The organism is Pannonibacter sp. (assembly GCF_051860505.1).
Classification (GTDB): domain Bacteria; phylum Pseudomonadota; class Alphaproteobacteria; order Rhizobiales; family Stappiaceae; genus Pannonibacter.
The window spans coordinates 1-56070 of sequence record NZ_JBHYDX010000002.1; the positions used below are offsets into that span (position 1 = coordinate 1).

Consider the following 56070-nt stretch of genomic DNA (forward strand, 5'->3'; position numbering starts at 1 on the left):
CGATGTGGCGCCGGGTGCGGCGGCTGGCGGCGGCCGCCATGTGGGCAAAGAGATCGGCAAACAGCTCCCACGGGCGCTTGGCGTTGGCATCGGCCAGGGTCGAGCGGGCGGGCACCTTGGCGCCCGCGTGATAGAGCCGGGCCTTGTGGCTGGCCATCGCCGCCTCGATCTCGCGCAGGCTCTCGGCCCCCGCAAGCTGGGCAAACAGAAGCGCCAGGAACTGGCTCCGGGACGGCAGCCGCCGCACCCGGTGATCGGCCCGCCGTTCATCCACAAGCCGTTCGAACACGGACCAGGGGACATGCTTCTGAACCTGATGAAACACGCTATTCTCATGCCGCATGACATTGACTTCCTGCTCGTGTCCAGACCGCCGCTAAACGCCTGAACACAAGTAGAATCAATGTCATGCACCTTGTCCAGAAACTTAAACCGGACAGCAGTGGCACAAGGCGGGGATGACCGCAGAAGGGTTGGGTTGCGTGGTACTTTGGCGCTATGAGAAACGCCAAAGCGTGTTGTTGCGTCGCTCCATTCAGCGATGTGCCTGTGGTCCTGTCCCCGAGATCAGCCCGCTCCGATACTTCAGGCGTCCGCGACTGCATCCTCTTCGGTCCGGGTGGCCTCCGCATGCTGCAGCGCGGCGGCGATGGTGGCCGGGTCTTCGGCACCGGCGAGCGCGAAGCGGCCGTCAATGATGAAGAACGGCACGCCGGTCACGCCCATTTCACTGGCCTGGTCGATCTGTCGCTTCAGCTTGGCAAGGTCCGAATCTGTCTCGAGCAATTGCTCGACGAGATCCGACTGCATGCCGGCCTTGGCGGAAATTTCGACCAGGGTTTCGGCCTTGGCCAGATTGCGCCCTTCGACGAAGTAGGCCTTGAACAGCAGCTCGACAACGTCATCCTGCAGGTCATCGGAGCGGGACCAGAGGATCAGGCGATGCGCATCCAGCGTATTCGGCGAGACTTCGATCTTTTCAAAGGCAAAGGGAATGCCTTCTTCGCGACCGGCTTGCCTGACGCGTTCATAGGCCACCTCGGCCCGCTCGGCGCCGCCGAACTTCTCGTTCAGATAGGTCGCCCGGTCTTTGCCCTCTGGCGGCAGGGTCGGGTCAAGCTGATAGGGATGCCAGCGCACATCGACGGCAATCCCGGGAACCGACTTGATCGCCTTCTCGAGCCGCTTCTTGCCGATATAGCACCACGGACACATCACATCGGAGATGACATCAACCACGAGGGGCTTGAGTTCGGACATGCAGGGCTCCTCGTGAAAGCAGGCTTGGCGGTGAACGGGGTCCATCAAAACGGACATACGGATGATTTTGCCGAAGACTAGTTACCGAGAGGTGCAGGCGCAAGACCGGCGTGTCGGGCAACGGTCAAAGGGCGGTCTGCCCCAGAATGGCTGAAATCCGCTGCTGCAGCAGGGACCCGCCCTGGTCGCCTTTCAGAACGGCGACTGGCCCAAGTCCGCGCACGGCGCAGACCAGGTCTTCCTCGCGGCTTGTCGCATCGGCAATCGACAGGACGGCCCCGGTCATGTCGCCGGACAAGGATGCAACGGGCAGCAAGGCCGTCTCGACCTTCGGCATCAGATGCAGTTCGCTGAGCCCCAAGCCGCGCGGATCGCACAGCGCCCGGCATCCGGCCAGATAGCGGCCATATTTTTCGATCGGCAAGCCACCGCGCCCGGCTTCCTGCAGCAGCCACACCCGGCTTTCGGCAAGAACGCGATCGGCCAGCCTGCGGCGGCGGCCAAGGCGGATCGCGGCGGCGAGGCGTGCGGCGAGCTGCCGTTTGCCCAGGTCGCCTGACAGCACATCATTCGCGCCGGCCCGGAACAGCGGTTCAAGGTCACGTTGGCCTGTCGACATGACCAGAACCGGAACACGAGCAAAGCGCGCATCCCGCCTGAGGCGTTCGATCGTATCGACCGCCTCCTCTGCCGGAGTGTCGAGGATGACAGCGTCAAAAGCGCGTTGTCCGAGATACGTCTCGCCCATGTCCGCCGTCAGGGCACCGACAAGCGTCACGTTGCGCGCCCTGGCGTCGAAGAGATCAAGAAAGCGTTGCCCGAGCCCAATCACCAGAAGACCCGAGCCCCCTGTGTGATGCGGCGCGGCCCCAAAATGAGGCACACGGCCAAACACAAGTCGCCGCAGCCGGGCTTCCTCATTGCGCAGGATCGCCCGTTGCAGCGCGCAGATCATCCGGAACAGCGCATCAGCGGGAATCCCGGCATTAATCAGGGCATGGCTGCGGGGCAAGGGATCAGGAAGGACCGTGTCGGACCGGGTGAGGGCGATGACAGGAACCTCGGCCTTCAGGCGCCCGATATCGGCAAGCGCCATGGCGAGGCTGAAGCGGGTGGACGGATCGTCCAGATACAGAAGGACGGCCGCCGGCAACCGGTTGGCATTTGCAGTCGAACTACCGAGATCAACATCGTCGGGCCAACCGGGAACGGATGCCCCCTTCGGTCCACCGAGACGCCAGATCGGCCCCTGCCACACCAGGGCGCTGTCGCCCTCCCGGTCCGGTCCGTTCATCGCTCAGGCCACCTGCTGGGCGAGCCGCTGGACGCGCATGGCAAGACGGGCCCGATCAACACTGCCATCGTCATTGCGCGGCAGGGACGACAGCATCAGCACGCGGGTCGGGATCTTGGCAAGGTCGACCCGTTCGGTGTCGAGAAAGGCGAAGAAGGCCTTCCCGTCCGGTGCGGTGCCGGGCTTGGCGACCAGGGCAGCATAGAGGCGTGCGCCGAGGATCGGGTCCTCGACCAGGAAGGCAGCCGCATCGCTGACTTCGGGATAGGAGGCAAAGATCTGGTCGATGCCCGTGAGATCGCCGACGCCGGGGGCATGTTCACCCGGGATGCCGAAACCAGCCAGCCCGCCGTCGGTCAACCGAAGCGAAATGCCTGTGCGAAGAAATCCGGCCTTGTCGGTTGCAGGTCCCTCGTCGGCTCCTCCGCCGGATTTCCATCCCCGGTCTGGAACCATCGGGCCTCGGACAAGAAGCCGCGCAGGCCTGCCATCCTCCGGATCATCGACCTTGATCTCCAGCAGATGCGGCCCGCTGTCGTTGCCTGAGGGGGCGGAAATCTTGCCGGTCGCGACCGGCAGGATCCGGGCCGACTTGCCCCGCAGCCGGGCGACCATGGCGTATTCATCGGCCACATGCAGGTCGACGAGCGTGTGACGCGGCACGAAGGTCGCCGCCTGAGGCGCCGAAATGCTCCAGCAGGCCACCAGCGTCGTGCTTTTGCGGGCGAGCCGCGCATCCATGGCCTCGGCGAGTGGCCCGGGCAACAGGACGTAGTCTGCCTTTACCTCGTCCGCATGGGCGGACAGGCGGGCCAGCGCCGTTGGATGGTGCAGATGCAGCGTGCCATTCGACAACAGCCAGGGCACCAGGCCGGCCCCAAGGCCCGTCAGGCCACTGAGGGCATAGGGCACGATGATCTGCGCGCCATCCTCAAGACGGGTTTCGAGATAGGGCATGAAGCCGGCGGCAATCCACTGGTTGTGGCTGCGGGTCACAGGGGTGGCAGCAAGGCCGTTGCGGGACCAGGTGATCGTTGCGGTATGCTCGGCCGCCTCGGACCTGTTGAGTTCGGGCGCCGTCAGGCCATCGCCCATTTCGGCGAGCATCGGGCCAAGGTCGATCAGCCCGTCCGGCACATCCTTGCCGAGGCCAAAGACGAAGCGCAGGCTGAACAGTTCAGCCGCCACGTCGCGCGCGGCAAAGCCGGTGTCCCGGGTTTCAAGCCGGTCGGCGGCCACCAGTCCCTTGGCACCGAGCCGGTTCATGGCGTCCAGCACATCCTTCTGCCGCCAGTGCAGGGGCAGCGGACAGGCGATCAATCCGGCCCGCAGGGAGGCCATGAAGGCGATGACCGCATCGACGGTGTTGGGGGCGTGCAGGCCGATCACATGATCGGTCGCAAGGCCGACAGCGGCAAAGAAACCGGCCAGTCGATCAACTTCGGCCTCGGCCTCTGCATAGGTCAGGCTGCGCGGCGCGCCGCCGGTCCACTCGGCCCTGTCCGGCGCATCCACCAGCGCCAGGCGATCCGGATAGGACTCGGCCGCCTTGCGGAACAGGCCGTCCAGGGTGACCCGTCCCCAGACCTGGTTCAGCCTGTGGCTCTCGATGGTTTCGGCTGGCGTCGTGATCATGATCGGGCGATCCTCTGGATCAATTGCCGGGCTTTACCGACCACCAGGTCGGGAACTCGTAGCCATAAAGCGGGAACGTGGCGGGCGCGGCGATGCGGGTCCACTGGCCGAGCCATTCGGCCGGCGGATGGAACAGCGGCACGGCATAGGCACCCGACACCAGCACCCGGTCGAGGGCGCGCACGGCAGAAACGAAATCCTCGCGGCTGCGCGCGGCGACCATGGCGTCGATCAGCGCGTCAATTGCCGGTTCCTTCGCCCCGGTGATGTTGAGCGACCCCGGTGTATCGGCGGCCTTCTGCGACCATCGGCCAACCTGCTCGCCGCCCGGCGAAAGCGAGGCCGCCCAGGTGTAGAACACCATGTCGAAGTCGAACTTGATCCGCCGTTCCTCGAACTGCGACGGGTCGACCGTGCGCACGCTGGCCTTGATGCCGATGAGATCGAGACCGCGCGAATAGGCGAGGGCGAGCTTCTCCTCATCCTCGTTCTTGGTCATGATCTCGAATGTCGCCGGCTGGCCGGCCGGATCGACCAGGACCCGGTCCTTGAGGCTGTATCCGGCCTCCTGCAACAGATCCAGCGCCGCCTTCAGGACAGTGCGGTCCCGTCCGGAGCCGTCCGTTGCGGCCGGCTTCCAGGTGCCCTCCAGGACCTCTGGGAGGACAACGCCCGGGAAAGATGCAAGCAACTCCCGCTCGCGCGCATCAGCCGGACGGCCGATGGAGGACAGCTCGGAATTGTCCCAGTATCCGGCGGTGCGTTTGTAAAGATCTGAGTAGAGGTTGCGGTTGACCCACTCGAAATCGAACAGCATCGACAGGGCCTGGCGGACGCGGCGATCGGCGAACAACGGCCGTCGCGTGTTGAAGGCCATCCCTTGCATGTTCGCCGGCGTCCCCTTGACGATTTCGGTGCGGACCACCTTGCCGTCCTTGGCCGCCGGGAAATCGAAGCCGTTGACCCAGCGCGTCGGATTGGAGAAGGGCAACACGTCGATCAGGCCCTTGCGGAAGGATTCCTCAAGGGATGTCTCGTCACGGAAATACTCAACGCGAATCTCGTCGAAATTGTCAAAGCCGCGCTTCTGCGGCAAATCCTTGGCCCAGTAGTCCGGATTGCGCCGGTAGACCACGCGGCGTCCCGGGACGATTTCCGCAAAGACATATGGACCGGTGCCGAGCGGCGGCTTCAGGGTCGACTTGTCAAAATTTTCCGCGTCTGTTGCTGCCTTCGAGAACATCGGCGCCAGCGCAATGAGCAGCGGCAGCTCGCGGTTCGTTCCATCCTTGAAGGAAATTCGCACCGTCCGCTCGCCCATCACTTCGAAATTCGTGATCTGGGCATACCAGTTGCGGAACGGCGGGCGGCCCTTGTCGCGCATGATCTGCAGCGAGAAGATGACGTCATCAACGGTGAAAGGAGAGCCGTCGGAGAACTTGGCCTTCGGGTTCAGCGTGAATTCGATCCATTCACGGCTGTCCGGCATGCGCACGAATTCGGCCAGGTGCCCGTAAAGCGTGAAAGCCTCGCCATTGTTGCGCATCATCAGGCTTTCGGTGATGTTCTCACCGAACTGGCGCTCCTTCATGCCGCGGGCGCTGGTAAAGCCGCCTTGCACGATGAAGGAATTGAGGCTGTCGAAGGTACCCTGGACACCGAGCGTCAGGATGCCGCCCTTGGGCGCGTCCGGATTGGCATAGGTGAAATGGCTGAACCCGCTCGGCAAGGCCGGTTCACCGTGCATGGAGATGGCATGCACGGCCGGAACCTGCGGATCACGCACATCGGCCAGTGAGGCGTTGCAGAACAAAGTCGCGCCAAAAGGTAACAGCAAGAGCGGCGGCAGGGCTGTCGCAAGCAGTTGGCGGCGTGTCACGGAACGGCGTAACGCCTGGGCATTTCGCAGCATATCAGTCATGGACCCGCTGGAGCCTCCTTGATTCTCAAGCGTGGATGTTAACACAGGCCCCATGCGCTGCTGCTGTTTTGGCACTTTCCAGTGCTGGAAATTCGCATGCGATGTGGTTAAACATGGGCCCGCGCATTTCGGGTCACCCTGTTGCCGTATTCATCGGCCATCGGGTGATCTTAAGAAGGGCTTGGCTTGAACGTCCGTCACGACCGGGCTGCGGCATTCAGCTGCGCGGACAACGAGTTCGAGAATGGCCCTTGGGACAGCGAACGCACAATCGAGGATGGTTTCTGATGACGAGCTTTTTTAAGAAGGGTATGGCGGGCTGTGCGGTCGCGGCGCTTGCCGTGCTTGGGTCTGTGGCCGGCGTGAACGCCCAGACGGCCGAGCAGGAGTCCCCGTGGGTCAAGGTCTGCAACACCGACCCGAACGTGAACAAGGAAATCTGCCTCATCACCCAGGAACTGCGGACCGCCACCGGCCAGTTCCTGTCGTCCGTCGCCGTGCGTGAAATCGCCGGAGAAGCCCGCAAGACCCTGTTGATCGCCGTGCCGACCGGTATGCTGATCCAGCCGGGCCTGCGCGTCCAGGTCGATGCCGGCAAGCAGACGGAAGCCAAATACGGCATCTGCTTCCCGAACGCCTGCTATTCCGAACTGGTGATCGATGATGCGTTCGTCGGTCAGCTGAAGAAGGGCACCAAGCTGGTCCTGACCACGCTGAACCAGCAGGCAAAGCCGGTTCCGCTGGAACTGACGCTCGCCGGCTTCACCAAGGTCTATGACGGCGCACCGATGGATGTTGCCGAGATCGAGAAGAAGCAGGAGCAGCTGCAGAACGAACTGCAGCGCCGCGCTGACGAAGCCCGTCAGAAGCTGATCGAGAAGCAGCAGTCCGCCACTGGCAACTGATATCGCCCGGATCCGGAACGTTTAGAACAGCAGACGCCGCATCTCCGGATGCGGCGTTTTCGTTTGCATTGTCGTGCAGCCAAGCCACGGGGCGAACGGAGCCGAGCCCTCAGTGCATCCCTATCGACCGGGGGATATAGGACCCGTCCGAGTTTTCCGCGAAAATCTCGTCCAGCTGCGGGTGGCGCAGCGGCTCGCCGGTCATGTCGGGAACAAGGTTCTGTTCCGAGACATAGGCGACATATTCCGTCTCCGCGTTCTCGGCCAGCAGGTGGTAATAGGGCTGGTCGCGCGAGGGGCGGACGTCTTCGGGAATGGCGTTCCACCATTCCTCGGTGTTGGAAAAGGTCGGATCGACATCAAAAATCACCCCGCGAAAGGGGTAAACCCGGTGGCGAACGACCTGCCCGATCTTGAATTTTGCAGTACGCATGACAGTCACCGTGCACAGGGTCGCGGCACCGTCGCAGCTCCCGTTCGAGGGTTGCAGCTGATGTCCGGTACCTTACGACGTTTTACACGATACTACTCAACTGTCTAAAGACCGTAAACCTCGGCAAGGCCAGGGTCGCGCGATGCGACAACCCGCGCCAGGTCGACAATCACCTTCGCCTGTTTCCAGGTCGCGTCGTCCTGCATCTTGCCATCGATCATCACCGCACCGGAGCCATCCGGCATGGCGTCGAGGATCTTTCGGGCAAAGGCCACTTCGGCAGGATCAGGCGAGAACACCCGCTTGGCGATCTCGATCTGTGTCGGATGCAGGGACCAGGCCCCGAGGCACCCCATCAGGAACGCATTGCGGAACTGCGCTTCACACGCCGCCGGATCGGAGAAGTCACCGAACGGCCCATAGAACGGCTTCAGACCGGCAGACAGACAGGCATCGACCATCTTGGCGACGGTATAATGCCACAGGTCCTGCTGATAGGCGGTGCGCGGCGCGCCATCATTGCCGGCGTCGGCCAGCACGGCATAGTCCGGATGGCCGCCGCCAACCCGGGTTGTCTTCATGCCGCGCGAGGCGGCAAGATCGGCCGGACCGAGGCTCATGCCGTGCATGCGCGGGGAAGCGGTGGCAATGGCCTCGACATTCTTGACGCCCTCGGCGGTTTCAAGAATGGCGTGGATCAGGATCGGCCGGGACAGGCCTGCCTTTGCCTCGAGCTGGGCCAGCAACTGGTCAAGGTAGTGGATGTCCCAGGGGCCTTCGACCTTGGGCAGCATCACCACGTCCAGCTTGTCGCCAACAGCCGGCACGATCTCCAGGAGGTCATCGAGAAACCAGGGGCTGTTGAGGCAGTTGACCCGGGTCCACAGACCCGTCTTGCCGAAGTCATTGGCCCTTGCCATCTCGATGAAGCCATGGCGGGCGGCGACCTTGGCATCGGCCGGGATGGCGTCCTCGAGATTGCCGAGAACCACATCCACCTGAGAAATGAGATCCGGCACCTTGGCTCGCATCTTTTCGATATGCGGCGGCACGAAATGGATCATCCGTTCAAGGCGCACAGGCAGGTCGCGAAACGGGGCAGGGGCGCCGATGGCAAGCGGGGCGTAGAAGGCACGCGGGGTCTTCATGTCGGATCCCTCCGTCTGGAATTGGGGTCCCTGCCGCTATAGCCTGTTTGTTGCGCCGCAACCATTGACCGAAAGACGCAGGTGTCGCCCGCGCGTCACGCGGACCATTTGCGATGGATCCACATCCACTGCTCGGGGCACTCGCGGATCCAGGCCTCGAACTGGGCATGAATGGCTTCAGTTCCTGCCTGGATGTCGGCGTCCTTGTCGTCGGTGCGCGGCAGGATCAGGCCACGTCCCTCGATCCGGAACCGGACGCCGTCGAGGCGGACGGTGCGGCCCATGATGATCGGCACATTGCAGGCGCGCGCAAGGCTCACCGGAACCGGCGTTGCATAGGCCTGCTGGCCAAAAAACGGGACGACCAGTCCGCGCCGTTCGCGCAGGTCCGACATGATCGCCACCGCGCCGCCCTGGCGCAGGATGGCAACGAGCCGCCGTGCCGTCTGATGGCCCTTGGAGAACAGCCCACCCGGATAAAGCTCGACGCGCAGGCGCCGGAGCACATCGTCGGAATGAGGGTTTTTCAGCGCCTGATAGACGCCGGTGATCGGGACACCCTGCCAGACAGCGGGGGCGACGCAAAGTTCCCAGTTGCCGCTGTGCAGCGAGACGAACACGCAGCCGCCGTTGCGCGCGAACACGTCCCGGGTGAGGTCGTCGATATCGATCTCGAATCTCTGGTGCTGGTGCAGCAGCCGGTCGATGTGGAAGGTTTCAGCCGCGACCCGGCCCAGGTTGTCCCACATGCCGTCTACGATCCGTGCCCTGTCCGCCGGGCTCAGCTCCGGCATCGCCGCGCCCAAGTGCCGCAGAGCGCGTTTGTGCCGGGCATTGAGGGGCGCGATCCGGCGCCACAGCCACCCCATTACGGCTGAGGCGACATCGACGGGAACGAGGCGGAACAGCCCGACGACGCACATCAACGCCAGCCACTCGATCCGGCGAACCGTGGTTGCTGTCAGCCGGGAGAGGGATGTCTGCATGGCAGGCGTGATCCGTGCTTTCAGGGCGCAAGGTCCAGCGTCATGTTGCTCGCCCTGTCTGGCGCGGTGAGATCATGCGACCGAGGCTTCATTGACCGCCCGGTTGGAACAGGCTAGGCCTGATAGCAACGCCCTGAACGCCATGCAAGCGGGTTGCGATCCCGGCAGAGCAGTCCGGAACAGTCATGCAAGACGTCATTTCACTCGCCTTTCCGTTTTTCGGCCTGATCTTCCTTGGCTTTGCCGCAGGCAAGTTCAAGGACATCCCACCCTCTGGTATGGCCTGGATGAATTTCTTCATCATCTATGTCGCCTTGCCGGCGTTGTTCTTCCGGCTCCTGTCCGAAACGCCGGTCGAACAACTGACGGATCTGAGCTATGTGACCGCTACCACCTTCGCCACCTATACGGTCTTTGCCATCGCCTTTTGTATTGGCGTGCTGGCAACCCGGGGCAACATTGCCGAATCCACCATCATGGCGATTGGCGGGTCCTATTCGAACATCGGCTACATGGGGCCGGGGCTGACCATGGCGGTGCTGGGCCCTGCGGCGACGGTACCGACCGCCTTCGTGCTATGTTTCGACAACACGCTGATGTTCATCCTTGCGCCGCTGATGATGGCCATGTCGGGCACCGACAAGGAACCGATCACCCGGACCTTGTGGAAGGTCGTGGTCCGCGTCTTCACCCATCCCTTCATCTTGGCGACCATCGCCGGTGTCGGAGCGGCCTTCATCGGCTTCAAGCCGCCGCAGGGGCTGGACACCATGCTGAAGTTCCTCTCCGGCGCGGCGGCGCCCTGCGCCCTGTTCGCCATGGGGGTGACCGTCGCCCAGCGGCCGATCGGACGCATCCCGCTCGAACTGCCGGCCCTGCTCGCCGTCAAGCTGGTGCTGCATCCTGTGCTTGTGTTTCTGCTGTTGAACTGGATTGGCGGCTTTGACCCGGTCTGGATCGCTACGGCCGTGCTGATGGCTTGCCTGCCGCCAGCGACGAATGTGTTCGTCATCGCGCAGCAGTATCAGGTTTACATGAACCGGGCCTCGAGCCTTGTCATGATCGGCACCATGGTCTCGGTGATCACCGTGACCGGCTTCATCTATGCCATTACCAACGGCTGGCTGACGCCAGCCGTCTGATCAGGACGTTTGACGCTTACCGCCGTCCGAGCTGGGAGAAGAGGCGCGGGCGACCGGCAACCGGCGTGATGCCTTCGCGCATCAACATGCGGCGCAACGGCCCGACGCGTCCCGCCGCATAGAGCCCGAAACTGCGTGCGGCCTGCACCGGCAGCAGATCGGTCAAAAGCGACCGGTTGAGCAGGTCGACCGCCGTCGTCCGCGTGGAAATGTCAACGCGGCGGGCGGATTCGTAGCGGCCAAGGGTCAGATCGCTGCCGATGTCGTCGCCGCGTTCCTTTGCCTCGCGCAAGACCCCGCCGAGATCGGCGACATCGCGTAAGCCGAGATTGAGCCCCTGTGCACCAATCGGGGGGAAGACATGCGCCGCCTCGCCGACCAGGGCGCAGCGCCTTGCCGCGACAGAGCGGGCGATGAGCCCGGACAGCGGATAGACCTGACGCGCGCTGGCGATGCGGAACTTGCCCAGGATCGAATGCGCCCGCCGTTCAAGGTCCAGTGCCAGCGCCTCATCGGTGTAAGATTTCAGATGCTGTGCCGTTTCCGGGGTCACCACACAGACAAGCGAAGACATCCGGCCGGGCAGGGGCACCAGCGTGAAAGGGCCGGTCGGCGTGTGGAACTCGGTTGAAATCGACTGATGCGGCCGGTCATGCTCCAGATTGAGCACCAGCGCCTGCTGCGGATAGGTCCAGGTCCGCACGTCAATGCCGGCCGCCGCACGCACCATCGAATTGCGCCCGTCAGCACCAACGACAAGTGCAGCCGCAAGCGTCGTTCCGTCATCGAGCTGGACAGTCACCTGATCCTCGGCAGGCATGACCCGCTCGACCTTGGCCTTGACAAAGCTCAGCCCGGGTTCCCGGTCTGCTGCATCCTCCAGGATGGCGTTCAGTTCCCGGTTCAGGACGTTGTAGCCGAAGGCCTCGAGCTGTAGTTCGCTGGCGTCGAAGGTGATCTCTGGCGCCCGGATCAGGCGGCCTGTGTCGTCGATCAACCGCATATGGGCAAGGGCGGCAGCACGCGGAGCGATCTCCTGCCAGAGGCTGAGTTCGTCGAGCAAATTGACCGAGGCCTGCAGCAGCGCCGTCGTGCGGCCATCTTCCCTGTTGACGGCAGGGGCAACCAGGACCGTCTGCAGCCCGCGCCGGGCGAGCAGGATCGCCGTTGTCAGCCCTGACGGGCCCGCGCCGATCACGATGACGTCGTTTGTCTGCCGGGTCGGCGGGACCGGGGCGTGGGAGGCCTTGGTGCTCATGGTTTCAATCCCTTGCTGGCGCCAGTTGCGCGGGAGAATGGCGCTTTCGGCGGGATTTGCAAGTGTTGCCCCCTGGGGCAGATTGACCTGACGCAAAGCGCCGCATCTCGGGGTAAGGTAGCTGGGTGTTGAATGCGCGCGCTGTCGGCGTCCGGTCGGCGTCCAGCTCCGCAATGCCCGGCTAGAAACTGGAACCCGGATGTCCGACGAGCCTTATCCCGCAACACCTTTACGCCCGCGAACCGAAAGTCGGGACAGGCGGCGGGAACGGTTTGTTGTGACCGGGCTTGTCGGTCTGCTTGCCGTCATCGGCTGGGCGTATCTGATGGCAATGGTAGTGGCCATGGTCCCGGTGATGGACATGACCGAGGCCGGACCGGGGATGGGACTTCTCAACAGGTTCAATCTCTTTGCCGGCCTGCCGGCCGAGGCGCGGGCGGCGCTTGCGGTCCTTTGCCTGCCCGGTGAAGTTGCGACCTTCGGCATGCCGGATGGCACCAGCCTGGCCGGTGACACCGGCCTCGTCTTTGTCATGTGGATGATGATGACCCTGGCGATGATGCTGCCGAGCGCGCTACCGGTGTTCATCGCCCATGCCGGCCGTTGGCCGCAACGACATCTGCTGGCGTCTACGGGTTTTCTGGCGCTGGGATATCTCGGCGTCTGGACCGGTTACGCGATCCTGGCCACGGTCGCGCAACTGCTTCTGTCGGCTGCCGGGCTGTTATCGCCCATGATGGCCCCGGTGAGCCTGGTCCTGGCGGGAACGACCCTGATTGCCGCCGGGCTGTATCAGTTCACTCCGGCTAAGCTGTCGTGCCTGTCCCGCTGCTGGGTGCCGCGCTGGCAAAGCACCGGTCCGGATGGTTCGCCGCGCTCCCTCATGCAGGAGGGGCTGGTTCAGGGGCTTGCCTGTTTTGGTTGCTGCTGGGCGATGATGACGGTGATGTTTGCCGTCGGGATCATGAATGTCGTCTGGGTCGCCGTGCTCGGAACAATCATGGCGGTTGAAAAGAATGTCCCAAGCCTCTGGCTTTACAAAGTAATCGGAATCTTCTTCATTGCCTGGGGCGGGTTGCTTCTGGTCCTTGCCACCGGCGCGCTGGCCTGATCCGCGGCTTCATTCCCAGTCCCGCGTCTCCGTTGCCGTCCCTTCATTCCGGCTTTTTCTGCAAGGGGACTGGTCAACCCGTCATGAAATTGAAATAATGCACCGGGAAGCGGCCTTGTTTCGGCCACTGCCTTTGCCTGACCCTGCGGATTATGCAGCGTGCAGGGGCTCGGTCGTCATTGTATCGGCGGCCGGTCGAGGAGACTGGTGCTCAATCGCCGCGCGGCGATCCGCGTTGCCGCCTGCCTGCGTGGGACATGTCCTTCGGTGGCAGATGGTATATGACCGGACGAAGTGGAAGACGAACCGTCGTGACCGATATTACTCCTGGCAAGGACAGGGCCGAACCGGCGCTGTTCTTGATCCATATCCTGACCGCCTCTGGCGCGCCGATTGCCCTGATCGCGCTGCTCGCGGGTGCGCGTGGCAACTGGCAGGAGATGTTCGCCTGGCTCGGTCTAGCCCTCGTCGTCGATGGCATCGATGGCCCGCTCGCCCGCCGGTTCAACATCGCCGAGCGATTGCCGCGCTGGTCAGGTGCCTCGCTCGATTTCGTCATCGACTATGCAACTTATGTCTTCCTGCCGGCCTTTGCCCTGTCTGCCAGCCCGATGCTGGGTCAGCCGTGGAACTGGATCTGCGGTGGCCTCGTCGTGTTCACAGGTGCGCTGTACTTTGCCGACAACGGCATGAAGACACATGACAAGGCCTTCAAGGGGTTTCCCGCCTGCTGGAACATGGTGGTGTTCGGGCTGATGCTGCTGTCGCCAAGCCAGGGCTTCACCATTGCGGTGGTTTTGGCCTGCTGCGTGTTCACGTTCCTGCCGGTCCGCTTTGTCCATCCGGTTCGCGTCAAGCGCTGGCGTCCCCTGACCCTGTGTGTCACGGTCGCCTGGCTGGCCACCGCCGGCATCGGCCTTTACAACGAGATGAGCCTCAGCGAACCGCAGGCGATCATTTTCGCCTTGTCGAGCCTGTATCTTCTGACAGTATCTGCCCTGCATCAGGCGTTGGAACGCTATTTCTGAGCAGGGAGCTTGTCGATGCTTGACTGGATGGCAGATCCACAGATCTGGGCCAGCCTCCTCACCTTGACCGTGATGGAAGTTGTTCTCGGCATCGACAATATCGTATTCATTTCAGTCCTCGTCGCAAGGCTACCGGCAGAGCAGGCGAAAAAGGCCCGTCAGATCGGTCTTGGCCTCGCGTTGATCTTCCGGATAGCGCTCTTGTCCGTCCTGACCTTGCTGGTCGGCCTGACGGCGCCGATCTTCAGCCTGTTCGAGCACGGCTTCTCCTGGCGTGATCTGATCCTCATCGCCGGCGGTCTCTTCCTGCTGTTCAAGGCGACCCACGAGATCCACAAGGGTATCGAGCACGAGGAGGAGGGCGCGAAGGCTCCCGTTGCCGCCACATTTGCCGCTGTCATTGCCCAGATCATCGTTATCGACATGGTGTTCTCGGTCGATTCCATCATCACGGCGATCGGCATGGCGCAGCAGATCGGTGTAATGGTCGCCGCCGTCGTCATCGCCATGGTGGTGATGTACCTCGCCTCCGGCACCATCGCCCGGTTCATCGAGCAGCACCCGACGACCAAGATGCTGGCCTTGTCTTTTCTGATGCTGATCGGCGTTGCGCTGATTGCCGATGGGCTCGGGTTCCACATTCCGCGCGGGTATATCTATTTCGCCATGGCGTTTTCGGCGATGGTCGAGATCATCAACGTGCTGGCCAAGGCCCGCCGCCGGAAGGTAAACCTGCCGCATCACTGAGACAGCCTGAAACAGGGAGAGAACCTCATGCCCATGGCCATTCGTATCCACCGCACGGGCGGCCCGGAGGTCTTGACCTACGAGGAAGTGAGCGTTGCCGCCCCCATGGCCGGCGAAGCCCTGATCCGCCATACGGCAATCGGCCTCAACTTCATCGACACCTATTTCCGCTCGGGCCTCTATCCGGCGCCGAATGGGCTGCCGTTCATCCCGGGAAATGAGGGGGCAGGTGTGGTTGTCGCGGTCGGCGAGGGTGTCAGTCATGTGGCTCCCGGAGACCGGGTTGCCTATGTCGGCCCGCTCGGCGCCTATGCGCAGGAGCGGCTGGTGCCGGCCGATCGGCTGGTGAAACTGCCCAATGCGATCGATGACCGGACAGCAGCCGGCATGATGCTGAAGGGCATGACGGCGCGCTATCTCCTGCGGCGCACCTTCCGCGTTGGTCCTGAGACGACGCTGTTGTTCCATGCGGCGGCTGGCGGGGTCGGGCTGATTGCCGGGCAATGGGCCGCGCATCTTGGGGCAACCGTCATCGGGACGGTCGGCTCCGATGACAAGGCCGACCTGGCGCGGGCGCATGGCTACACCCATGTCATCAACTACAACCGGGAGAACTTTTCCGCCCGGGTCAAGGAGATCACGGACGGCAAGGGCTGCGATGTCGTCTATGATTCGGTGGGGCGCGATACCTATCCCGGGTCGCTCGATTGTCTGAAGCCTCTGGGTCTGTGGGTGTCCTTCGGCCAGTCATCCGGGCCGATTGCCGATTTCAACCTCGGCCTTCTCGCCCAGAAGGGTTCGCTCTTCGCCACCCGGCCGACCCTGTTCAGCTACATTGCGGCCCGGTCTGATCTCGAGGCAACCGCGCAGGACCTGTTCGACGTGGTCGCCGGCGGCGTCGTGTCCATCGGCATCAACCAGGAATATGCCCTGGCCGATGCAGCAACAGCCCACGCCGACCTGGAAGGCAGGCGCACCACCGGCACCACCGTCCTGTTGCCCGGCTGAGCATCATGGCACAGGGCGGAGACCGGTCCCGCAGCCTCTATGCGCCGGCCATGCGCTATTTCTCGGCCGTGGCCGAGCGTGGATCGATCCGCGCCGCAGCACGCGACCTCAATGTTGCCTCCTCGGCGGTCAACCGCCAGATCCTCTGGCTTGAGGAGGCCCTGGATCTGGCGCTGTTCGAACGGGTCGGGCGCGGCCTGCGGCTAGCACCTGCCGGAGAGGTTCTGCTCGCTCATGTTCGCCGCACTTATTCCGATTTTGACGGCACGATTGCCGAACTCGACGCCCTGAAGGGCCTGCGGCGCGGCACCGTCTCTGTTGCAACGGTCGAGAGTTTCGCCGAGACCATCCTGCCGGAGATCATCGGATCCTTCCGCAAGGCCTATCCCGGCATCCACGTGGCCATCACGGTGACGTCGGCGCAGCAGGCGGCAGCGCTTGTCGAAAGCGCGGAAGCCGATGTCGGCTTCACCTTCGATCCGCCGCGCACGGCGGCCCTGTCGGTTGCCTTTGCCCATGACCTGCCGATTGGTGCGGTAATGGCGCCCGATCATGCCGCAGCGCATGCCGGCGGCCTGACACTGGCTGACTGTCTGAAATATCCGATTGCCCTGCCGGCGCCCGGGCTGTCGCTGCGCACCCGCCTTGACGCAGCCCTTGCCCGTATTCCGGGGAACCTGCGCACCTATGTCGAAGCCAATTCCCTCAGTTTCATGCGGGCTCTGGCCCGGCGGGGCATGGCGATTACCTTTCAGACCCGGATCGGACTGGAGAAGGATCTGGAGGCCGGAACGCTCGTGTTCCGGCCGTTGGCCGATGCACCGCTGCAGCAGGATCGCTTTGCCATTGTGACCTCGTCCATGCGCGCATTGGCGCTTGCGCCGGGCATGTTCTTCGATCACGCCGTGATCACGTTGAAGGATCATTTGCCGACGATTGATGCCATTTAGGCATCGATAGACTTCGCAAATGGTTCTATGTTCTGCGTCGCTTTTGCGGCAACCTGATCACCGTTGCCCTGCGGCAAACGGCCGCGACAGACGGCGCGCACCAAGCGCAACGCAGGACGATGCCAGAGGGAGAATGAAGGATGGGGCGTTTGACGACGCACGTGCTGGATACGGCGTTGGGCCGTCCGGCGGCTGGACTGGTGATCGAGCTTTGGGCCGTCGAGCCGAAGCCGTCACGCCTGCGCCGGGTCGAGACCAACTCGGATGGCCGCGTTGATGGCGCGATCCTGGAGGGGGCCGAGTTTGGCCCCGGCATCTATGAGCTGCGTTTCTTCGCCGGAGACTACCTGAAGGCCAGCGGCGCAACCCTTACCGAACCGCTGTTCCTCGATATCGTTCCGATCCGCTTTGGCATTTCTTCCGCACGTGACCACTATCACGTGCCTTTGCTGCTCTCGCCTTATGGCTATTCCACCTATCGGGGCAGCTGAGCCATGCGCGACACGATCCGCTTCCTGCGTGCTGGCACTGTTGTCGAACTCACCGATGTCGGCCCGATGGACACCGTTCTCGACTACCTGCGCCTCAGGGAACGGGCAACCGGCACCAAGGAGGGCTGCGGCGAGGGCGACTGTGGCGCCTGCACCGTTGCCCTTGGCCGTCTGGTGAATGGCAAGCTGGTGTATCAACCCGTCAACTCCTGCATCCAGCTCCTGGGCATGTTCGATGGCGCCGAACTGGTGACGGTCGAAGACCTGAGCGCTGATGGCAAGCTGCATCCGGTCCAGAAGGCAATGCGCGACCTGCACGGCTCGCAATGCGGTTTCTGTACTCCGGGCTTCATCATGAGCCTGTTCACGCTGTATCACGCCGAAGGCATGGAACGGAGCCGCAAGGCGGTGACCGACTGGCTTGCCGGAAACCTGTGCCGGTGTACCGGTTATCGTCCCATCATCGATGCGGCCCTTGCGTCCTGTTTTGATGCCGCTGACGATGCCTTTGCCTGGCGCGCCAGTGAGACCCGCGATGCCCTGCGCCGTCTTGCCGACTCGCGCGATGTGTTCCTCGGCTCGTCGGAGAGTTTCTTTGCAGCCCCGGCGACGGCCGAGGGGCTTGCCGTCATCTACAGCCAGCACCCGGACGCGACCTTGGTTGCCGGGGCAACAGATGTCGGGCTTTGGATTACCAAGGGCTTGCGCATGCTGCCGAAGATCATTCATCTCGGCCGTGTTTCCGGCATGACCCGGATCGAGGAGACACACGATGGCGTGTTTCTTGGCGCTGCCGTAACCTATAGCGCCGCCGAACCGGCCCTGACCCGAATCTCGCCGGACCTCGGCGAGTTGCTGCGCCGTATCGGTTCAAAGCAGGTCCGCGCCTCTGGAACCATCGGCGGCAATGTTGCCAATGGTTCGCCCATCGGTGACACGCCGCCGGCTTTGATCGCGCTTGGCGCCAGGGTGGAGTTGCAGCAGGGCGAAGATCTCCGCGTCTTGCCGCTCGAGGACTTCTTCCTCGACTATGGCAAGCAGGACCGCAAGCCGGGAGAGTTTGTTGCCGGCTTGTTCGTTCCCCGGCTTGAGGCCGAGCATTTCTATCGCTGCTACAAGATCTCGAAGCGCTTCGATCAGGATATTTCTGCCGTGATGGGGGCCTTTCGTCTGACGATTGTTGACAGTCTGGTTCATGAGGCCCGCATCGCCTTCGGCGGCATGGCGGCAACGCCGAAGCGCGCGTCCGGGACGGAAGCAGCCCTGGTCGGAGCCAGCCTTGATGATCCGGCGACCTGGGGTGCCGCGATCCGGGCGCTGACCATGGATTACAAGCCGATCACCGACATGCGGGCCAGCGCGGACTACCGCACCGAGGCGGCGCGGGCCCTGCTCGTCAAGGCGCTGATGGAGGCCTGCGGTGCGACGGAACCGCTTCGCCTGAAGGGCGCGGCCCATCAGGAAGGGGGCGACAATGAACGCGCCGCATGACACCCGCCAGATGGCGTCCGGCTTGGTCCATGTCCACAAGTCGCTGCCGCATGACAGCGCCGAAAAACATGTCACCGGCTCGGCGACCTATATCGATGACATGGTCGAGCCGCAGGGCCTTCTGCATGTGGTGCCCGGATGGGCGCGGCAAGCAGCCCGTGGACGCATTCTCGCCATGGACCTTGAAGCGGTCCGCAAGGCCGAAGGGGTCGTCACTGTCCTGACCGCTCGGGACGTCCCCGGCCTCAATGACTTTTCACCCTCCATTGGCGGTGACCCCGTCCTGGCGACGGACGAGATCCTGTTTCACGGACAGGTTCTCTTTGCCGTCGTCGCGACGTCTCGCGATGCCGCCCGGCGGGCGGCCCGGCTTGCCCGGATCGAAGTTGCCCCTGAAACCCCGGTCATCACCGTCGAGGATGCCGTAGCCGCAGACGTCACCGTGCTGCCGGACTATCAGTTCCGCCGTGGTGATCCCGAGGCCGCCCTTGCCAGCGCCGAGCGCCGCCTGTCCGGATCGTTCCACATCGGCGGACAGGAACATTTTTATCTCGAGGGCCAGGTCGCACTGGCCCTGCCGGGCGAAGACCGCAGCATGCTGGTCCATACTTCGACGCAGCATCCGACCGAAGTCCAGCATGTCGTTGCCAAGGTGCTGGCCGTCCCCGACGCGCTTGTAACAGCAGAAATCCGCCGCATGGGAGGCGGCTTTGGTGGCAAGGAGAGCCAGGCGAACCAGTGGGCCTGTCTTGCCGCTTTGGCAGCAAGGGTAACCGGCCGCCCTTGCAAGATCCGCCTCGACCGCGATGACGACATGATCATGACCGGCAAGCGGCATGATTTCCGGGTCGACTGGGCTGTTGGCCATGATGACAGCGGCCGCATCCGCGCCGTGGACATGACCCTTCTGGCACGCTGCGGCTATTCGGCCGACTTGTCGCTCGGCGTTGTCGACCGCTCGATGTTCCATTCCGACAGCAGTTATTTCTATCCGGATGCGGTGATCCGGTCGCGGCGGCTGCGCACGGATACCTGTTCCAATACGGCGTTTCGCGGCTTTGGCGGACCGCAGGGGATGCTGGCAGCAGAGCGGATGGTCGATGCCATAGCCATCACGCTGGGACTTGATCCGCTTGAAGTGCGCAAGCGCAACTTCTACGACGGCACCCGCAACCTGACGCCCTACGGCATGCCGGTCGAGGAATGGCAGACCTTGCACAGGATTGTGGAGCAGCTCGAGGACAGCGCCGGCTACTGGCAGCGTCGCCATGAGGTTCGCGCGTTCAATGCTCGCAACCATGTGCTCAAAAAGGGCCTGGCCCTGACGCCAGTCAAGTTCGGCATTTCCTTCACGCTGAAACATCTCAATCAGGCCGGTGCGCTGGTGCATCTCTATACCGACGGCTCGGTGCATCTGAACCACGGCGGCACCGAGATGGGGCAGGGGCTCTACCAGAAGGTGGCGCAGGTGGTGGCCGATGAACTGGGGGTGACGCTCGACAAAGTCGCGATCACCGCAACGACAACGGCCAAGGTGCCCAACACCGGCCCCACGGCGGCTTCTTCTGGAACGGACCTCAACGCCATGGCCGCGCGCAATGCGGCCCGCACGATCCGCGACCGTCTGGTGGCCTTTGCCGCCGAGCGCTACACCTGCCCACCTGAGGCCGTCGTCTTCCGCCGCAACCGGGTGATTGCCGGCGATGTTGAAATCTCGTTGGCAGAGCTTGCCCGGGCCGCTCACCAGGCCCGCATTCACCTGTCCGATGCCGGCTTTTACGCCAGCCCGAAGATCACCTGGGACCGGGAGACCGCCAGTGGCCGCCCGTTCCTCTATTTCGCCTATGGTGCGGCGATGAGCGAGGTGACCATCGACACCATGACCGGTGAAATGGTCGTCGACCGGGTCGACGTGCTGCATGATGTCGGCCATTCGCTCAATCCGGCCATCGATATCGGCCAGATCGAGGGCGGATTTGTGCAAGGTATGGGCTGGCTGACGACAGAGGAACTGGTCTGGGACGCGCAAGGCCGGCTGCGCACCCATGCGCCATCGACCTACAAGATCCCGACTGCATCCGATATTCCGGCCCATTTCGATGTGCAATTGTTCGACAGTCCCGGCAATCCTGAGGAAACCATCTACCGCTCCAAGGCGGTCGGCGAACCGCCGGTCATGCTGGCCAATTCCGTGTTCTGCGCCATAACGGATGCAATTTCCTCCCTGCGTCCCGGCCATGTTCCCCCGCTTTCTGCGCCGGCAACGCCGGAGGCGATCCTGAAGGCGGTTCGCGCGATGAAGTCGGGAGTGGCCGTATGAACCTGTGGAGCCGGATTGCCGACTGCATCGCCCGGGATGGGGCCTGCGCCCTGGTCACGGTGGCGGAGGTAGCCGGCTCGGCGCCGCGGGAAGTGGGTGCCCGCATGATCGTACGAGGCGATGGCGGCCTGTCGGGTACGATCGGGGGCGGAACGCTCGAGTTCGAGGCGATCCGCTGGGCCCGGGCGGCGATTGCAGATGGACGGAGCGACCTTGCCCTGCGGCGGGTTTCGCTCGGGCCTGACCTCGGCCAATGCTGCGGCGGGCGGGTCGAGGTTGCGATTGAAGCCTTTTCGGTCAAAGACTTGGCAGAAGTTGCTGCTCTGGCTGAGCGCGAGGCGATGGGGGGACGGTTTCTGACCCGGCGCGATCCCCTCACGGGGCAGCGCGAGGTCTTGACGATGAACGCCGCCACTCCTGCTGCCGCCTTTGTTCGGGCCGATGACGGCAGTGTGCTGGAGTGGTTCGGCACATCGGAGCGGCCGGTCTGGCTGTTCGGGGCCGGGCATGTCGGACGGGCGGTGGTTCTGGCCTTGGCGCCGTTGCCGTTTGCGGTAACCTGGATCGACAGCCGGGCGGAGATGTTCCCGGTGGCGATGCCGGGGCAGTTGACCTGCATGGCCCATGACCGGCCGGCAGAACTGGTGGACAAGGCCCCGCAGGATGCCTTTATTTTAATCATGACGCATTCGCATGCGCTGGACGAAGATATTGCGGCAGCGGCCTTGCGGCTTGGCAGGTTTGCGTATGTCGGGGTCATCGGCAGCGCGACCAAGCGGGCACGATTTGTCAGCCGGCTTGGCAAACGCGGCCTCGCCCCTGCGGCAGTTTCGGCCATGGTCTGCCCGGTCGGGGCAACAGGACCGAAGTCAAAACTGCCAGCCGCAATCGCGGCGTCAATCGCCGTCGAACTGCTGGTCAAAAATGAGGCAGCAAACGGGGAAACCTTATCCAATCAAACCCTTGCGCTCAGCTTTGGGCTCAGACAATAACACGGCCAAGCGTGGGAACTTATGGGGGACGGCGTGGACAGCAGCACGGTAGAGGCAGAAAAGGGCTCGCACAATGCCCCGCCAAGCGGCGGTGGGCAGCGGCGTGCCGGTGCTGAGATCCTTCTATCTGCGCGGGGCATTACCAAGCGCTTTGGCACGATTGCAGCCAATTCCGATGTGGATCTGGTCATCAACAAGGGCGAGATCCACGCGCTTCTGGGGGAGAACGGCGCCGGCAAGTCGACGCTGGTGAAGATCCTCTACGGGGCACTGCAACCGGATGCGGGCACCGTCACCTGGCAGGGCAGGGACGTTCGGGTGGGGTCACCGGCGGTTGCACGCGCCCTTGGCATCGGCATGGTGTTCCAGCATTTCTCGCTGTTCGAAGCCTTGAGCGTGTCGGAGAATATCGCGCTTGCACTGGACAAATCCGGGTCAAATCGCAGCCTTGGTGAGAGAATTCGCACCGTATCGCGCACCTACGGCCTGCCGCTCGACCCCGATGCGCTTGTCGCCGATCTGCCCGTCGGGATCCGCCAGCGCATCGAGATCGTCCGCTGCCTGCTGCAAGAGCCGCAGCTGATCATCATGGACGAGCCGACCTCCGTCCTGACCCCGCAGGAAGCCGATGACCTGTTCCTGACACTGCAGCGCCTCGCCTCGGAAGGCTGCGCAGTGCTCTACATCAGCCATCGTCTGGAGGAGGTCCAGCGCATCTGCCACCACGCCACGATCCTGCGCCATGGCAAGGTGGTAAGCGAATGTGATCCGACGCAGGAGACCGCCGGTTCTCTTGCCCGGATGATGGTCGGGGCGGACATTGCCCACGTGGCCGCAACCTCCCGCCCGGATGGCACCGCGCCGGTGCGACTTGCCGCACGGGACCTGAGCCTGGCCCCGGCGACGCCGTTTGCGGTCGCCCTCAACGGGGTGTCGATCGAGGTCAAGGCGGGGGAAGTGGTGGCGATTGCCGGGGTTGCCGGAAATGGCCAGGGAGAACTGTTCGATGCCCTGACCGGCGAACGTCGGACCCGGGCCGGAATGGTCGAGATCGATGGCAGCCCGTGCGGTCATGAGGGCATCACGAGGCGACGCCGGCGCGGCGCGGCGTTTGTTCCGGAGGAACGGCTCGGTCACGGTGCAGTGCCGGGGTTCCGCCTGTCGTCCAACATTCTGCTGACCCGTCATGCCACGGATGATGGCCTGGTCAAGGGCGGTCTTGTCGCCTTCGGGCGGATCGGCGACATGGAGAAGCGGATCAAGCAGGTCTATGACGTGCGCATGTCGCATGACGATCCGGAGGCCCGCTCGTTGTCGGGCGGTAACCTGCAGAAGTTCGTCGTGGGGCGCGAGTTGAGCCGCAATCCGGGTGTCCTGATCGTGAACCAGCCAACCTGGGGCGTGGACGCAGGCGCTGCGGCCCTTATCCGCCAGGCCCTGGTGGACCTGGCGCGCAAGGGGTCTGCGGTCCTCGTCATCAGCCAGGATCTGGATGAGATTTACGAGATCGCCGACCGGATCGCCGTCATTTCGCGCGGATATCTGTCCGACCTGGATGTGACGGCGAACATGACCCGGGAGCGGATTGGCCTGCTGATGGCGGGTGGGGCAGAGGCCACCGATCGCTCGGATAGAGGAGCGGCATGATGCGCATCCTCCTTGTCAAACGGTCCGAACACAGCCAGCTGATGGCCGGCCTGTCGCCGGTGATCGCGGTGATGCTGACCATGATTTCGGCTGGTATCCTGTTCGCCGTCGCCGGGCATGATCCCGGTCTGGCGCTGTTCAAGTTCTTCATCGAGCCGATGACCGACCTCTGGTCCTTGCAGGAGCTGCTGGTCAAAGCGGTGCCGCTGGTGCTCATCGCTTGCGGCCTGTCGATCTGCTACCTGTCCAACAACTGGAACATCGGAGCTGAAGGTCAGTTTGTAATGGGCGCGTTAGCTGGGTCCGTGCTGCCGATCCTGTTTCCTGCCTTCGCGAATGGCCTGACCCTGCCCTTGATGCTGCTGCTCGGGGCTGCTGGAGGGGCACTCTACGCGCTGATCCCGGCGCTGCTGAAAACCCGGTTCAACACCAACGAGATCCTCGTCAGCCTGATGCTGGTCTATGTGGCGAACCTGACGCTGGACTACCTCGTCCGTGGCCCCTGGCGCGATCCCGCCGGGTTCAATTTCCCCGAATCCGCGTTGTTTTCGGCCTCGGCCATGCTGCCGACCGTTGGCGATGGCCGGCTGTCGGTGTCGCTCTATGTCGCCATCGCCGTTGCCGTCCTGCTGTCGCTGCTTCTGGGCCGGACGCTGAAGGGCTTCGAGATCCGGGTGCTTGGCGAAAGCCCGCGTGCGGGCAGCTTTGCCGGTTTCTCGCAGAAGCGGATGACCATCTTTGCCTTCATGGTCTCTGGCGGTCTTGCCGGCCTTGCCGGGATCATGGAAGTGGCCGGTTCGCTTGGCCAGCTGCAGCCGACGATTTCACCGGGCTATGGCTTTACCGCGATCATCGTCGCCTTCCTTGGCCGGCTCAATCCGCTTGCCATTGTCGTGGCCGGGTTTGTCCTGGCGCTCAGCTACATCGGCGGCGAAGGCGTGCAGGCCTCCATGGGCATCTCGGACAAGATCGCCAGTGTCGTCCAGGGCATGCTGCTGTTCTTCGTGCTCGCCTGCGACACGCTGATCCTCTACCGGATCAAGCTGCAATTCGGCCAGACTGCCAAGGGAGGCCACGCCCATGTTTGAAGCCATCCTCCTGACTGTCATCACCGCGGCAACGCCGCTGCTGCTGGCGGCCATCGGCGAACTGGTGGTGGAACGCTCCGGCGTCCTGAACCTCGGGGTCGAGGGCATGATGATCATGGGCGCGGTGACCGGCTTTGCCGTGGCCAATCTCACCGGCTCGGGCACGCTCGGCATCCTCGGAGCCATCGGCGCCGGGATGGCACTGTCGGCGCTGTTCGGGTTTCTGGTTCTGGTGCTGGTCACCAATCAGGTGGCCACGGGCCTTGCCCTGACGCTGCTGGGGCTTGGCCTGTCCGGCCTGATTGGCGAAGCCTTCATCGGTGTTCCGGGTCTCAAGCTGGAAAAGCTGGATGTGCCGTTCCTGACCGATCTGCCCTTCATCGGTCCGGTGATCTTCGGCCAGGATCCGATTGTCTACATGTCCGTCGCTATCGTCATCGCCGTGTCCTACACGCTGGCACGGACGCGGGCCGGACTGGTGCTGCGGGCAGTGGGCGACAACCATGCCTCGGCGCATGCGCTTGGCCTGTCGGTGCTGAAGGTGCGGTTCCTCGCGGTGCTGTTCGGTGGCGCCTGTGCCGGTCTTGCCGGCGGCTACATGTCGCTCGCCTATACACCGCAATGGGTGGAAAACATGACGGCGGGGCGCGGCTGGATTGCGCTGGCGCTTGTGGTCTTCGCCTCCTGGCTGCCCTGGCGGGTGGTGATCGGCGCTTACCTGTTCGGAACAGTCACCGTGCTCACGTTCCATGCCCAGGCCGTTGGCGCCGGCGTGCCGTCGCAGCTCTTGTCGAGCCTGCCCTATATCGCCACCATCCTCGTGCTGGTGCTCATCTCCTCGAACCGCCGCCTGACGCTGGTGAACACGCCCGCGTGCCTAGGCAAGCCGTTCGTTCCCGATCGCTGACCGCTGTGTCAGCCGCCGGGGCCGTCGCGGTCCGGTCCCGGATGCGATCACCGTGATCCGCTAAAGCTTCTATCCGAAGTCCCAAACCAAAGGGGAAGTGTCACAATGAAGAACATCCTGAAAGCTGCTGTCGCGGCTGTCGCTCTTTTCGCTGCCGGCTCTGCCGCCCAGGCCGCTGACCTGAAGGCCTGCTTCATCTACGTCGGCCCTGTCGGCGACTTTGGCTGGTCCTATCAGCATGACCAGGGCCGTCAGGCCATGGAAAAGCATTTCGCCGGCAAGGTGGAGACGGCCTATCTGGAAAGCGTGCCGGAAGGGGCTGACGCTGAGCGTGCCATTGAGCGCTTCGCCCGCGAAGGCTGCGGCATCATCTTCACCACCTCCTTCGGCTACATGAACCCGACCCTCAAGGTTGCGCAGAAATATCCGAATGTGAAGTTCGAGCATGCGACCGGCTACAAGACGGCCGAGAATGTCGCGACCTACAACTCGAAGTTCCACGAGGGCCGCTACATCCTCGGCCAGATCGCAGCCAAGATGTCGACGAAGGGCACTGCCGGCTACATCGGCTCGTTCCCGATCCCCGAAGTCGTTTCCGGCATCAACTCGTTCCTGCTCGGCGCCCAATCCGTCAATCCGGACTTCAAGGTCAAGATCGTCTGGGTCAACTCCTGGTTCGATCCGGCCAAGGAAGCCGATGCGGCCAAGGCCCTGATCGACCAGGGCGCGGACATCATTTCGCAGCACACCGATTCCACCGCCCCGCTGCAGGTGGCGGCCGAGCGCGGTGTGATGGGCTTCGGCCAGGCCTCCGACATGATCGCCTTTGCGCCGAAGTCGCAGCTGACTTCGATCATCGACGAGTGGGGTCCGTATTACATTGAACGGGTCCAGGCGGTTCTCGACGGCAAGTGGGAAAGCAAGCAGACCTGGCACGGCCTGAAGGAAGGCCATGTGGTCATGGCGCCCTACACGAACATGCCGGATGACGTCGCCGCACTGGCCAAGGAAACCGAAGCCAAGATCATCGCTGGCTGGGAACCCTTCACCGGCCCGATCACCAAGCAGGATGGCACGGAAGCGGCCGCTGCGGGTGTCCGTCTCGACGATGGCGCCATCCTTGGCATGAACTGGTACATCAAGGGCATCGACGACAAACTGCCGCAGTAAGCTGGCACGGGGCAGGGGCAGTGTTGGCGCCCCTGTCTGAGTGTCCCGGGATGTCCCCTTTGGCGGCACGATTACCCCCAGTGGTCATCCCCGCCTTGTGCGGGGATCCATCGGGCGTCGCGCCGGACCCTTTTGGTTGTTGTTCGCTCTGTGCGTGGGTGTGGATCCCCGCACAAGGCGGGGATGACGGCTGAGGGTGGAGAGACGCTGTGCGCGCGGACCCGCTTCGGGTGGTGGCTGGTGAGGGGTGGAGCCTGCTCACGGCGACGTAGTGTTCTTGCTCAAGCACCATCTGACGCATGAGCGGAGCATGTCTTCTGGCAGCTTGCCCCATCTCCGGCGTCATCCCCGCCTTGTGCGGGGATACATCGGGTGTCTCGCCGGGATCGGTTGGTGGTTGCTGGCTTTGTGCCTGGGGCTGGATCCCCGCACAAGGCAGGGATGACGGCTCAGGGTGGGGGAACCGCTGAGGGCGCGGACCGCTGAGGGTGGGGAACTGCTGAAGCTGATATGCCGCTGAAGGTGCCACCGGCGGTGAATGGCGGGATCGCAGGTTCCCTGCGTTGAATACAAGAACAAGATTTCCAGAGAGATTGCCATGCTGATGACCTTCGCTGCTGACTGGCTCAACCTGCTGCTTCGCTGGGCGCATCTGGTCGTCGGCATCGGCTGGATCGGGACTTCCTTCTATTTCATCGCGCTGGATCTGGCGCTGAAGAAGCGCGAAGGCATGCGCGAGGGCGTCTATGGTACGGCCTGGGAAGTGCATGGCGGCGGCTTCTACCACGTGGAAAAATTCACCGTTGCGCCGTCGTACCTGCCGCAGGACCTGATCTGGTACAAGTGGGAGGCCTATCTCACATGGGTCACCGGCTTTGCCCTGCTGGTGGTGCAGTATTACTTCAACGCATCGACCTATCTTATTGATCCATCAAAGCTTATCATGACCCCTGGAGAGGCTGTCGTGATCTCGGTGGCAAGCCTTGCCGCAGGCTGGTTCGCCTATGATGCCTTGTGCCGTTCGGCCATCGGCCGCAACACACCGCTGCTGGCCGGCTGTCTCATCGTCCTGATCCTGGGGGCCTCCTATCTGTTCACACAGGTGTTTTCAGGCCGTGGCGCGTTGATCCATGTAGGGGCCTTCATTGGGACGATCATGGCTGTCAATGTGTTCGGCGTGATCGTTCCGAACCAGAAGAAGATCGTCGGCAGCCTGCTGCGCGGGGAAGCGCCCGATCCGGCGCTTGGCCAGATGGGCAAGCAGCGCTCGGTGCACAACAACTACCTGACGCTGCCCGTGCTCCTGATGATGGTCTCGAACCACTATCCGATGCTGACCGGGCATCCGCATGCCTGGCTTCTGGTGGCGCTGGTCCTCGTCATCGGCGGCATGGTGCGCCACTTCCTCAACCGGCATGAGGCCGGTGACCCGTTCGCCCGTTACTGGTGGTCGCTGCCTGTGGCGGCGATCGGACTGGCGGCGGCCCTGGTGATGACTGCGCCGACCGACTATTCGGGCACCGCTACGGTGGCCGATGCGGAGGCGCTGAAGATCAGCCAGGCGCATTGCGTCATGTGCCACGCCGCGACGCCGACCCATGAAGGCTTCAGCGAGGCACCGAAGGAGGTGCGGCTGGAGACGGTTGCCGACCTCAGGCGCTACGCGGACCTGATCATGGCGCAGGCGGTGCAGTCCGATGCCATGCCGCTTGGCAACGAGACCGGCATGAGCGATGCCGAGCGGCAGACGCTCGGCGGCTGGATCGCGCAGCAGAAGTGAGGCGGGCAGGTCCGATGGGCGCAAAGCTGAGTATCGACGCCGTCAACGGCCTGAGCGCCGAGGCGTTTGTCACGCACTTCGGCGATGTGGCGGAACATTCGCCCTGGGTTGCGGAACTGGCAGCCACGCGCCGACCCTTTGCCAGCCGCGAGGCGCTGGTCGCGGCGTTTGACGCGGCCATGCAGGCGGCACTGCCGGAGCGGCAGCTGGCGCTGATCCGGGCGCATCCGGATCTGGCCGGGAAGGCGGCAATTGCCGGGAACGTGGCTGAGGATTCCAGAAAAGAACAGGCCGGGGCCGGTCTTGACCGGCTGAGCCCTGACGAGTTTGCCCGTTTCACGGCGCTCAATGACGCCTACAAGGACAAGTTCGGCTTTCCGTTCATTTTCGCAGTGAAAGGCGCGACCAAGGACATGATCCTGGCCGCCTTCGAGAGCCGGATCGGCAACGATCCAGCGACCGAGTTTGCAACCGCCCTGGCACAGATCGCGCGGATTTTCCGCTTTCGCCTGGAAGACCGCGTGGAAGATTGACCGATCCGGCCAGTCAGGGCTGCAAACAGATCCCCGGTCGTCATCCCGGGCGAGCGAAGCGAAGACCCGGGACCGCAGGGCCGAGGTTTCTCTGGATCTTGCGCGTTGAAATACAATTTAGACCCCGGCTCTCCGGTCCCGGCTCGGCGCTGCGCTTGGCCGGGATGACGTGGTGAGGCCGAGGTCTGGCCGGCGTGACGGGCTGAGCGGACGGCTCAGCCCTCGCGTTTCCAGATCAGGGGATAGGATTCCGGTGCGTCGTCGACGCCGTTGCAGTCCGTTTTCTCCCGCAGTTCCACCGCATCCCAGCCGATGCTCTCGCCTTCCAGGAACACCAGCTCATAGGTCTCGAAGCGGCCGCAGTCGCCGATCCCCCGGGACCTGGTGAAGGAGGTCAGGCGGGAAGTGGCAGGGTCGAACACCGGGCTGATGATCTCCGGATCGTCAGCCGGTTCACCGGTCGGCGGGCGCTGGAAGTGCAAGAGCGCGGTGTTGAGATCGCCGTCGAGGAGGATGGAATAGGCGTAGACGAAACTGCCCTGGTAGGCCCCGAGGAAACAGGGCAGTTCCCAGATGCCGCTGCGCTCGTCAATGCCGTAGAAGCGGCCGCCGATGCTTTCAAGTGTCTCGGCCAGCGGGCAGGCTGGACCTGCTGCGACACTTTCGACGACCCGGTCAGGGACATCGGCGAGGCTGTCTAGGGTCCGGGTTTCGGTAATCCGCACGAGCCGGTCGTCGGTGACGGTGGACTGCACCGTCTGGGTTTCTCCCGGACGCAAGGTGAGGCGATGTACCCCGGCAGCCGGATCGCGCGGGCCCTGGATCATCACCGCATCTGTGCGGCCGATGCGGCCCTGGGCGTCATCCATCAGGGCGAAGACGGGCGTGAAGCCGTCGAGCGAAACGGCGATCTCGGTCTGCTTGCCGTCCGGCATCTCGACCACGGCGGTGGCAGTGGCCGCTGCCTTCAGCGCCATCATCATCGGCTCGTTCGGCGTGATGCCGCCGAAGCGGACCTTGCCGTCCGAGGGCTCCTTGGTGATGTCACCGACCATGCGGTAGTCCTCGCTCGGCACCCAGAGGCGGAGCTTGCCACCGACCGGCGGGGTCAGGGAGGAGTGGAACTCCAGCACCATGTCCGAGGACGGATCGGCGGGGCGTTCCAGCGCCAGACGCAGAAAGTCATCCGCGCCGATGGCGATGAATGTGTCGGCAATACACGCGTTGTCAGTGTCGCAGGACAGCGTCCAGTCGCCATCCTGCAGCACCAGTTCGGTGGCCTGCAGCGGGAGTGAGGCAGCAAGTCCGGCAAGCCCGGCCAGAAGCAGCGTGCGAAAGGGCTGGCTGCGGGTCATAGGGCGGCCTCCGGGGCGAGCCGCTCGAAACGGCCATCCAGAAACTCATCCATCGGGCGGGCCCAGATCGTTCCCTCGTCGCCCTGGTACAAAAAGGCATCGGTGCCCGTCGCCTCGATGCGGCATTTGCCGAGGATGCGATAGACGCCTTGCGTCTTGCGGTGACGCCAGAGGCTGCCGCGCAGGGACGGGTCAAGACCATCGCTGGCAACCAAGAGATCTGGAGAACTGGTGCTCCAGGATGAAGCGCAGGACATGGCAGCTCCTTGTGGCCCGTCATGCCGGGCGTTGCACAAGTCATACGGCAGTCAAAGCTGCTTTAACAAGGCTCTGTGCTGAACCGTTGCTAGCGAAATGCAATCGGAATGGTGAAGGTCCAGCTGTCGCGGCGGGCGGCCGAAGGAATGGCCGGGAAGGGCGCGGCCCGGCGCACGGTTTCAAGCGCAGCCTCGTCCAGTTCAGGCACGCCGGAACTGCGGGCGACGCGGATCGAGGAGGCGCTGCCGCCCTTCGCAACGACGAAGGACACCAGTGTTTCACCGGTCAGGCGGCGGCGCTTGGCCGAGGGCGGATAGTAGAGCGCACGGCGAAGCGCGCGGCTGATCAGGCCGGGATAGTTGGTGACGTCGGAATTGCCTTCCGCATCGCCCGTGCCGATCCGTCCGGCGCCACCGGCGAGGGCGGTGACGTTCGACTGGCCGCCGGCTCCCCCTTGTGCGGGCGGGGCGGGGGCCTTGGCCTTGGCGGAAGCAGCCGGCGCCTTGGTTGCTTTCTTCGGCTTGGGCGCGTCAGCTTTTTTCGGCTCGGGCTTGGCAGGTTTCGGCTGTGCCGGCTCGGGCACGGGCTTGACCGCCTCGACGGGAGCCACGGATGCGAGCGGGGCAGGGGCAACGGCAGCGGCTACGGCGGAGACCGGCTCCGCGGGTTGCTGTGCGGCTGGGGCACTCGGGACTGTGGCAGCGAGTGCCAGCGTCGCAGTGGGATCAGCGGCGAGCGGCTCGGGCAAGATGACAGGCGCTGCGGCCGGCGGGGTGAGCTCCGCGGCAGGCTGCTGCGGTGCCGGCTCTATGGCAGCGACGGGGGGACGCGGGGCCTCGGCGGGCTTTACCGGCTCGGTGACCGGTTCGGTAACGGGCGGGGCGACGGGCGGCGTCTCGGCCGGTTGCGGCTGCGATTCAGGGTCCGTGGTCTCAGGGATGAGCGTGTCAGGCTGGGTTGCAGCGACAATCGTGTCGCTGGGGTCACCGGACTGAATGACGGTGTCAAAGGCCGTGCCGATATCCGCGCCGATCTGGACGCCGCCGCCGGCAAGCTGAGGCGTTTCGTCGCGCGTCAGGGCGATCACGCCGGCGCCGAGATGGAAGGTCAGCGACAGGCCGAGAGCGAGGCCAATGTGCCACGGCCGCAGTCTCATGGCGTGGTCCGCCGGGTGACGACCTTGACCCTTGCCGCGCCGGCCTGCTTGAGGGCATCGACGACCTCGACGAGCCTGCGGGCGTCCAACTCCCGGTCGGCGGCGAGAAGGATTTCAGGTGCATCTGTGGCAAGGCGCATGCGTCGGTCGGCGACGAAGGCGTCAGCGGTCATGTCCGCGCCACGGAAGGTCAGGCGGCCGTCGGCATGGGCGAACAGCGCATCGGGTGGCGGCAAGGACTCGGCGTCCCGGGCATCGGTCAAGGTAACGGCGCTGTCGAGCGGCGGGGCGATCTGGCCGGCGACAAGGAAGAAGATCAGCATCAGGAAGACGATGTTGATCAGCGAGATGGTGGTTTCCATCTTGCGCATCGGCTTGTCGCGGTTGAGGCGGATCACGTCGATAAGGTCCTTGTGGCAGATCAGCGGGCGATGGTGAGTGTCAGGTCGGTTCCCGACAACTGAGCGGACCGGCGCAGCGCCTCGACAGCATCGACCAGAGCCTGGGCATTGGCCCCCTCGCGCGGCAGGATCATCGAGGATTTTGCACCCTTTGCGAGGAACCCCGTCAGTCGGGCATCAACCGCATCCGGGCCAACGAATTCGCCGTTGATGCGCAGGCCTTCTCCGGAAACGATGACGAGAATGTCGGGTGCTGCCGCAACGCCGCTGCTGCCTGCCTTGCCCGTGCCGCCAAAGTCGACAGACCCAAAGCGGGTGAAGGTCGAGGACAGCATGAAAAACAGCAGAAGCAGGAAGATAACATCGATCAACGATGTCATCGACAGAGGCTTGCGGCGAGGGAGCTGCTTGTCAATGTGCATGCGAGGCCCGGATCGCGACGGCTGGCGCCTGACCGAGAGCAACCGGTGCGACGGTCGCGGTCTGATGGGCAAGGCCCGGCGTCCCGGGCAGGGCGACAAGGATTTCGGCGCAGATGGTTTCGATCGCCACGCGCTCGCTCTCGACCCAGCTCTCGAACATCGACAGGATGGCCGAGACCGGCATGGCGACCGCAAGACCGGCAGCGGTGGTCAGGAGCGCGACCCAGATACCTCCGGCCAGAAGCGACGGATCGACGGAACTGCCTGCAGATTGCAGCGACTGGAAAGCCTCGATCATGCCGATCACGGTGCCGAAGAGGCCAAGCAGCGGAGCCAACTGGGCGATGGCATCGAGCGCCTTGAAGCCACCTTGCAGGCCATGCAGACGCGCCGTGGCGATGCGGGCAATCTCGGTCTCGATGTCGGACCGGTCCATGCCGCCGGCCAGAGACAGATGCATGGCATTGGCAACGGCCTCTTCGGCAGCGCCCGCCGGCTTGTCGAGAAGGCTTGCAGCTTCCCGCTTGCGGCCCTGCCGCCACAGGCGGGCGGCAAGGCGGGCCCGTCCGGGACGCGCCGTGCGGCTTGTGCCAAACTGGACAAGCTTCAGCAGGATGATGGCGAGCGCCGCGACCGACATCAGCGCGATCAGGACGACGACCGGACCACCGAGGTCCAGAAGATCCGTAACAGGTTGCAGCAGGGCGGCGCTCAGCATGGCAGATATCCTACTTGTTGAAGTTGATGGGCGTGCGGGAGGCGGTGGACAGCGGGGCAGCGCAGAGCGGCGAGGCGGCCGTGGCACCGCTGCAGCCTGAAGCGCCGTTGACCAGGATCGAACCAATGCTCTCGCAGGTCCCCCCCGGGATCTGGAACTGGCGAACCACGGTCTTTTCCTCCGGCAGCGCGCCGAAGTCGAACACCGTCATGCGGTCCACCAGCCCCTCCTTGTCGAAGAGCACGAACTCGAAGCCGGCCGAGGGCAGCGCCGCGCCGGTGGCGTTGCTGGCCACGAAGGTCAGCAGGCATCCGTTGCTCGCGGCGGCGGCCTTGTTCAGCTCCAGTGTCACGCCCTTGCCATCCGCCGCATGGGCCGGATTAGCAAGGAGGGCCGCAACGGTGAGGGAAACGGCGGCAAAGACTTCCAGTTGACGTGCAAATCGCATTCTTACCACCCGAACTGCTTGTTGACGGTGAGCTTGAACGTCCGCCCCCGGCCGTCATCGCCGGCGAGGTTGTTGCGGTAACGCTTGTCGAAGATGTTGTCGACGGAGGCACGGACTTCCCAGCCCTTGAACTGGGTCGCCTCATCGCCCTTCCAGCCGATGAAGGCGTCATGGACGGCGTAGCCCGCGAAGGGCCCGGTGGTCTGTCCGGTCGAGATGGAGGTCGCGAACTGGCCGCGCCAGCCGAAGGACAGGTTGTAGTCCGGAACCCGCGCGCCGAGGGTCACAGCGACCGTGTCAGCCGGGATCGAAGCGAGGGTCTTCTTCGTCTTCTCGTCCTTGCCGCGAATGATGCTGTAGGCGAAGTTCGCAAAGGCATAGCGCGACTGATAGTCGGCCTCGAACTCGACGCCGTAGATGCGGGCCTGGTTGATGTTGACGTAATAGGGGACAGGCACGCGCAGATTGTTCTGCGGGTTCGTGGCGATCAGATTGGTCAGATCGTTGTAGAAGCCGGTCGTCTTGAACTGCAGCGCGTCGCCATCCTGGATCAGATCCTTGCCAGACACGGCAAAGCCGGCCTCGTAGTTGAGCGACTCTTCCTTCTTCAGGCCAAGGCTGGCCGTCCGGCCGCCGGGATAAGTGGAGCCTGGACGGGTCGGCTTTGCGGCCGTCGAGAACAGTTCATCCAGCGTCGGCAGGCGCTCGGTGCGGGCGAGCGATCCGAAGACCGAGAAGCTCTCGGTGAACTTGTACATGGCCGCGATCTTGGGCGAGAAAGCGAGATCCGACTGCGAGCGGGCGCCCGGGATGCGGCTGTCGGGCTCGAGCGAGACGTAATCGAGACGGACGCCGGGAATGATCGTCAGCTTCTCGTTCCAGATGAATTCGTTCTGCAGGAACACGCCGATCTTGCGGTCGGTGCCTTCCGGATGGAAATCGACCCAGCCGGTGCCGCCCTTGGTCTTGCCGGTCCGCTGCTGATAGGACAGCTGGGTGCCGAGCGTCAGGAAATTGGCGAAGCTGTCGCCGGTCGTCTCGAACGTGTTCTCCAGCTTGGCCTGCCAGGTGCGGTAGCCGTATTCGCTGTCATAGAAAAGCGTGGAAGGGATGCGCGCCGTCGAATTGTCCTGGACAACCTGCGTGTCGGACACCGACAGGTTCAGTTTCAGATCGAGGAACGGATTGCCCTGCGCCGGGTTTTCATAGGCAAACACCAGCGTCTGGTCGGTGATCTCGCGGTCGATGTTGCCGAAGTCATTGACGGTGCGGTTCTGGGCATAGGACGTGTCGTCCGCGTCGCTCTGCCAGCGCTGATAGGACAGGCGGACGCTCTGTTCGTTGTTGTCACCGAAATGATGGGTGACTTTGGCGAGGCCCGAGAACGCCTCGAAGCCCGAGCCGGGGACCTTGGTGCCATAGCCGGTGAGATAGTCATTGGCGCGGCGGAAATTGCCGTTGACCAGAACGTCCGTCTGCTCGCCAAGGCGCGCAGCCAGGATGGCGGATGTGCTGAGGCCTTCCTTGTTGGAATCGAGCATCGACTTCAGCCGCAGCGCGACCTTTTCGTTCGGCGACAGGAAGTCGGAGGCATCCTTGGTGACGAAGTTGATCACGCCGCCGAGGGCGCCGGACCCATACAGGGTGGACGATGCCGGTCCGCGCAGCACCTCGACCTGCTTGTAGAGCTCGGGATCTGAGAAGAACGAGCCCATGTTGTACTGTTCGTAGAACTTGGTCGCGCCATCCACGGTGATGATGATGGTCGATTCGTCCGAGGCATTGGCCGCGCCGACGCCGCGAATGTTGAAGCCCTGTCCGCCGACGCGGTCGGTGCCGATGATCGTCACGCCCGGCGTCTGGCGAAAGATGTCGCCGATGGTGATGGCCTGTTCGTCGTCGATCTGTTCCTGGTCGATGACCGTGACCGCCTGAGGCGTGTCGATGGCAACCTTTTCGCGGCCGGCGCCGACTACGAGGCGCTGCAGCGCTGTGGCCTGGGTCTCGGTCTTTGCGGCCGGTGAGGGCGCTGGCGCTGCCTGTTGTGCCAGCGCAGAATGGGTCACCGTCAGTGCCAGAAGGGCGACACCGCCCATCAGAAATGTCGCATGCTTGCGCGCCATCGTCATTGCATCAACCCCTGCAGACGGACTGGCTGGCGCGAGCTTGCTTGTCCCTGAAACTGTTTGTCATTCCTGAATATCGCATTCAGGTATTGCGGTCGATACAAAAGATGAATATTCAAGTCAACTATTGAAAGAGCCCTGCAGCGCGCCTTTGCCATCCGGCGTGGCTGCAGCGTCACAATGAGGACCGGCAAGAGCCGAACCCCGCCAGGTCATCCCCAGCTAGAAGGACGATCCGGCCGGTCCCCGTACACATAATGTCCCGACGGACATGAATTCACGGCCCGTGCTGAGCCGCCTTGACCGGTTGCCGCGCGAACAAGAGGGGATAGCCATGACCACAAACCAGAGCCTTGTTTCGGGCGATGTTTCGGCGCAGCGTCCGGGACCGGAGGCCATCCGCGCGGCTGTTGCCGCCCATCCGGAGCGCCGCGAGCGGGACCTTGCCCAGGACCTGGGCGTCAGCGAAGCCGAACTGGTTGCGGCCTTCTGCGGCGAGGGCGTGATCCGCCTGACACCGTCCCTGTCCGGGATCTGCAACGGCATGAAGGCCGTGGGCGAAGTGATGGCCCTAACGCGCAACGAAAGCGCCGTGCATGAGAAGATCGGGCCGTTCGAGAAGTTTGTCGATGGCAGCCGTGCGGCCATGATGCTGGGCAGTGCCATCGACACGCGCATGTTCCCGGCCCATTGGGTGCATGCCTTTGCGGTGGAAAAGCCGGGGGACTCCGGCCCGCGCCGCAGCATCCAGGTGTTCGACGCCCATGGCGATGCTGTGCACAAGATCCACCTACGGGCTGCCTCCAATGTGTCGGCCTTCGAGGCGCTGGTCAAAGACCTCACCCATCCGGACCAAAGTGCGGGGCTGGGCACCGTGCCGGTTGCGGCGCTGCGTCCGGAGCGGCCGGCGCTGGACACGTCCAAGGCCGCCGAATTGCGGCGGCGCTGGAGCGCGATGACCGATACGCATCAGTTCTTCGGCCTGCTGCGCGACATGGACCTGCACCGGCTGAACGCGTTTGAACTGGTCGGCGAGGACTGGGCCTGGAGGGTCGATGGCAATGCGGTGCGTGCAATGATGCGGCTGGCGGCGGACAACGACATCCCGATCATGTGCTTTGTCGGCAGCCGGGGCTGCATCCAGATCCATTCGGGGCCGGTGAGCCAGATCAAGGAAATGGGGCCGTGGATCAATGTCCTCGATCCGACCTTCCACCTGCATCTGCGGCTCGATCACATTGCCGAGGTCTGGGCCGTGCGCAAGAACGCCGACAACGGGCATGTCACCTCGCTCGAGGCCTTTGACGCCGATGGCCAGCAGATCATCCAGTTCTTTGGCCTGCGCAAGGAAGGCCGCGAGGAGCGCTCCGACTGGCGCGACCTGATCGAGCACCTGCCGCGCGTCGGCCAGCTTGCGGTCGCCTGAGGGGGGAGGGAACGATGCGTCCAGTGGTTTCTTTCTCCCGCCCGAAGGCGGCGGCCCTGATTGCTGCGGCTGTGCTGAATGTCGGCCTGGCCCTGAGCCTGTCGTCCGCCTGGGCCGCCGAGACCTCGGATCTGACCGGTGCGAAGCGCATCGTGTCGATCGGCGGTTCGGTCACCGAAATCGTCTATGCGCTGAAGGCCGAAGACCGGCTGGTGGCACGGGACAGCACCAGCACCTATCCGCCGGAAGCAATGAGCCTGCCGGATGCGGGCTATATTCGGGCGCTCAATGCCGAAGGCGTGCTCGGCGTGTCGCCGGATGCGATCCTGGCGCTGGAAGGCAGCGGTCCGCCGGAGGCGCTGGATGTGCTGAAGAAGGCCGGGATTCCCTTGGCCATGGTGCCGGAAAGCTTCACCGCAGAGGGAATCCTGGCAAAGATCGACCGGGTCGGTGCGGCCCTCGGGCTTCAGGACGAAGCGGCGACTTTGGCGGCAGCCGTCCGGGCTGATCTTGCCGCTGCGACGGCCGAGGCCGATGGCATGCCGGAGAAGCCGCGGGTGCTGTTCGTCCTGTCGATGAATGGCGGGCGCGTGCTGGCCTCGGGCAAGGACACGGCGGCCGACGGCATCATCCGCATGGCCGGTGCCGTCAACGCGGTCGAGGCCTTTGCCGGCTACAAGCAGCTGACCGATGAGGCGATTGCCGACCTCAGGCCCGATGTGGTGCTGATGATGGACCGGGGCGGGCAGCATGATGCCAAGGCAGACGAGCTTTTCGCCCATCCCGCCCTTGCCCTGACCCCGGCCGCCAAGACACGCCGCGTGGTGCGGATGGACGGTCTGTATCTGCTCGGCTTCGGTCCACGCACGGCCGGTGCGGTGCGCGAGCTTGCCGCTGCCCTGCGCCGTCCCGGGACGGCGGCGCAATGACGCTCGCCTCCAGCGCTGCCGCGTTTTCGCCGGTCCGCCGGACCAGGATCGAGGGTGACCGTGCTCCCCGCGCACGCGTTGCCCTCGTCCTGCTGGCGGCCTCACTGGTGCTCGTGATGATGGGTGCGGTCTCGATTGGTTCGACGGGCTGGGCCAATGGCGAGGCGCTGCGGTTGATCCTGTCGGGCGAACGGCCGACGGACAATCCCTTGCTGCTGCGGGACATCATCGTGCTGGCGGACATCCGCTTGCCCCGTGTCATCATGGCCGCGCTGATCGGCGCCTCGCTGGCCGTCTCCGGTGCAGTGATGCAGGGGCTGTTCCGCAATCCGCTGGCGGATCCCGGCATTGTCGGTGTGTCGGCTGGCGCAGGACTTGGCGCGGCGTTGATGATCGTGCTGGGCGGCGGTGTGCTGGCACCGGTTTTCGGGCTCTTCGGCAATCACGCCGTCTCGGTTGCCGCCTTCCTCGGCGGGCTGGCGTCGACGATGCTGCTCTACCGGATCGGCACGCGCGGCGGTTCGACCAACATTGCCACCATGCTGCTGGCCGGCATCGCGCTGGGGGCCCTGGCGGGCGCCGCTCTTGGGCTGCTGGTGTTTGTGGCGGATGACCGCGCCTTGCGCGATCTGAGCTTCTGGGGACTTGGCTCGGTGGCGGGAGCTACATGGGACAAGATCCTCACCGCCGGTCCGGTCATTGCGCTGGTGCTGCTGCTCAGTCCGCTGCTGGCCCGGTCGCTGAATGCGCTGGTTCTTGGCGAGGCGGCGGCGGGGCATCTCGGCGTCAACGTGCAACGCCAGAAGCGCCTTGCCATCGTGACCGTTGCAGCGGCGACGGGCGCGAGCGTCGCGGTGAGTGGCGGCATCGGCTTTGTCGGCATTGTCGTGCCGCATCTCCTGCGCCTCACCATCGGGCCGGACCACAAGTATCTGTTGCCGGGCTGCGCGTTGCTGGGTGCGATCATGTTGATTGCCGCCGACACGGTGGCGCGCATCATCGTGGCGCCGGCGGAACTGCCGATCGGCATCCTGACGGCCCTGGCCGGAGCCCCCTTCTTCCTCTGGATCCTGCTGACACGCAGGGGCTTTTCGCTTGGATGACATGATGAGCGAGCTGGTGCTGGAACAGGTCAGCGTGCGCCTTGGCGGCCGCGTGATCGTCGACGATCTGAGCTTCACCGCCCGGGCAGGCGAGGTGACCGCAATCATCGGGCCGAATGGCTCGGGCAAGAGCACGACGATGAAGGGGCTGTCTGGTGAGATCCGCTATGAGGGACGCGCAAGGCTGAACGGGCGCGAGATCGCCGAGACGCCAGCGGCCGAAATGGCCAGCTGCCGCGCGGTGCTGCCGCAGCATGGCACGATCACCTTTCCCATGACCGTGAGCGAGGTGGTCAGCCTCGGCTTTCATGCAAGGCGGCGCGAACCGGGACTGATTGGCGAGGCGCTGGCGCGGGTCGGCCTTGACGGGTTTGGCGGCCGGTTCTTTGAAACCTTGTCTGGCGGGGAGCAACAGCGCACGCAATTGGCCCGCGTGCTGGTGCAGATCTGGGAGCCAGTGCGCGGCGGGATGCCGTGCTGGCTGTTTCTCGATGAGCCGGTGTCGAGCCTCGACATCCACCACCAGATCCAGATCATGGATCTGGCCCATGCCTATGCCCGGGCTGGCGGCGGCGTTCTGGCGGTGATGCATGATCTCAACCTGACCGCGATGTATGCCGATCAGGTGGTGGCGCTCAGCGGCGGGCGGTGCCTTGCCGCAGGTCCGACGCGGGAGACCCTGACGGGGCCGATCCTGTCGGCGGTTTATGGCTGTCCGCTGGCGGTCAACCAAGCGCCAGCCGATGACACGCCCTTCGTCCTGCCGCATCTGGCGCGCAGCGCCCACGCCTGAGCACTCGACCCGACAGGGACCTTGCGCTTTCTTGCGGCCTCGTCCATTGCAGGACAGGGTTTGCGGCCAAGTGAGCCAGGGCAGGGGATCAGAATGAGCGTTTACAAAGCTGTTGCCGCAGTCGCACTTGCCGCAATGAGCGGCCTGCTGCCGGGCTGTGCCGCCATCGCTGTTGGTGGTGCGGTGGTTTCAACGGCAGCGAGCGGCGTGACGACCGTGACGAGCACCGCCATCGGCGTGACAACGAGCGCCGCCGGTGTCGCGGTGGACGTCGTAACGCCGGGTTCGAAGGAACCGGCTCGCCAATAATGCGGCCGTCAGCTTGCCGGTGCGATCCGGATCAGGCGGCCATCCTCGGAATCGGTGAGCAGATAGAGGTTGCCATCCGGGCCGCTGCGCACATCGCGGATGCGCTCGCCGAGATCCTCAAGCAGTCGCTCCTCCGCCACAACCTTGCCGTCCTTCACCTCAAGCCGGTTGAGATGCGTGCCTGCGAGCGCGCCAAGGAACAGGTCGCCCTGCCACTCGGGGAACCGGTTGCCCGAGTAAAAGGCCATGCCGGACGGGGCGATGGAGGGGACGTAGATGTGAATGCCCTGTTCCATGCCAGCCTTTTCCGTGCCTTCGCCAATGCTGAAGCCGGAATAGGCGCGGCCATGGGTAATGACCGGCCAGCCGTAATTCGCACCGGCTTTCAGGACGTTGATTTCGTCGCCGCCGCGGGGCCCATGTTCATGCGCCCAGATCGCTCCGTCCGGCGTAACGGTGAGGCCTTGCGGATTGCGGTTGCCAAAGGTGTAGATCTCCGGCAGGGCGTTCGCTTGCCCGAGGAACGGGTTGCCGGGGGCGGGCTCGCCGTCGCGGGTGATGCGGATCACCTTGCCGGAGTGCAGCGTCAGGTCCTGCGCCGTGTCGTCGCTGCCATGGTCGCCGATGCTGGCGTAGAGATACCCGTCCGGACCGAAAGCCAGACGCGAGCCGAAGTGCCGGCCGCTCGAGCCTTTGGTCTTTGCGGTGAACAGGACCTTGACATCGGAGAGGCCGCCTTGCACCAGCGTGGCGCGTGCGATCTGCGTCGTGCCACGACCTGAAACCGGCGCGGAATAGGACAGATAGATCGTGCTGTTGCGGGCAAAATCCGGATCGAGAATGACGTCGAGCAGCCCACCCTGGCCGGTGTCGTAGACAACCGGAACCCCGTTGAGAGGTGCACTGATCTCGCCTTCGGACGTGACAAGCCGAAGCCGCCCCGGGCGCTCGGTGACAAGCATGCGCCCGTCAGGCAGAAAGGCAAGGGACCAGGGATTTTCGAGCCCTGTTGCCACATCGCTCAAGGTGAAACGGGCCTGTTCGGAGACGATAGCCTGTGCCCGCGCCTCGCCGGCCAGTGCCAGGAGTGCGGCAAGGGCAAGCCCGGTGCCAGCAAGCATTGCCAGATGCCAGCTCCGCTGCTTTCCCTCACGCTCAGCCTCCGCAAGGCGCCGCTTCTGGCGCGCGGCGATCTGCGGATCGGACGAGAACACGGGCTGGGGCTTGAAACGCATGATGGGCCTTTCGCAGGTGATCGGCCTGCCAGACGGCAAGCCCATGCCTTGCGATATGGGGCAGACGCATTGCCCTGCAAGGCTTCGCCGGCAAAAGCTCACGGCCTCGTGAAGGGCCACGGTTCAGCCGAAGGCGCTGGCCTTGCGTTTCACCATCGCGGCCTTGTCAACCTCGAAGGCGACCGACCGGAACGCCTTGAGCAGCGGCTGGTCTATCTTGCAGCCCATATCGACCAGGACGCCATAGGCCTGGCGCGGGCTGTAGGCCGGTTTGTAGGACCGCTTCTCGATCAGCGCGGCATAGATGTCGCAGATGGTCAGCATGCGGACGCTCTTGCTGATTTCATCGCCCTTGAGCCCATCCGGATAGCCGGAGCCATCGAGATATTCATGATGATGAACGGCAATGTCGATCACTTCCTGCGACACATGCCGCTGAGCCGCCAGGATTTCGCGGGAACGGACCGGATGCTGCCTGATGATCGCGAATTCCTCGTCGGTCAGTTTCCCCGGTTTGTCGAGGATCGAGAGCGGGATATAGACCTTGCCGACATCATGCAGCAGCGCTGCGGCACCCAGGAAAGCCTGTTCCTCGCCGGACAGTCCGAGTGCCGATGCAAAGGCGAGGGCATAGCCCGTCACCAGCATCGAATGGCAATAGGTGTGGCTGTGGTGCATCTGCACCGCAGAAATCCAGGCATCCATTCCATCAAGGCGGAAGGCGTCGAGCGTGTCGTCGACCGCACGCGCCACCTGGGTCAGCGGCATCAGGGTTTCGGTCACGACAGCGGTTGCGCATTGCCCAAGGGCCGCGCTCATGGCTTGGACCGAGCGGGCGGTCTGTTCCGGGGTCGACGCTGGCAATGCGGCGATGGCATAGGAACCGAACAACTGGTCGATCTCGCGCAGCGCTTCCTTGGCCGGCCGGGTACGCGACCAGACGCGGGTCAGGCCGAGGGCATCGGCCTGGATCCTGTCACGCCGGCTGTCACCGCGGGTCAGGCCCACGCTCACCGTCGAGCCGGATCTGGCGAGAGCCTCGCGGACGGCGGACATTTCCTCATCCGTTCCCTCCGCAATGTCGACGATCACCATGTCAGCGGACTTGAGATCAGCCTCGCCAACGTCGCGGTGTTCGAAGATCTCGGCCGGATGCATCTGGCCGATGGTGTGCAGCAGGGCCGGACATTTTTCGAGATCCGTAACCAGCAGAACCAACCTGAACACAGCGCATTTCTCCCGACCGTCGATGCATTTCAAAATCTATGGCAACGCCTAAGCGAAGCTTAACCGCATTCTCATGGCAGCATGAACAGAGGCAGTTTGGCATCGCATAATTTACGTAGGGTTATTTTCAGTATGAAAGTTTTACGGGACAGGTATGCGCCCCGCGCGCAGACACACTTGCCGCAACCTCCTCCTTTTGGATGGCTCGCCAGGGCCGGGGGAACGTGGAAAGGGGTCCGCTGGTCAATGGAGTGAGGAGAAGACCGGGTGGACGGAGTGCAGACCCTTGCCGATCGGCGCTGCAATGTTGCTGAGCATCATATTCCGACCGAACACGGGATCGTGATTGCGCGCCAGTGGCAGCCACAGAACCGTTCTCGAACAACAGCAGCGCCGCTCATCCTGTTGCATGACTCTCTTGGATGCATTGATCTGTGGCGGGAACTCCCCGAGCGGCTTGCGGTTGCGACCGGCCGCAAGGTGATCGCCTATGACCGGGCCGGGTTTGGCCGGTCCGATCTCCTGCATGACCGGCCGGCACCCGATTTCGTCACGCGCGGGGCGAGCGCAGAACTGGCAACCGTTCTCGACGCTCTCGGAATCGAGGATTTCGCAGTGCTCGGCCACAGTGTTGGCGGTGGAATGGCGCTGGCCGCGGGAGCCGTCTTCGGCGCGAGATGCCGGGCCGTGGTTACCATCTCGGCGCAGAGCTTTCTGGAAGACCTGACCCGGGCCGGCATCCGCAAGGCCGCCGAGGACTTTGCCGATCCGCAGCTGAAGGCGCGGCTGGAGCGGTATCACGGCGCACGGACAGACTGGGTGCTGGATGCCTGGATTGGATCCTGGCTGTCGCCGGCCTTTGACACCTGGTGTCTTGATGCGGAGATAGCGCAGATCACCTCGCCGGTGCTGACCATTCACGGTGCGCTCGATGACTATGGCTCCCCCGCCCAGCCGCACCGCATCGCCCAGATGGCAAAGGTGCCGGTAAACTCGCTGCTTCTGGCCGATGCCGGACATTTTCCCCATCGCAGCCACGAGGCACGGACCCTGAAGGCCATCATTGGATTTTTGGCGCGGCCCCTTCAGCCCTGATCCGACGCTGACCCTGACGGGCTTGCCTTGAGACGTTATATCGTCTATCGACGATGAACGAAGCGAGGTGGCCATGTCCGGCAGCAATGACGAAATCGCGGATCTGGCCAAGGCGCTAGGCCATCCGGCGCGCATTCGCATCATCCAGGTGCTGATGGCAACGCCCGGATGCATCGGCGGAGAGATCGTCGCTGCCGTTGGCCTCGCACAGTCGACCGTGTCCGAACACCTGCGCATCCTGAAGGCGGCCGGGATCATCTGCGGCGAGATCAGCGGCCCGAAGGTCTGTTACGCCTTGAGGCCTGAGGCTTTGACCCCGCTCTCCGATTTCATTGCCGCCCTGACACCGCCGCCCGAGACCGGCTGCTGCCTTCCGGAACCTGAGGAAAAATCATGAGCCTGTTTGAACGCTGGCTGACCCTGTGGGTTGCCCTGTGCATTGTCGCCGGCATCGCGCTCGGCTGGTGGCTGCCCGACCAGTTCGGGCTGCTGGCAAAACTGGAATATGCTTCGGTCAATCTGGTCGTCGCGGTGCTGATCTGGGCGATGGTCTACCCGATGATGATCGCCATCGACTTCACCTCGCTGAAGGCCGTCGGCAAGCGGCCCAAGGGCCTGGTCATCACCCTGGTGGTCAACTGGCTGATCAAGCCCTTCACCATGGCCGCACTGGCGGTGCTGTTCTTCGATTATGCCTTTGCCGGTCTGATCGATCCGGCGCGGGCGCCGGAATATATCGCCGGACTGATCCTGCTGGGCGCCGCACCCTGCACCGCGATGGTGTTTGTCTGGTCGCAGATGACCAAGGGCGACCCGAACTACACGCTGGTGCAGGTCTCGGTGAATGACCTCGTGATGGTTGTCGCCTTCGCGCCGATCGTGGCGTTCCTGCTCGGCGTGACCGAAATCTCTGTGCCATGGGAAACCCTGGTGCTGTCGGTGGTGCTCTATATCGTCATCCCGCTCATCGCCGGCTGGTTGACGCGGCAGGCGCTGCTGGCCCAAGGTGGAGAAAGTGCCGTCGGCAATTTCACAGCGCGGATCAAGCCGGCCTCCATGATCGGCCTGCTGCTGACAGTGGTGCTACTGTTCGGCTTCCAGGGACAGGTGATCCTGGCGCATCCGCTGCTGATTGGCCTGATTGCCGTGCCGATCCTGATTCAGTCCTATGCCATCTTCGCGCTTGGCTATGCCTGGGCCTTTGCCTGGCGCTTGCCGCACAAGGTGGCAGCTCCTTGCGCCTTGATCGGCACATCCAATTTCTTCGAACTGGCGGTCGCCGTCGCCATCGGCCTGTTCGGCCTCAACTCCGGGGCCGCCCTTGCCACGGTGGTCGGCGTCCTGGTCGAGGTGCCGGTGATGCTGAGCCTCGTCGCCATCGCCAACCGGACGCGGGGACGGTTTCCGGCGAATTGATCCAGCTGTCATGAACGGCCAGCCGGACTGTCATCAAATCTTCACTGGAACTTTTTGATATTTCCTATATTCAGGAAATATGGAAACAGAACATGCAGCGCTCGCTTTCGCTACCCTTGGCCATCCGGGCCGTCTCGGTGTCTTTCGCCTGCTGATGCGGTTTGCGCCGCAGGCGGTGCGCCCGACCGAGATCGCGGAGGCGCTGGGTCTGAAGCAGAACACGCTGTCTCACTATCTTTCGGACTTGTTGGCGTCCGGAATCATTCAGGTCGAGCGCCAAGGCCGCTCGCTGCTCTATTCGGTGAATCTCGACGCGACCGAGGCCCTGATCGGCTATCTCGCGCTCGATGTCGGCAGGGCCCGGCCGGATCTTGTGGTGCCGCTTCTCCTCGCACAAAAGGACATTTCGTCTATGCGTGACACCGGTTTCAACGTGCTGTTCATCTGCTCCGGCAACTCCGCCCGCTCGATCTTTGCCGAGGCGCTTCTGCGCGACCTGGGCAAGGGCCGGTTCAATGCCTATTCCGGCGGAACCCGTGCGGGCTCCGAACTGAACCCCTTTGCGCTCGAGGTGCTGAAGCGCAACGGACATGACACCAGCGGCTTGCGTTCGAAGCAGATCACAGAGTTCCAGCAGCCGGGCGCACCGGTCATGGACTTCGTGTTCACCGTCTGCGACACGGCGGCGGCCGAAGAATGCCCGCCCTGGGGTGGGCAGCCGATCACCGGCCATTGGGGCCTGCCGGATCCGGTGAAAGCGACAGGCAGTGATGCGGAGAAGGCGGTGGTGTTCTCCCAGACCTATGGGGCCCTGCGCCGGCGTATCGCAATCTTTGTCGAACTGCCCTTCGCCTCGCTGAACCGGCTCGCCCTGCAGGCCCGCGTCGATGACATTGCCGGCGATGGGGTTGCCGGAGATCTGGCAGCTGGAAAGGCCGCCGCGGACGCCGCTGCCGAGGGCAATGCCTGAAACGCTGTCTATCTGCTGGATCGCCAAGCGGCCCGAACACACCGGCGCAAGCAGCGCCACCCGTCTCCCGGTACGAATGCCTTGCCGGGGGGCGGCCTGATTTGCTGAAAGGTTGACTAACATGCCGCGTATCGCCCTGAACGGCCTCGGCCGCATTGGTAAGCTTGTCCTGCGGGACCTCATCGACAGCGGGGCAGGGGGCGAGATCGTGCTCCTGAACGATCCGGTCGGGGATGCCGAACAGCACGCGCTGCTGATGGAATTCGACAGCGTGCACGGGCGCTGGCGCACTCCGGTGAGCCATCAGGACGGGGCCCTGGTGCTGGACGGCACGACGATCCGCCTGACCCATGAAAAGACCATCGAAGCTCTGCCACTGGCCGAACTGGGCGTGGACATCGTCATCGACTGCACCGGTGTGTTCAAGACGGGTGCCAAGGTCGCGCCTTACTACGAGGCCGGGGTCAAGAAGGTGGTGGTCAGTGCGCCGGTAAAGGACGGCGGGGCCCTCAACCTTGTCTATGGCGTCAATCATCACCTGTATCAGCCGGCCGAGCATAGCCTGATCACGGCGGCATCCTGCACCACCAACTGCCTGGCTCCCGTGGTGAAAGTGATCCATGAGGCCATCAGTATCCGGCATGGTTCAATCACGACGATCCATGACGTCACCAACACGCAGACCATCGTCGACCGGCCGGCAAAGGACATGCGCCGCGCGCGCTCCGCGCTGATGAACCTGATCCCGACGACGACCGGATCGGCCACTGCCATCACCCTGATCTATCCGGAGCTCAAGGGCCGCCTCAATGGCCACGCGGTGCGGGTGCCGCTGCTCAATGCCTCGATCACCGATTGCGTGTTTGAAGTGGAGCGGGAAACAACGGCAGAGGAAGTAAATGCCCTGTTCAAGGCGGCCTCGGAAGGTCCGCTCAAGGGCATCCTCGGCTATGAGACGCGGGCGCTGGTGTCGACCGACTTCGTCAATGACCCGCGGTCGTCCATCGTCGATGCCCAGTCGACCATGGTGATCAACGGCACGCAGGTGAAGATCTACGCCTGGTATGACAACGAATGGGGCTATGCCTGCCGCCTCGCCGATATCACCCGGATGGTGGCAGGATCGCTATGACCGACGCCGTGACCCCGACCAATCCGCTGCGCGCCTATGCCGCCGTGACGGCTGCCTACTGGGCCTTCATGCTGTCCGACGGCGCCTTGCGTATGCTGGTGCTGCTGCATTTCAACACGCTCGGCTTCTCGCCGGTGCAACTGGCCTGGCTGTTCCTGCTCTATGAAATCGCCGGGATCGTCACCAACCTTGCCGCCGGCTGGCTGGCCGCGCGCTTTGGCCTGGCGGCGACGCTCTATGGCGGTCTGGCGCTGCAGATCGCGGCGCTTGTGGCGCTGTCGCAGCTCGACCCGGCCTGGGGGATCGCTGCTTCGGTCGCCTTCGTCATGGCGGTCCAGGGCGTGTCGGGGGTTGCCAAGGACCTGGCCAAGATGTCCTCCAAGTCGGCGGTCAAACTGCTGGCGCCGAAAGAGGAGGGCGGGTTGTTCCGCTGGGTCGCGGCGCTGACCGGTTCGAAGAACGCGGTCAAGGGCCTCGGCTTCTTCCTAGGGGCGGCGCTGCTGGCGCTGGCCGGCTTCCAGAGCGCCGTCTGGGGCATGGCGGCGGTGCTCGCTGTCATCCTCGCCGCTGTCGTCTTGTTCCTGCCGGCCGGCCTGCCGGGCCGGATGAAGTCGGACGAGGCCTGGGGCGGCTGGCGCTCGAAGGACAGCCGGGTGAACCGGCTATCGCTGGCGCGCCTGTTCCTGTTTGGCGCGCGTGATGTCTGGTTCGTGGTCGGCATTCCGGTCTATTTCCAGATGATCCTCTCCGACGGCACGCCCGACGGTCGGCGTGAGGCGTTCTTCCTCATCGGTGGCTTCCTGGCGCTATGGATCATTGCCTATGGCGTGGTCCAGGGCTTTGCGCCACGGATCCTCGGCGGCAAGGGCCAGCCGGAGGAAGCAACAGTGCGCAAGGCTATCTTCTGGGCCGGTGCTCTTGTGCCGATCCCCTTTGTCCTTGCCGCTGCTGCCTGGGTGGCGGGCGCACCGGCGCTGTGGTTGACGATCGTGCTGGTGGCCGGCCTTCTGCTGTTCGGTTTTGTCTTCGCCATCAACTCGTCGGTCCATTCCTACCTGATCCTTGCCTTTGGCGATGCCGGGCGGATCACCCGCGATGTCGGCTTTTACTACATGGCCAATGCGGCTGGCCGGCTGACCGGGACGCTGCTGTCCGGCCTCAGCTTCCAGTTTGGCGGCCTGCCGCTGTGCCTGGCAACCGCAGGCGTAATGGCGCTGGCGAGCTGGATCGCGGCACGGCGGCTGGCCGCCACGTGATGGGAGACTAGTGACCGGCGTGGTGTCCAGGTGCGGGGATCGGCTCTGCCGGGCCGGCAAAGGCCACGCCGATCTGGTCGACCGTGCGCCAGACGACCCTGGTCGGGCGGCGGATGTGCTCGGAATCAATGTAGAGCAGGAACGCCTCCGGCACGTCATGGGTGCTGGGGACATTGAGCAGGACACCGCCATCCGACGAGTTGCGGATCACGCAGTCATAAACCCGTGTTCCATTGTGGAAAACAATGCGGGCCGACTTCAGGGTGCGCCGTCGCGGGGCGCTGCGGCGTTCATCCACGGCAACCTCCAGCCTGCGATTTCAGGATGCCCGATGATAGCGCTGCGGTGTGAAACAAACCTTGCACCGATCACAGAAAAGCCGCCACATGGGGCATGAAATCAGGCCGGTCGCGCGGCCTTCTGAGGGAGATCCGGCATGTTTTACCTGATCGCAGGGCTTGTCCTGTTTTTCGGCTGTCATGGTGTGACCATGAAACGCGATCTGCGCACGCGTCTGATCACACGATTGGGGGAGGGCGGATACAAGGGGCTGTACAGCCTGGTCTCTGCAGCAGGCCTTGCCCTGATCATCTTCGGCTATGGCCAAGCCCGTTTCGAAGGCGCACCGCTTGTCTATGAGGCTCCGACCTGGCTGCGCCATATGGCCCTGCTTCTGCTGCTGCCCGTGTTCGTGTTCCTGATTGCTGCTTATGTGCCTGGCCGGATCAAGACGGCCGTGAAGCACCCGATGCTGGTGGCCGTAAAGCTCTGGTCCCTGGCGCATCTGTTGGCAAATGGCGACCTGGCCTCCGTGCTGCTGTTCGGCAGCTTCCTTGCCTATGCGGTGATTGACCGGATTTCATTGAAGCGGCGACCGGCCAGCGATACAGGTGGTGCCCCGGCGATCCAACTCGGCGCTGCCGGCGACATCATTGCACTGGTGGGTGGTCTGGCCCTCTACGGCCTCTTCGTCTGGAAGCTGCACCTGTGGCTGTTTGGTGTGTCGCCAATGTGAGTGATTCTGGTCGCCCATGCCGACGACCGCCTCACTTCAGCCATCAAGTCCTTGAAAACAGCTGAAGACGGACGTTTGCCACAGCGCAGGTGACACTGTAATGTGGCGCCGCGCCGTGCGGGCTCCGCTTCGCGCCGCTCAAGCTCAGACAGTTTTCAGGAACCTGGCTCGTATGTCCGACATTTTCCGCGAAGTCGACGAGGATATCCGTCACGAAAAGTACCGTCGCCTTTGGGACAGGTTCGGCATTTATGTTATCGGCCTTGCCGTGCTGGTGGTGGTTGGCACCGGAGGCTACCGGGGCTGGCTTTACTGGCAGGAGCAGCAGGCCCAAGTGTCCGGCGACACGTTCCTGCAGGCCGTCAGCCTTGCCAACGAGGGCAAGAGCGACGAGGCGCAGGCCCTGTTCGAGAGCCTGACCGGCGCGACCGGCGGATACCCCGTGCTGGCGCGCCTGCGTGCGGCCACGGACCTTGCTGCCCAGGGCAAAGAAGAAGAGGCAATCGAGCGCTTCGACGCCATTGCCGCTGACACGTCCGTCGACATGCTGATGCGCAACCTCGCCGCGGTCCGGGCTGGTTATCTCGCCATGGACAGTGCCGACTACACTGCGCTCAGCGCAAGGCTGGAGCCGGTTGCGACCGCAGACAGCAACGCCTGGCGATTTGCGGCCCGGGAAATCCTCGCCTTCAGTGCCTGGAAGACCGGCGACATGGCTGCGGCCCAGACCTGGGTCGACAGGATTGCCGGCGACCCGGCTGCCCCGCGTGACATCAGCGGGCGCATCGGCCTTCTCAACGATCTGATCCGTGCGGCGACGGGCAAGGCCCCTGCCGGCGAGGGAGTAAGCAACTGATGCAGCGCCCGCGTTCCCCGCGTCTTTCCGCCATTGCCAGCTTGACCGTCCTCCTGGCGGCCTTGCAGGGCTGCAGCTCGGTGTCCGAGTACACCGACGCGATCAATCCGTTCTCGCAAAAGGAAAAGATCCTTCCGGGCGACCGGCGGCCGGTCTTCGCAGAAGCCGATCCGCTTGCCTCGCCCTCGGGCAAATCGGCGAGCGTCGGGTCGGCCACCGGCGGCCAGAGCTGGCCGCAGGCCGGCGGACCGGAAAGCAATGACCCGGGCAATGTTTCGGTGTCCGTCAGCGGGCAACGCGTCTGGCGCGCCTCTATTGGCAGCGCCGGCGGCGGGTTGACCTCGTCAGGCTTGCGCGCTGCGGCCCGTCCCGTGTCGGATGGCAGCCGGCTTTTCGTCTACAAGCCGAGCGGCGAGGTCATCGCCTTCTCAACCGGTGGCGCGCGCGCCTGGACCCGCGACCTTCGTCCCGAGACGGAAGGCGATGTTGCGGCCGGCGGCGGCGTGGCTGTGGCCAATGGCCGTGTCTTCGCAGCGACCGGATACCGGAAATTCGCAGCCCTTGATGCCGGCTCCGGCCAGGTGCTGTGGTCGATTGACCTCAGCGCTCCGGCGCGCGGTGCTCCTGGCGTCGGCGGTGGCTATGTCTTCGTCGTGACCCAGCGCAACGAGGTCTATGCCATCAAACAGGACGACGGCACGGTGGCCTGGACCTACTCCGGGATTGATGAATCCGCCGGTCTCCTCTCCGCGTCCTCGCCGGCTGTCGTCGGCGGGACGGTGGTGGTGCCGTTCTCCTCCGGCGAGATCATGGCCATCGACATCAAGAAGGGTGAACCGATCTGGGCCGAGGGTGTTGCCCGCGCCTTCCGCACCCTGACCCTGTCGACTATCGCCGATGTCTCCGCGAGCCCGGTGGTCGCCGGCGGTACGGTCTATGCAACCGGCGTGGCCGGACGCACCATCGCGGCCTCGCTGAAGACCGGCCAGGTGGAATGGGAACAGGACATCGGCAGTGTGCATACGCCCGTTGTCTCGGGATCGGCGATGTTCATGGTCACGCTGGATGACCGGGTCGTTGCGCTGGATCGCAAGACAGGCCAGATCCTGTGGCGCGCCGACCTGCCGCTGCTCGAAAACAAGAAGAAACGACGCAATTGGGCCGGTCCCGTGCTCGCAAACGGCACTTTGGTCGCTTTCTCGAACGATGGACGCATCGCACTGGTTGACGCGGCGTCCGGAAACGTGCAGAGCGTGAGGGATGTCCAGACCAATGTGTTCGTGACGCCGATCGTGGCCGGAGGCCGCGTGATCGTGCTTGAAGGCGACAGCGGTCTGGCGGCTTTCAACTGAGATACGAAACGGCCCGGATCTGACGGGCTGGCAGGAGATGCAATTTGGGTGCGACCGTCGCCATTATCGGCCGGCCGAACGTGGGCAAGTCAACGCTGTTCAACCGCCTCGTGGGCAAGCGCCTGGCGCTCGTCGATGACACACCAGGGGTGACGCGTGACCGGCGGCCCGGTGATGCGCGCCTCGGCGACTTGCGCTTCACCATCATCGATACGGCAGGTCTGGAAGACGCCGATGCTGCCAGCCTCGAGGGCCGCATGCGCGCCCAGACCGAGGAAGCCATCGCGGAAGCCGATGTGGTGCTGTTCGTCATTGACGCCCGCGCCGGCGTGACGCCACTGGATGCGCATTTTGCCGCCGTGGCCCGCAAGACCGATACGCCGGTGATCCTACTGGCCAACAAGGCCGAAGGGCGGGCAGGCGAGGGCGGGCTCTATGAAGCGTTCTCGCTCGGCCTTGGCCAGCCGATCCCGGTGTCAGCCGAGCACGGCGAGGGCCTGGCCGATCTCTATGAGGCGCTGTTGCCGTTTGTCGAACGGGTCGAGGAAGAGGAGCAGGCCGCGGCGGATGAGGCGCGCATTGCCATCGAACTCGACGAGGAAGGCCAGGATCTGGTTCCCGAGGAGCCGGTCGGCACCAAGGAGCGCCCGTTGCGGGTGGCCATCGTCGGACGCCCCAACGCCGGCAAATCAACTCTGATCAACCGTATGGTTGGTGAGGAGCGGATGCTGACCGGTCCGGAGGCGGGCATCACGCGCGACTCCATCTCCGTCGACTGGGAATGGCGCAACCATCACATCAAGCTGTTCGACACGGCCGGGATCCGCCGCAAGGCGCGCGTGCAGGAAAAGCTGGAAAAGCTTTCCGTTGCCGATGCGCTGCGCGCGATCAAGTTCGCTGAAGTCGTGGTCGTGGCCCTCGATGCGACGAACTCTTTCGAAAAGCAGGATCTGCAGATCATCGAACTGTGCGCCCGCGAAGGCCGCGCGGTGGTGATTGCCATCAACAAGTGGGACCTGATCGAGGATCGCGAGGTTGCCTGGAGCGCCATTCGCGATGCGCAGGAACGCTATCTGAACCAGATCCGCGGCGTCACCATCTGCACCCTGTCCGGCCTGCAGGGCCAGGGCATCGACCGGCTGATGGAGGCGGTGCTCGGCGCCTATGACATCTGGAACAGCCGTATCTCGACAGCGCGGCTCAACCGCTGGCTCACCGGGATCCTGGCCCACCATCCGCCTCCGGCGGTGCAGGGGCGCCGGGTCAAGCTGCGCTACATGACGCAGGCCAAGACCCGTCCGCCGCATTTCATCGTGTTCAGTTCCCGTCCCGAGGAACTGCCGGAGAGCTACACGCGCTACCTGACCAACAACCTGCGCAAGAAGTTCGAAATGCCCGGCACGCCGATCCGGCTGTCCTACCGCAAGGGGGACAATCCTTATGCGGCCCGGGCCAAGCAGCATCGTTGACGTTTCAGCCCGGGGCAGCGATGCCCCGGGTTTTGCATGCCCCGCCTTATTCTCATTTCCCGTTTTCCGATGCCAGGAGGTCTGTCATGGCTGGTTCACGCCTGGAATTTGCCCTTGCCCTTGCCGAGCGCGCCGGTGCGCTTGGTCTTGAGTATTTTCGCCGCCTCGAAACCCTGACCGTCACGGCGAAAGGACACCAGGATCTGGTGTCCGAAGCGGACCGCGATGTCGAAACGCTGGTCCGCGCGGCTCTGGCCGAGGCCTATCCAGAGGACGGCATCGTCGGTGAGGAACATGGCCGGCTGGCCGGCACATCCGGCTATACCTGGGTGATCGATCCAATTGATGGTACGGCGAATTTTGTCGCCGGCATTCCGCAGTGGTGCGTCGTCATCGCCTGCGTCAAGGACGGCCAGACGGTGATCGGCATCACCTATGATCCGGTGGCGCGTGAGATGTTCCATGCCGAGAAGGGCTCCGGCACCTTCGTCAACGGGCGGCCGGTAAAAGTGTCATCCAGCGACAGTCTCGGACGCGGCTCGGTCGGCGTTGGTTTCAGCGGGCGCAGCCACGCCTGCGGTGCCGTACAGGTGATCGACGCGCTGGTGGCGAAGGGCGGCGTGTTCTTTCGCAACGCCTCCGGCGGCCTGATGCTGGCCTATGTCGCCTCCGGCCGGCTGATCGGCTATTGCGAGGCACATATGAACGCCTGGGACTGCCTGGCGGGTCTCCTGATGATCGAGGAGGCCGGCGGCTTTTCTGTTGCCTATGACGCCGATGCGGCCTTGACGGCAGGCGTGCGTGTGATTGCCGGTGGCAAGGGTATCGAAGCCGACCTGGTCGCGATCTGCGACGCGGCATTCCCGAAGGTTGGCTGAGGCACCCCAAAAAAGTCGTGGCAACTACCACGGCTTAGTTTGATAACAAACCTCGACATCAACGCCGTCATCCCGGCCAAGCGCAGCGCCGAGCCGGGACCGGTGGGTCAAGATGTCGATATCGCAATGAGTTAATAACCGACAGACCGGGGCCCTCCGGTCCCGGATCTCCGCTTCGCTGCGTCCGGGATGACCAAAGAGGGATTTATCAGCACTCTGAGCCGGGGCACTTGCTCCGGCTTTTTTATTGGCTCTGTTCAAGCACCCCGTCAGACGACCAGCGGGACAAAGTCCTTGAACATGCCGGACGGGCGATCATACAGGCGCCCGGTATCGGCAAAATCCGGCCGCAGCATGGTGATGATCTGCGGCGCCACTTCGGACGGATGCGGCAGCGTCTCCGGATCCTCGCCCGGCATCGCCTTGGCCCGCATGGCCGTGCGCATGGCGCCGGGGTTGAGCAGATTGACGCGAACCGCCGTCGACTGGGTTTCACCCGCATAGGTGCGCACCAGCGCTTCCAGAGCTGCCTTCGACGCGGAATAGGCGCCCCAGAACGGCTTGCACTTGTGCGCGGCGCTGGAGGTGAGGAACACGGCGCGGCCAGTGTCGGACTGGCGCAACAGCGGGTCCAGCGAGCGGATCAGGCGCCAGTTGGCGGTGACGTTGAGCGCCATCACCTTGTCAAAGGTCTTGATGTCGATGTGGCCGAGGGGCGACAGGCCGCCGAGCATGCCGGCATTGCCGACCAGCATGTCGAGCTTGCCCCAGCGTTCATAGATCGCAGCGCCGAGACGGTCGATGCCATCGTAATCCATCAGGTCGAGCGGGACGAGAGTGGCACTGCCGCCGAGGCCCTTGATCTCGTCATCGAGATCTTCCAGGCCACCGACAGTGCGCGCCAGGGCGATCACATGCACGCCTTCGGCGGCAAGCGCCTTGGCAAGATGATAGCCGATGCCGCGCGAGGCGCCGGTGACGACGGCGACGCGGCCCTGAAGTTGAGTATCTGTCATTCGTACTGGATCCCGTTACGGACTACCGGATTTCCACCAGCCGCGGCGGCTTGCGGAACTCGACGTCATCCGCCAGATCGGTCAGCGGGGTCGGATAGTCGCCGGTGAAGCAATGGTCGGTGAACTGCGGGTTGGCGCTGTCACGCCCTTCATAGCCCATCGCCTTGTAAATGCCTTCGACAGAGAGGAAAGCGAGGCTGTCCGCACCGATGAAGGCGCACATCTCGTCGAGATTGTAGCGGGCTGCCAGCAGCTTTTCACGGACCGGCGTGTCGATGCCATAATAATCCGAGTAGCGGATCGGCGGGCTGGCGAGACGGAAGTGAACTTCGCGGGCGCCCGCATCCCGGATCATCTGCACGATCTTGACCGACGTTGTTCCGCGTACAAGGCTGTCATCGATCAGCGTCACCCGCTTGCCTTCGATCTGGGCCCGGTTGGCCGAATGCTTCAGCTTCACACCG

The 56070-nt window shown here is 64.0% G+C and carries 55 protein-coding genes (1 of these 55 only partly in view); 33 read left to right on the forward strand and 22 right to left on the reverse strand.

Features of this window, described 5'->3' with window-relative positions:
• The 5 genes from ACTIFE_RS01365 to ACTIFE_RS01385 form a co-directional block, all read right to left on the reverse strand.
• The coding region (locus ACTIFE_RS01365; protein ID WP_439527375.1) for a DUF4372 domain-containing protein at positions 1-343 on the reverse strand (343 nt) is incomplete at its 3' end.
• A 242-nt stretch (positions 344-585) separates the two neighbouring features.
• The gene (locus tag ACTIFE_RS01370; protein WP_439527376.1) at positions 586-1260 is read right to left on the reverse strand and encodes a DsbA family oxidoreductase; all 675 of its coding nucleotides are present in this window, start codon (positions 1258-1260) and stop codon (positions 586-588) included.
• A 124-nt stretch (positions 1261-1384) separates the two neighbouring features.
• Positions 1385-2554 (reverse strand): hypothetical protein, encoded by a 1170-nt coding sequence (locus ACTIFE_RS01375; RefSeq protein WP_439527377.1) that lies wholly within the window; start codon positions 2552-2554, stop codon positions 1385-1387.
• Positions 2555-2557: 3 nt separating this feature from the next.
• Entirely contained in the window at positions 2558-4189 is a 1632-nt protein-coding gene (locus ACTIFE_RS01380) for an AMP-binding protein (RefSeq protein ID WP_439527378.1), read from the reverse strand.
• A gap of 19 nt (positions 4190-4208) precedes the next feature.
• Entirely contained in the window at positions 4209-6101 is a 1893-nt protein-coding gene (locus ACTIFE_RS01385) for an extracellular solute-binding protein (protein WP_439527616.1), read from the reverse strand.
• Between the two features lie 296 nt (positions 6102-6397).
• Here ACTIFE_RS01385 and ACTIFE_RS01390 point away from each other — a divergent pair, with 296 nt between their 5' ends.
• Positions 6398-7015, forward strand: coding sequence for an invasion associated locus B family protein (locus ACTIFE_RS01390; protein WP_106754237.1), 618 nt, complete (start codon positions 6398-6400; stop codon positions 7013-7015).
• A 109-nt stretch (positions 7016-7124) separates the two neighbouring features.
• Here ACTIFE_RS01390 and hspQ read toward each other — a convergent pair whose 3' ends face one another.
• The 3 genes from hspQ to ACTIFE_RS01405 form a co-directional block, all read right to left on the reverse strand.
• A complete protein-coding gene (gene hspQ / locus ACTIFE_RS01395) occupies positions 7125-7448 on the reverse strand; it encodes a heat shock protein HspQ (RefSeq protein ID WP_439527379.1) in 324 nt (107 codons plus the stop codon).
• 104 nt (positions 7449-7552) lie between these two features.
• A complete protein-coding gene (locus ACTIFE_RS01400) occupies positions 7553-8596 on the reverse strand; it encodes an HpcH/HpaI aldolase/citrate lyase family protein (RefSeq protein ID WP_439527380.1) in 1044 nt (347 codons plus the stop codon).
• A gap of 95 nt (positions 8597-8691) precedes the next feature.
• Positions 8692-9582, reverse strand: coding sequence for a lysophospholipid acyltransferase family protein (locus ACTIFE_RS01405; RefSeq protein WP_439527381.1), 891 nt, complete (start codon positions 9580-9582; stop codon positions 8692-8694).
• A 185-nt stretch (positions 9583-9767) separates the two neighbouring features.
• On the opposite strand from ACTIFE_RS01405, the gene ACTIFE_RS01410 reads away from it, so the two are divergent.
• Entirely contained in the window at positions 9768-10724 is a 957-nt protein-coding gene (locus tag ACTIFE_RS01410; RefSeq protein ID WP_439527382.1) for an AEC family transporter, read from the forward strand.
• 16 nt (positions 10725-10740) lie between these two features.
• On the opposite strand, the gene ACTIFE_RS01415 is transcribed toward ACTIFE_RS01410, so the two are convergent.
• The gene (locus ACTIFE_RS01415; RefSeq protein WP_439527383.1) at positions 10741-11982 is read right to left on the reverse strand and encodes a UbiH/UbiF family hydroxylase; all 1242 of its coding nucleotides are present in this window, start codon (positions 11980-11982) and stop codon (positions 10741-10743) included.
• Positions 11983-12259: 277 nt separating this feature from the next.
• Here ACTIFE_RS01415 and ACTIFE_RS01420 point away from each other — a divergent pair, with 277 nt between their 5' ends.
• The 15 genes from ACTIFE_RS01420 to uraD all read left to right on the forward strand — a co-directional run bounded on the left by ACTIFE_RS01420 (position 12260) and on the right by uraD (position 29245).
• Complete coding sequence (locus ACTIFE_RS01420; RefSeq protein ID WP_439527384.1) at positions 12260-13093, forward strand: DUF2182 domain-containing protein; 834 nt, start codon at positions 12260-12262, stop codon at positions 13091-13093.
• 311 nt (positions 13094-13404) lie between these two features.
• Positions 13405-14121 carry a CDP-alcohol phosphatidyltransferase family protein gene (locus ACTIFE_RS01425; RefSeq protein WP_439527385.1) on the forward strand — a complete coding sequence of 239 codons (717 nt, stop codon included), beginning with the start codon at positions 13405-13407 and terminating at the stop codon, positions 14119-14121.
• A gap of 15 nt (positions 14122-14136) precedes the next feature.
• Positions 14137-14868 (forward strand): TerC family protein, encoded by a 732-nt coding sequence (locus tag ACTIFE_RS01430; protein ID WP_439527386.1) that lies wholly within the window; start codon positions 14137-14139, stop codon positions 14866-14868.
• 27 nt (positions 14869-14895) lie between these two features.
• Complete coding sequence (locus ACTIFE_RS01435) at positions 14896-15876, forward strand: quinone oxidoreductase family protein (RefSeq protein WP_439527387.1); 981 nt, start codon at positions 14896-14898, stop codon at positions 15874-15876.
• Positions 15877-15881: 5 nt separating this feature from the next.
• Entirely contained in the window at positions 15882-16826 is a 945-nt protein-coding gene (locus ACTIFE_RS01440) for a LysR family transcriptional regulator (RefSeq protein WP_439527388.1), read from the forward strand.
• A 140-nt stretch (positions 16827-16966) separates the two neighbouring features.
• Complete coding sequence (uraH, locus tag ACTIFE_RS01445) at positions 16967-17317, forward strand: hydroxyisourate hydrolase (RefSeq protein WP_439527389.1); 351 nt, start codon at positions 16967-16969, stop codon at positions 17315-17317.
• Between the two features lie 3 nt (positions 17318-17320).
• On the forward strand, positions 17321-18808 hold the full coding sequence (xdhA, locus tag ACTIFE_RS01450; RefSeq protein ID WP_439527390.1) for a xanthine dehydrogenase small subunit: 1488 nt from the start codon (positions 17321-17323) through the stop codon (positions 18806-18808).
• Positions 18792-21128: a xanthine dehydrogenase molybdopterin binding subunit gene (gene xdhB, locus ACTIFE_RS01455; protein ID WP_439527391.1), complete on the forward strand. Its 2337-nt coding sequence runs from the start codon at positions 18792-18794 to the stop codon at positions 21126-21128. The genes xdhA and xdhB overlap by 17 nt, the downstream gene beginning before the upstream one ends.
• Entirely contained in the window at positions 21125-22120 is a 996-nt protein-coding gene (gene xdhC, locus ACTIFE_RS01460) for a xanthine dehydrogenase accessory protein XdhC (RefSeq protein WP_439527392.1), read from the forward strand. Before xdhB ends, xdhC begins: the two co-directional genes overlap by 4 nt.
• 21 nt (positions 22121-22141) lie before the next feature.
• Positions 22142-23767 carry an ABC transporter ATP-binding protein gene (locus tag ACTIFE_RS01465; protein ID WP_439527393.1) on the forward strand — a complete coding sequence of 542 codons (1626 nt, stop codon included), beginning with the start codon at positions 22142-22144 and terminating at the stop codon, positions 23765-23767.
• Positions 23764-24855, forward strand: coding sequence for an ABC transporter permease (locus ACTIFE_RS01470; RefSeq protein WP_439527394.1), 1092 nt, complete (start codon positions 23764-23766; stop codon positions 24853-24855). Before ACTIFE_RS01465 ends, ACTIFE_RS01470 begins: the two co-directional genes overlap by 4 nt.
• On the forward strand, positions 24848-25762 hold the full coding sequence (locus ACTIFE_RS01475; RefSeq protein ID WP_439527395.1) for an ABC transporter permease: 915 nt from the start codon (positions 24848-24850) through the stop codon (positions 25760-25762). Before ACTIFE_RS01470 ends, ACTIFE_RS01475 begins: the two co-directional genes overlap by 8 nt.
• Positions 25763-25867: 105 nt before the next feature.
• On the forward strand, positions 25868-26932 hold the full coding sequence (locus ACTIFE_RS01480; protein WP_439527396.1) for a BMP family ABC transporter substrate-binding protein: 1065 nt from the start codon (positions 25868-25870) through the stop codon (positions 26930-26932).
• A gap of 598 nt (positions 26933-27530) precedes the next feature.
• The gene (locus ACTIFE_RS01485; protein ID WP_439527397.1) at positions 27531-28712 is read left to right on the forward strand and encodes a urate hydroxylase PuuD; all 1182 of its coding nucleotides are present in this window, start codon (positions 27531-27533) and stop codon (positions 28710-28712) included.
• Between the two features lie 14 nt (positions 28713-28726).
• Positions 28727-29245: a 2-oxo-4-hydroxy-4-carboxy-5-ureidoimidazoline decarboxylase gene (gene uraD / locus ACTIFE_RS01490; RefSeq protein ID WP_439527398.1), complete on the forward strand. Its 519-nt coding sequence runs from the start codon at positions 28727-28729 to the stop codon at positions 29243-29245.
• Positions 29246-29460: 215 nt separating this feature from the next.
• Here uraD and ACTIFE_RS01495 read toward each other — a convergent pair whose 3' ends face one another.
• From ACTIFE_RS01495 to ACTIFE_RS01530, 8 genes are all read right to left on the reverse strand, one after another.
• Entirely contained in the window at positions 29461-30600 is a 1140-nt protein-coding gene (locus ACTIFE_RS01495) for a DUF1176 domain-containing protein (RefSeq protein WP_439527399.1), read from the reverse strand.
• Positions 30597-30857, reverse strand: a complete 261-nt coding sequence (locus ACTIFE_RS01500; protein ID WP_439527400.1) for a hypothetical protein — start codon at positions 30855-30857, stop codon at positions 30597-30599. The genes ACTIFE_RS01495 and ACTIFE_RS01500 overlap by 4 nt, the downstream gene beginning before the upstream one ends.
• A gap of 89 nt (positions 30858-30946) precedes the next feature.
• The gene (locus ACTIFE_RS01505) at positions 30947-32014 is read right to left on the reverse strand and encodes a TonB family protein (RefSeq protein ID WP_439527401.1); all 1068 of its coding nucleotides are present in this window, start codon (positions 32012-32014) and stop codon (positions 30947-30949) included.
• Positions 32011-32412 carry an ExbD/TolR family protein gene (locus tag ACTIFE_RS01510; RefSeq protein WP_439527402.1) on the reverse strand — a complete coding sequence of 134 codons (402 nt, stop codon included), beginning with the start codon at positions 32410-32412 and terminating at the stop codon, positions 32011-32013. The genes ACTIFE_RS01505 and ACTIFE_RS01510 overlap by 4 nt, the downstream gene beginning before the upstream one ends.
• A gap of 23 nt (positions 32413-32435) precedes the next feature.
• Complete coding sequence (locus tag ACTIFE_RS01515) at positions 32436-32795, reverse strand: biopolymer transporter ExbD (RefSeq protein WP_439527403.1); 360 nt, start codon at positions 32793-32795, stop codon at positions 32436-32438.
• A gap of 31 nt (positions 32796-32826) precedes the next feature.
• The gene (locus tag ACTIFE_RS01520) at positions 32827-33555 is read right to left on the reverse strand and encodes a MotA/TolQ/ExbB proton channel family protein (RefSeq protein WP_439527404.1); all 729 of its coding nucleotides are present in this window, start codon (positions 33553-33555) and stop codon (positions 32827-32829) included.
• A gap of 10 nt (positions 33556-33565) precedes the next feature.
• Positions 33566-34003 (reverse strand): hypothetical protein, encoded by a 438-nt coding sequence (locus tag ACTIFE_RS01525; RefSeq protein ID WP_439527405.1) that lies wholly within the window; start codon positions 34001-34003, stop codon positions 33566-33568.
• A 2-nt stretch (positions 34004-34005) separates the two neighbouring features.
• Positions 34006-36132: a TonB-dependent receptor domain-containing protein gene (locus tag ACTIFE_RS01530; RefSeq protein ID WP_439527406.1), complete on the reverse strand. Its 2127-nt coding sequence runs from the start codon at positions 36130-36132 to the stop codon at positions 34006-34008.
• 331 nt (positions 36133-36463) lie between these two features.
• On the opposite strand from ACTIFE_RS01530, the gene ACTIFE_RS01535 reads away from it, so the two are divergent.
• The 5 genes from ACTIFE_RS01535 to ACTIFE_RS01555 all read left to right on the forward strand — a co-directional run bounded on the left by ACTIFE_RS01535 (position 36464) and on the right by ACTIFE_RS01555 (position 40689).
• Complete coding sequence (locus ACTIFE_RS01535; protein WP_439527407.1) at positions 36464-37555, forward strand: hemin-degrading factor; 1092 nt, start codon at positions 36464-36466, stop codon at positions 37553-37555.
• Positions 37556-37569: 14 nt separating this feature from the next.
• Complete coding sequence (locus ACTIFE_RS01540) at positions 37570-38484, forward strand: heme/hemin ABC transporter substrate-binding protein (RefSeq protein WP_439527408.1); 915 nt, start codon at positions 37570-37572, stop codon at positions 38482-38484.
• Positions 38481-39587 (forward strand): FecCD family ABC transporter permease, encoded by a 1107-nt coding sequence (locus tag ACTIFE_RS01545; protein WP_439527409.1) that lies wholly within the window; start codon positions 38481-38483, stop codon positions 39585-39587. Before ACTIFE_RS01540 ends, ACTIFE_RS01545 begins: the two co-directional genes overlap by 4 nt.
• 1 nt (position 39588) lies before the next feature.
• Positions 39589-40380 carry a heme ABC transporter ATP-binding protein gene (locus tag ACTIFE_RS01550; protein ID WP_439527617.1) on the forward strand — a complete coding sequence of 264 codons (792 nt, stop codon included), beginning with the start codon at positions 39589-39591 and terminating at the stop codon, positions 40378-40380.
• 93 nt (positions 40381-40473) lie between these two features.
• Positions 40474-40689 carry a hypothetical protein gene (locus ACTIFE_RS01555; RefSeq protein WP_439527410.1) on the forward strand — a complete coding sequence of 72 codons (216 nt, stop codon included), beginning with the start codon at positions 40474-40476 and terminating at the stop codon, positions 40687-40689.
• 8 nt (positions 40690-40697) lie between these two features.
• Here ACTIFE_RS01555 and ACTIFE_RS01560 read toward each other — a convergent pair whose 3' ends face one another.
• Both ACTIFE_RS01560 and ACTIFE_RS01565 read right to left on the reverse strand, forming a co-directional pair.
• Positions 40698-41924 carry a PQQ-dependent sugar dehydrogenase gene (locus ACTIFE_RS01560; protein ID WP_439527411.1) on the reverse strand — a complete coding sequence of 409 codons (1227 nt, stop codon included), beginning with the start codon at positions 41922-41924 and terminating at the stop codon, positions 40698-40700.
• Between the two features lie 123 nt (positions 41925-42047).
• Positions 42048-43151, reverse strand: a complete 1104-nt coding sequence (locus tag ACTIFE_RS01565) for an HD-GYP domain-containing protein (RefSeq protein WP_439527412.1) — start codon at positions 43149-43151, stop codon at positions 42048-42050.
• Between the two features lie 267 nt (positions 43152-43418).
• Here ACTIFE_RS01565 and ACTIFE_RS01570 point away from each other — a divergent pair, with 267 nt between their 5' ends.
• The 6 genes from ACTIFE_RS01570 (at position 43419) to arsJ (ending at position 49020) form a co-directional block, all read left to right on the forward strand.
• A complete protein-coding gene (locus tag ACTIFE_RS01570; RefSeq protein WP_439527413.1) occupies positions 43419-44246 on the forward strand; it encodes an alpha/beta fold hydrolase in 828 nt (275 codons plus the stop codon).
• A 73-nt stretch (positions 44247-44319) separates the two neighbouring features.
• On the forward strand, positions 44320-44643 hold the full coding sequence (locus tag ACTIFE_RS01575) for an ArsR/SmtB family transcription factor (protein ID WP_439527414.1): 324 nt from the start codon (positions 44320-44322) through the stop codon (positions 44641-44643).
• Positions 44640-45662, forward strand: coding sequence for an ACR3 family arsenite efflux transporter (gene arsB / locus ACTIFE_RS01580; protein WP_439527415.1), 1023 nt, complete (start codon positions 44640-44642; stop codon positions 45660-45662). The genes ACTIFE_RS01575 and arsB overlap by 4 nt, the downstream gene beginning before the upstream one ends.
• Before the next feature lie 79 nt (positions 45663-45741).
• Positions 45742-46632, forward strand: a complete 891-nt coding sequence (locus tag ACTIFE_RS01585; RefSeq protein WP_439527416.1) for an ArsR family transcriptional regulator — start codon at positions 45742-45744, stop codon at positions 46630-46632.
• Between the two features lie 121 nt (positions 46633-46753).
• Positions 46754-47764, forward strand: a complete 1011-nt coding sequence (locus ACTIFE_RS01590; RefSeq protein ID WP_439527417.1) for an ArsJ-associated glyceraldehyde-3-phosphate dehydrogenase — start codon at positions 46754-46756, stop codon at positions 47762-47764.
• Entirely contained in the window at positions 47761-49020 is a 1260-nt protein-coding gene (gene arsJ / locus ACTIFE_RS01595; RefSeq protein WP_439527418.1) for an organoarsenical effux MFS transporter ArsJ, read from the forward strand. The genes ACTIFE_RS01590 and arsJ overlap by 4 nt, the downstream gene beginning before the upstream one ends.
• Positions 49021-49027: 7 nt before the next feature.
• On the opposite strand, the gene ACTIFE_RS01600 is transcribed toward arsJ, so the two are convergent.
• A complete protein-coding gene (locus ACTIFE_RS01600) occupies positions 49028-49318 on the reverse strand; it encodes a PilZ domain-containing protein (RefSeq protein WP_439527419.1) in 291 nt (96 codons plus the stop codon).
• A gap of 138 nt (positions 49319-49456) precedes the next feature.
• Between ACTIFE_RS01600 and ACTIFE_RS01605 the strand changes: the two genes are divergently transcribed.
• The 5 genes from ACTIFE_RS01605 to ACTIFE_RS01625 all read left to right on the forward strand — a co-directional run bounded on the left by ACTIFE_RS01605 (position 49457) and on the right by ACTIFE_RS01625 (position 54590).
• Positions 49457-50035 carry an NnrU family protein gene (locus tag ACTIFE_RS01605; protein WP_439527420.1) on the forward strand — a complete coding sequence of 193 codons (579 nt, stop codon included), beginning with the start codon at positions 49457-49459 and terminating at the stop codon, positions 50033-50035.
• Between the two features lie 172 nt (positions 50036-50207).
• A complete protein-coding gene (locus tag ACTIFE_RS01610) occupies positions 50208-50891 on the forward strand; it encodes a tetratricopeptide repeat protein (protein WP_439527421.1) in 684 nt (227 codons plus the stop codon).
• Positions 50891-52243: an outer membrane protein assembly factor BamB family protein gene (locus tag ACTIFE_RS01615; RefSeq protein ID WP_439527422.1), complete on the forward strand. Its 1353-nt coding sequence runs from the start codon at positions 50891-50893 to the stop codon at positions 52241-52243. The genes ACTIFE_RS01610 and ACTIFE_RS01615 overlap by 1 nt, the downstream gene beginning before the upstream one ends.
• A 44-nt stretch (positions 52244-52287) precedes the next feature.
• Positions 52288-53712, forward strand: a complete 1425-nt coding sequence (gene der / locus ACTIFE_RS01620; RefSeq protein ID WP_439527423.1) for a ribosome biogenesis GTPase Der — start codon at positions 52288-52290, stop codon at positions 53710-53712.
• Positions 53713-53798: 86 nt separating this feature from the next.
• Entirely contained in the window at positions 53799-54590 is a 792-nt protein-coding gene (locus ACTIFE_RS01625; RefSeq protein ID WP_439527424.1) for an inositol monophosphatase family protein, read from the forward strand.
• 269 nt (positions 54591-54859) lie between these two features.
• Here the strand turns inward: ACTIFE_RS01625 and ACTIFE_RS01630 are convergent, their stop codons facing one another.
• Complete coding sequence (locus ACTIFE_RS01630; RefSeq protein ID WP_439527425.1) at positions 54860-55606, reverse strand: SDR family NAD(P)-dependent oxidoreductase; 747 nt, start codon at positions 55604-55606, stop codon at positions 54860-54862.
• Between the two features lie 22 nt (positions 55607-55628).
• Positions 55629-56070 carry the 3' end of an amidophosphoribosyltransferase gene (gene purF / locus ACTIFE_RS01635; RefSeq protein WP_439527426.1) on the reverse strand. It continues 1061 nt past the right edge of the window, so 442 of the gene's 1503 nt are visible here — the last part of the coding sequence; its start codon lies off the right edge, out of view; it ends in the stop codon at positions 55629-55631.

Bases quoted from the DNA above. Each gene is read 5' to 3' on its own strand.
- ACTIFE_RS01430 (WP_439527386.1), top strand. From the start codon at position 14,137: ATGCTTGACTGGATGGCAGATCCACAGATCTGGGCCAGCCTCCTCACC.
- xdhB (WP_439527391.1), top strand. From the start codon at position 18,792: ATGAACGCGCCGCATGACACCCGCCAGATGGCGTCCGGCTTGGTCCAT.
- ACTIFE_RS01485 (WP_439527397.1), top strand. From the start codon at position 27,531: ATGCTGATGACCTTCGCTGCTGACTGGCTCAACCTGCTGCTTCGCTGG.
- uraD (WP_439527398.1), top strand. From the start codon at position 28,727: ATGGGCGCAAAGCTGAGTATCGACGCCGTCAACGGCCTGAGCGCCGAG.
- ACTIFE_RS01515 (WP_439527403.1), bottom strand. From the start codon at position 32,795: ATGACATCGTTGATCGATGTTATCTTCCTGCTTCTGCTGTTTTTCATG.
- ACTIFE_RS01380 (WP_439527378.1), bottom strand. From the start codon at position 4,189: ATGATCACGACGCCAGCCGAAACCATCGAGAGCCACAGGCTGAACCAG.
- ACTIFE_RS01475 (WP_439527395.1), top strand. From the start codon at position 24,848: ATGTTTGAAGCCATCCTCCTGACTGTCATCACCGCGGCAACGCCGCTG.
- ACTIFE_RS01415 (WP_439527383.1), bottom strand. From the start codon at position 11,982: ATGAGCACCAAGGCCTCCCACGCCCCGGTCCCGCCGACCCGGCAGACA.
- ACTIFE_RS01590 (WP_439527417.1), top strand. From the start codon at position 46,754: ATGCCGCGTATCGCCCTGAACGGCCTCGGCCGCATTGGTAAGCTTGTC.
- ACTIFE_RS01555 (WP_439527410.1), top strand. From the start codon at position 40,474: ATGAGCGTTTACAAAGCTGTTGCCGCAGTCGCACTTGCCGCAATGAGC.
- ACTIFE_RS01440 (WP_439527388.1), top strand. From the start codon at position 15,882: ATGGCACAGGGCGGAGACCGGTCCCGCAGCCTCTATGCGCCGGCCATG.
- ACTIFE_RS01530 (WP_439527406.1), bottom strand. From the start codon at position 36,132: ATGACGATGGCGCGCAAGCATGCGACATTTCTGATGGGCGGTGTCGCC.
- ACTIFE_RS01545 (WP_439527409.1), top strand. From the start codon at position 38,481: ATGACGCTCGCCTCCAGCGCTGCCGCGTTTTCGCCGGTCCGCCGGACC.
- ACTIFE_RS01385 (WP_439527616.1), bottom strand. From the start codon at position 6,101: ATGCTGCGAAATGCCCAGGCGTTACGCCGTTCCGTGACACGCCGCCAA.
- ACTIFE_RS01410 (WP_439527382.1), top strand. From the start codon at position 9,768: ATGCAAGACGTCATTTCACTCGCCTTTCCGTTTTTCGGCCTGATCTTC.
- ACTIFE_RS01575 (WP_439527414.1), top strand. From the start codon at position 44,320: ATGTCCGGCAGCAATGACGAAATCGCGGATCTGGCCAAGGCGCTAGGC.
- hspQ (WP_439527379.1), bottom strand. From the start codon at position 7,448: ATGCGTACTGCAAAATTCAAGATCGGGCAGGTCGTTCGCCACCGGGTT.
- ACTIFE_RS01495 (WP_439527399.1), bottom strand. From the start codon at position 30,600: ATGACCCGCAGCCAGCCCTTTCGCACGCTGCTTCTGGCCGGGCTTGCC.
- ACTIFE_RS01630 (WP_439527425.1), bottom strand. From the start codon at position 55,606: ATGACAGATACTCAACTTCAGGGCCGCGTCGCCGTCGTCACCGGCGCC.
- ACTIFE_RS01505 (WP_439527401.1), bottom strand. From the start codon at position 32,014: ATGAGACTGCGGCCGTGGCACATTGGCCTCGCTCTCGGCCTGTCGCTG.
- ACTIFE_RS01435 (WP_439527387.1), top strand. From the start codon at position 14,896: ATGCCCATGGCCATTCGTATCCACCGCACGGGCGGCCCGGAGGTCTTG.
- ACTIFE_RS01585 (WP_439527416.1), top strand. From the start codon at position 45,742: ATGGAAACAGAACATGCAGCGCTCGCTTTCGCTACCCTTGGCCATCCG.
- ACTIFE_RS01625 (WP_439527424.1), top strand. From the start codon at position 53,799: ATGGCTGGTTCACGCCTGGAATTTGCCCTTGCCCTTGCCGAGCGCGCC.
- ACTIFE_RS01480 (WP_439527396.1), top strand. From the start codon at position 25,868: ATGAAGAACATCCTGAAAGCTGCTGTCGCGGCTGTCGCTCTTTTCGCT.
- ACTIFE_RS01470 (WP_439527394.1), top strand. From the start codon at position 23,764: ATGATGCGCATCCTCCTTGTCAAACGGTCCGAACACAGCCAGCTGATG.
- ACTIFE_RS01370 (WP_439527376.1), bottom strand. From the start codon at position 1,260: ATGTCCGAACTCAAGCCCCTCGTGGTTGATGTCATCTCCGATGTGATG.
- arsJ (WP_439527418.1), top strand. From the start codon at position 47,761: ATGACCGACGCCGTGACCCCGACCAATCCGCTGCGCGCCTATGCCGCC.
- uraH (WP_439527389.1), top strand. From the start codon at position 16,967: ATGGGGCGTTTGACGACGCACGTGCTGGATACGGCGTTGGGCCGTCCG.
- ACTIFE_RS01540 (WP_439527408.1), top strand. From the start codon at position 37,570: ATGCGTCCAGTGGTTTCTTTCTCCCGCCCGAAGGCGGCGGCCCTGATT.
- ACTIFE_RS01615 (WP_439527422.1), top strand. From the start codon at position 50,891: ATGCAGCGCCCGCGTTCCCCGCGTCTTTCCGCCATTGCCAGCTTGACC.
- ACTIFE_RS01520 (WP_439527404.1), bottom strand. From the start codon at position 33,555: ATGCTGAGCGCCGCCCTGCTGCAACCTGTTACGGATCTTCTGGACCTC.
- xdhC (WP_439527392.1), top strand. From the start codon at position 21,125: ATGAACCTGTGGAGCCGGATTGCCGACTGCATCGCCCGGGATGGGGCC.
- ACTIFE_RS01405 (WP_439527381.1), bottom strand. From the start codon at position 9,582: ATGCAGACATCCCTCTCCCGGCTGACAGCAACCACGGTTCGCCGGATC.
- ACTIFE_RS01525 (WP_439527405.1), bottom strand. From the start codon at position 34,003: ATGCGATTTGCACGTCAACTGGAAGTCTTTGCCGCCGTTTCCCTCACC.
- xdhA (WP_439527390.1), top strand. From the start codon at position 17,321: ATGCGCGACACGATCCGCTTCCTGCGTGCTGGCACTGTTGTCGAACTC.
- ACTIFE_RS01610 (WP_439527421.1), top strand. From the start codon at position 50,208: ATGTCCGACATTTTCCGCGAAGTCGACGAGGATATCCGTCACGAAAAG.
- ACTIFE_RS01500 (WP_439527400.1), bottom strand. From the start codon at position 30,857: ATGTCCTGCGCTTCATCCTGGAGCACCAGTTCTCCAGATCTCTTGGTT.
- ACTIFE_RS01560 (WP_439527411.1), bottom strand. From the start codon at position 41,924: ATGCGTTTCAAGCCCCAGCCCGTGTTCTCGTCCGATCCGCAGATCGCC.
- ACTIFE_RS01375 (WP_439527377.1), bottom strand. From the start codon at position 2,554: ATGAACGGACCGGACCGGGAGGGCGACAGCGCCCTGGTGTGGCAGGGG.
- ACTIFE_RS01605 (WP_439527420.1), top strand. From the start codon at position 49,457: ATGTTTTACCTGATCGCAGGGCTTGTCCTGTTTTTCGGCTGTCATGGT.
- ACTIFE_RS01390 (WP_106754237.1), top strand. From the start codon at position 6,398: ATGACGAGCTTTTTTAAGAAGGGTATGGCGGGCTGTGCGGTCGCGGCG.
- ACTIFE_RS01535 (WP_439527407.1), top strand. From the start codon at position 36,464: ATGACCACAAACCAGAGCCTTGTTTCGGGCGATGTTTCGGCGCAGCGT.
- ACTIFE_RS01550 (WP_439527617.1), top strand. From the start codon at position 39,589: ATGATGAGCGAGCTGGTGCTGGAACAGGTCAGCGTGCGCCTTGGCGGC.
- arsB (WP_439527415.1), top strand. From the start codon at position 44,640: ATGAGCCTGTTTGAACGCTGGCTGACCCTGTGGGTTGCCCTGTGCATT.
- ACTIFE_RS01400 (WP_439527380.1), bottom strand. From the start codon at position 8,596: ATGAAGACCCCGCGTGCCTTCTACGCCCCGCTTGCCATCGGCGCCCCT.
- ACTIFE_RS01465 (WP_439527393.1), top strand. From the start codon at position 22,142: ATGGGGGACGGCGTGGACAGCAGCACGGTAGAGGCAGAAAAGGGCTCG.